A 57,671-nucleotide genomic window follows, 5' to 3' on the forward strand; every position below is an offset into this window, starting at 1 on the left:
GACGCCCGCGAACACCTCGGCGCACAGCTGCGCATCACCGTCGTCGACAAGGCGACCGGCGGCTGGGGCCACATCAGCCTCGACGACGTCCGCGTCGGCGTCGACAAGGCGCCCGACCCCTCCACGACGGGGCTCGCCGCCCACTGGGACTTCTCCGAGGGCAAGGGCACCACGACCAGGGAGAAGATCAGCGAGGCCGCCGACCCGATCAGCTACGTCTTCAACGACGCGCAGTACAAGCCGGACAGCGACCCGCTGTGGCGCCCCGCGCGCGCGGACGACGGCGTGCTCTCCGGTGCTCTGCTCTTCGACGGCTACTCCACCTGGGTCACCCGCGCCGCGGCGCAGACGCAGCTGCCCACCGACGGCCTGAGCGTCGAGGCGTGGGTCGCTCCGCGCGCGTTCGAGTGGGGTGACGAGGGCAAGCCCTCCGCGGTCGTCAACCAGCAGGACAAGGGGGCCAAGCGGGGCTTCGTCCTCGGTGTCGGCCGGCACGGAAGGTGGCAGTTCGGCATCGGAACCGGCGACGCCTGGTACGAGGTGACCGTCCCGAAGTCGGCGGCGCTGGCCGCGGGCAAGTGGGCGCACCTGTCGGCGGTGTTCGCACCGGTCGACGGGGCGATACGGCTCTTCCTCAACGGCGAGCAGGTCGCCCAGACCGCCGTCCCCGCCGGGGCGCGGCTGGCCAAGGCCGACGTTCCGCTGATCATCGGCCGGCACAACCAGCCCGCCATCGTCAACGGCACGTTCGCGGTGAACATGTTCAACGGCCTGATCGACGAGGTGAAGATCCACAGCGGGGCGCTCACTCCCGCCCTGGTGGCCGCCGGGCACGCGAAGGACGTGCAGACCTTCGCCGGCGGCGTCACTCCCGCGGCGCGGATGGAGATGGACCGCTCGCGCTACGACGGCGACCGCTACCGTCCGGGCTACCACTTCACCGCCCCGAACCACTGGATGAACGAGCCGCACGCCCCGATCCAGTACAAGGGCAAGTACCACCTCTTCTACCAGCACAACTCCCACGGCCCCTACTGGCACAACATCGCCTGGGGACACGCGGTGAGCGAGGACCTGGTGAACTGGCGCGACCTGCCCGTCGCCCTCGCGCCCACCGAGGACAGCGTGGCGCCCGACGGAGTCTGGTCCGGCGACGCCGCCTACGACGAGAACGGCGTGCCCGTCCTGCTGTTCACCGCGGGCAACGACTCCCAGCGCCCCAACCAGGCCACCGGCCTGGCCCGCCCCGTCGACCCCGCCGACAGCGACCTGGTCGAGTGGAAGATGCACCCCACTCTCGTCACCGGCCAGACCGCCGATCTCCATGTCGGCGCCGGACGCAAGGTCCGCTTCGGCGACTTCCGCGACCCGTTCGTGTGGCAGGAGGGCGACACCTGGTTCCAGCTGATGGGCTCCGGCGTCCAGACCACCGACGGCAGGGACATCGGCGGCACGGCCCTGCTGTACACGTCGAAGAACCTCACCGACTGGACGTACGTCGGACCGCTCATGACCGGCGACGTGGCGGCCCACCCCAAGACCGGCCAGGTGTGGGAACTGCCCACCTTCCTGCCGATCGGCAAGGACGCCCAGGGCCGCGAACGCCGCGCCCTGCTCATCAACCCGGCCTTCCCGGCCGGCCCCGGCGAGTACAGCAGCAAGTACGTGTACTACTGGGTCGGCACCTGGGACGCCCAGGCCCGCCGCTGGACGCCGGACACCACGGAGCCCAAGCTCATGGACTACGGCGACCACTTCACCGGCCCCAGCGGAATGGTGGACGACGAGGGACGCTCGCTGGTCTTCAGCATCGCGCAGGACCGGCGCACCGAGCGCGCCCACTACGACGCCGGATGGGCGCACAACGCGGGCCTGCCCATCGAGCTGTCCATGCGGCCCGACGGAGACCTCGGATTCCGCCCCGTCGAGGAGGTCGCACGTCTCCACGACGGCGAGCCCCTCGTCGACATCACCGCTCCCACGTCCGTCACCGCCGCGAACGAGCGCCTGGCGAACGTCAAGGGCGACATGCTCCACATCAAGCTGACCCTCGAACGCGGCAGCGCCGGCGCCTTCGGTCTCGACGTGCTGCGCAGCCCGGGAGACGAAGAGCGCACCCGCCTCTTCTACGACGCTCCCGCGGGACAGCTGGGCGTGGACCGCACGAGGTCCGGGAACAACTCCAGCGCCGAGCCGAACCTCGGCGTCCACAAGGGGCCGCTGGCACTGGCGAACGGGCAGCTGACCCTGGACGTGTTCGTCGACCGCTCGGTGATCGAGGCCTACGCCAACTCCCACAAGTCGATCACCACGCGCGCCTACCCGTTCCGGCAGGACGCGCTCGGCCTGCGGCTGTTCGGTGACGGCAGCACCGTCAAGTCCATGACCGTCTGGAAGATGAAGAGCATGACCAGCTGACACGGGTCGCGCCGGACGACCGGGAAGGGCGCACCTGCCTTCCCGGTCGTCCGGCCTCAGCGGAACGCAGCCCTCGCCGGAGCCCCGTCGGTACGCCGACGGGGATTCTGCGTCGGAGCACAGCGGCGAACGGCCCCTGCCGCCGCGCGGTCCGCGATGCATCGCCTGCCTGAACGGAAGGACGTGCCGCACGGGCCCCGGCGGCCGGCGAAGCCGCCCGGGCTCGCTGCGTGCCGGGGCGACGCCGCGCACGGCGCGGCGGGCCGCCGTTCTTCGCGAGTCAGCCGATCGGGATCTTCGCGTTGGCCTCGGCGGCCGGCGTGGCCGCGGGCCGGACGTCGCCGTCGCGCCGGGTGAGGCCCTTCAGCAGTTCCGCCAGGTCGATTCCGGTGGTGGAGCCGAGCAGTTCCATGCCCTGGGCGACGTTGTCGGCGACCGTACGGGACAACTGGCCTGCTCCGTCGGTGGAGATGACCGTCATCTTGTCCACCGCGCTCAGCGGCTCGGACGCCTTGGCGACGACCTGCGGCAGTACCTCGACGAGCATCTGCAGGACGGCCGCGTCGCCGTACTGGGCGAACGCGTCGGCCTTCTTCCGCATCGCCTCGGCCTCGGCCGCGCCCCTGGCGCCGATCGCCGCCGCCTCGGCCTCGCCCTCCAGCCGCACCGCCTCCGCGATCGCGGCACGGCGGGAGCGCTCCGCCTGGCCCTGCTTGAGGCCCTCGAGCGCCTGCGCCTCGGCCAGCGCGCTGCGCCGCTGCTTCTCGCCCTCACCCGTGAGCCGCGACCGCTCGGCCTCCGCCTGCGCGGCGGCGATGGCGGCCGCCCGCTCGGCCTCGGCCTGCTTGACCCGGGCGACCCGCTTCGCCTCGGACTCCTGCTCGGCGGCGTAGCGCTGGGCGTCGGCGGGCTTGCGGACCTGGGTGTCGAGCTGGCGGTCGGTCAGGGCGGCCTGCCGCTCGGCCACCTTCTCCTGCTCGGTGAGGATCTCCTGCTGCCGGGCGGCCTCGGCGAGCGGGCCGGCGGCGTTCGCGGAAGCGGCGGCCCGGTCGGTCTCCACCTTGATCTCGGCCTGCTTCAGGTACAGGGTCCGCTGCGCGACGGCTATCGCTTCCTCGGCCTTCAGACGGGCCTGCTCGGCGGCCCGCCGCGCCTCGGCCTCGGCGATGTCGGCCTCCTGCTTGGCGCGGGCGGCCTCGGGGCGGCCGAGGTCCTCCAGGTAGGAGCCCTCGGTGGTGATGTCCTGGATCTGGAAGGCGTCCAGCACCAGTCCCTGCCCCGACAGGCTCGCCTCCGCCTCCTCCGCGACCTGTCCGGCGAACGCGGCCCGGTCGCGGATGATGTCCTCCACCGCCATCCGGCCCACGATCGCCCGCAGCGCGCCGGAGAGCACCTCCTGGGTGAAGCCGACGATGCCGTCCTGCTGCATCAGGAACCGCTGCGCGGCGGCGCGGATGGCGTCCTCGGTGCCTCCGACCTTGACGATGGCGACACCCTCCAGGTTGGCCTTCACCCCGCGCAGGGTGACCGCGCCGCGCACCGCCACGGGAATGTGCCGCGACGACAGATCGAGGGTGAACTTCTGCTGGACGAAGGGCACGACGAACACGCCGCCGCCGACCACGACCTTCTGGCCGCTGTTGTCGGTGAAGACCCGGCCGGTTGCCGGGTCGGTGGCCTGCTTCCCGCGCCGCCCGGTGACGATGAACGCCTCGCTCGGACCGGCCACCTTGTACCGGCCGGCGACGACCAGTGCGATCAGCACGAGGAGTACGACGACTCCTCCTGCCGCGATGACGACAGAACTCATGATGATGTCCCCTCAGCCCTCCCTGCGGACGGCGGTCGGTAAGGGTGCGTGGATGACGGCAGCGCCGCGGCGGTGCCGTAACGCAAGCGGCCGTGCGGGCGCCTGGTCAGCCGTCGACCGGGCGTACGGACACCGCCGACTGCGACAGCGTCTGTTCGACCCAGACCTCGGACCCCCGGGCCACCGGGACCGGGCTCTTCGCCGCGAGTTTCACCGGCTGCCCGGCCAGGCGCACCAGCACCTCGCCGTAGCCGCCGGCGGGGATGGCGGTCACGACCGAGCCGGACACGCCGACCAGGTCACCGTCCCGCGGAGCCGCTCCGGACGCGTCACGCATGAGCGCCCGGCTCAGACGGCAGGCGAACCAGCCGGTGAGGACACCGGCCGGCGCCCCGATCGCCGTCGCGCCCGCCGTGCCCAGCCCGGTCGTCCCCAGGACGATCGCTCCCGAGAAACCGGCCATGGACAGGAACCCGGCGATCACCGGCAGCGACAGCAGGCCGTCCCCGACGGAGATGCCGTCGAGGAGCCCCTCCAGCACACCGTCGAGGACGAACGACAGGGCAAGAAGGACGACCCCCGCAATGCCGAGCCCCAGAAACCACGCCATCCCCGCACACCGCCTCTCCGTGCCCTCCCCCGCCGGCGCACGCATCGTCACACGCGGCCGGGGGGCGGGACATTGCCCGGCACCGGCAGTCTTCACGCCGCTTCCATGCCGCCCCCGGCACAGCCGAACGGTCTCCCGGCCGCCCCGAGGGCGCTCGGTACCCCCGCCATGCGCTCACGGAGCGGCCGGGCGGATGACGCCGCGTCAGGCGAGTCGCTCCTGGGCGTGCAGGTCGAACGCGATGCGGGGGGCGAGCGCCCGCAGGAAGTCGGGGGCGTCGAAGATCTCGCCGGCCGGGGTGACGCCCACGGCCCTGGTGCGGCCGGTGAGGACGCGGTCGAGGGCTTCGACGACGAGGGGTGCGGTGATGGCGTAGATGTCCTGGCCGGCGGCCGTGGCCCGGCGTACGGCGTCACCGGAGCGGACGACGACGTCGACGAGGAAGGTCTGGGCGGAGCGGCCGCTGTCGTCGGCGGCGGTCGGGGCCGGTGTGTCGGGGGCGGCGACGTCGCGGGCCGCCTCGGCGTTCATGTAGGTGGTCACGTCGGGGATGGGCAGGTGCTGGGGGACGGTCACGACGTCCGCCATGGTGAACTCCGCGATCACGGACCGGCGTCCCACCGGCTCCGGGAAGGTCCACTGCGTGGTGGGCGCGGCATCGGTGCGGCGCTCCCATTGTCCGGCGCGGTAGCGCAGGCGGGCGTTGCCGCGCCGCTCGCGGGAGACCGCGCCCGACAGCCGAGTGCCGGCGGTGGGGTGCCAGTTGCTGAGCGCGTAGGCGATGTGGGCCTCGTCGGCCGCGGTCCAGTCGCCCATCGCCGCGGTGGCCAGCAGGTCGCCGAGGCCGCCGAAGAAGGCCATGGCCGGGACGATCACCGCTCCGGCGTCCCGGGCGCGCTCGCGAAAGTGCGCGAAGGTGTCGAGGTTGGCCTCGATCTCGGCGGCCACGTCCAGGTAGGGAATCCGGGCCCGGAGCGCGGCCTCGATCACCGGGCCGGTGGTCGAGGCGAACGGGCCGGCGCAGTTGATGACCGCCGCCGCACCGGCCAGGGCCCGGTCCAGCGAGGCCGGGTCGTCGGCCGATGCCGCCCGGGCCTCCAGCCCGTGCCGGTCGGCCAGTTCGCCCAGCGTCCGCGCGTTGCGTCCGGACAGCACCGGGACGAACCCGCGTGCGGCGAGTTCCGCGACCACGAACCGTCCGGTGTGACCGTACGCACCGAACACCGCCACCAGCCGGCCTGACCCCATGAGACTGCTCCCGTGTACTCGATCGTCCGCTGCGATGTCGATCGCCGGCGGCCTGACCTCCGCATCCTGTCCCTCCGGAGGGCCCCCGCACTATCGTCGGAAACGACACGCCGCATACAGTTTCGGACATGCATCGCGTCGCGCTGGCCGTCACCGACGGCATGCTCCACTACGAACTGTCCGTGGCCCTGGAGATTTTCGGAGCCGACCTGACGCACGTCGTGGACCCCTGGTACGACTTCGCCCTCTGCGGGCCCGGGCCGGTGCGCATCAACCGCTTCCGCCTGGAGCCCGACCACGGGCTCGACCACCTCGCACAGGCGGACACCGTGCTCGTGCCCGGCTGGGCCGACACCGACCGCGAGCCCGCGGCGGAACTGGTCGACGCGGTGCGCGCGGCCCACGCGGCAGGCGCCCGGGTGGCCTCGCTGTGCACCGGCGCGTTCGTCCTGGGCGCCGCCGGCCTGCTCGACGGAAGGCGCGCCACCACGCACTGGGCCCACACCCGGGAGCTGGCCCGGCGGCACCCGGCCGCCACCGTCGATCCCGACGTCCTGTACGTCGACAACGGCGACGTCCTCACCTCGGCGGGCAAGGCCGCCGCCATGGACCTGTGCCTGCACCTGGTCCGCCTCGACCACGGCTCGGCCAACGCCAACAAGATCGCCCGCCGTCTGGTCGTCCCGCCGCATCGCGACGGCGGCCAGGCCCAGTTCATCGCCACCCCCGTCCCCGAACCGGGCAACCACCCCCTCGGCGAGCTGTTCCCCTGGGCCCTCCAGCGCCTCGACCGGCCCCTGACCGTCGAGGATCTCGCCCGCCGGGCCGGCCTGAGCTCACGCCATCTGGCCCGCCACTTCAAGCACCTCACCGGCACCACGCCCCTGCAGTGGCTCCACACCCAACGCATCCGCCGTGCCCAGGAGCTGCTGGAGACCACCGACGCCACCGTCGACGCCGTCGCCGAGGCCGCCGGAATGGGCACCGCCACCACCCTGCGCCGCCACTTCCAGCGCGCCGTCGGCGTCCCGCCCGACACCTACCGCCGCACCTTCCGCCCCTGAAGGAACGGTTCCGGGGAACCGGCAGCCCGTCCTTCCTGTGTCGTTGCGGCGGAGGGCCGGTGCTGTACCCCGGATCCGGCTGCGGGGCGGCTGGGGCCGGATCCGGGGTGGCGGGTGACCCGTGGCGTGTTATTTCACGGCGCCGGCGGTGAGGCCGCGGGTGAGAGTGCGCTGGAAGACGAGGAAGAAGGCGATCATCGGGATGACGCCGAGGAGGGCGGCGGCGCTCATGGCGGTGGGGTCGCTGGTGTACTGGCCCTGCATGACGGACAGGCCGAGGGGGACGGTCTGGTTGTCGTTGGAGATGAGCAGGACGAGCGGGTAGAGGAATTCGTTCCAGCTCCAGACGAAGAAGAACACGCACATCACCGACAGGGTGGGCCAGCTCATGGGCAGGATGATGCGCCAGAGGATGGTCCAGCGGCCGGCGCCGTCGAGGGAGGCGGCCTCGATGAGTTCGCGGGGGAAGCTGCTGAAGACGGAGGAGAGCAGGTAGGTCCCGAAGGCGCTGTAGGTGATGCCGACGAGGATGGTGTAGCCGAGTTTGCCGTCGTAGAGGCCGAGTTCCTTGAAGAGGTAGTAGACGGGGTAGACCAGGCCTTCTTGCGGCACGACGTTGACGCCGAGGAAGAAGACGAGGAAGGCGGTGCGCCATCGGATGCGGCCGATGCCGATGGCGTAGGCGTTGAAGAGGGCCAGGGCTACGGCGATGACGACGACGCCGAGGCTGATCTGGAGGCTGTTGATCAGTTTCTGGGTGAAGTCGACGCGTTCCCAGACGTCGCCGATGATCGCCCAGTTCCACTGTTCGGGCCAGGACAGTGAGCCGTTGGCGCGGTAGTCGGCGCTGGTCTTGAAGGAGTTGACCAGGATGACGAGGAACGGTGCGAGGAAGGCGAGGACGAAGACGGTGACCGCGGCCACGACCGCGTAGGAGCCCGGGGTGCGGCCGTCGACCGTCGTCTTTCTGCGGCGCCGGGGCGCGGTGTGGCCGGGCGGCGGGGTCGCGGTCTTGAGGTCGCCGGCGGCGATGTCGGTGGTGTGGGTGGTCATGGTCATCCGTCCTCGCGGGCCTGGCGGGTGAGCATCATCGCGGCGATGATCAGCACGAGCAGGGTGATCGTGCTGGAGATCGCCGAGCCGTAGCCGACGTCGGCGCGTTCGAAGAAGTTCTGGTAGGCGAAGTACGCGGGGACGAGGGTGGAGTTGCCGGGGCCGCCGCCGGTGAGGACGAAGATCTGGGCGAAGACCTTCAGGCCGGCGATGGTGGTGGTGACCAGGACGACGTAGACCTCGGGCCGCAGGATGGGAGTGGTGATGCGGGTGAAGCGCTGCCACCATGTGGCGCCGTCGAGGGAGGCGGCCTCGTGCAGTTCGGGGTCGATGCGCTGCAGGCCGGACATGAACAGCACCAGGGGATAGCCGAGCTGCATCCACACCAGGACGCCGAGGACGACCCACAGGGCCAGGTCGGGGTCGCCGAGCCAGTTCTGGGTGAGCGAGGCCAGGCCGATGGTGTCGAGGATGCTGTTGACGGCGCCTTCGGGGGCGAGGATCCAGCCCCACATCAGGCCGGTCACGGCGACGGGGATGACCTGGGGCAGGTAGAGGCCGGAGCGCAGGACGCCGACGATGCCGTCGCCGTGCTTCTTGCCGACGTAGTCGAACAGCAGGGCGGCGAGGAACAGTCCGAGCAGGGTGGGCACGGCCGCGATGCCGACGATGACGAAGGCGATGTTGCGGAAGGAGGCCCAGAAGTCGGCGTCCTGGAAGAGGCGGGTGTAGTTGTCCAGGCCGGTGAAGGCGGGGTCGCCGATGCCCTGCCACTTGGTGAGGCTGTAGTAGAAGGTCATCACCAGCGGGACGACGAGGAAGAGCAGGCTGAGCAGCAGGCCCGGTGCGAGGAAGACGGCGTACCCCGTGGACCGCGGGTGACGTGTGGTTTTCACTGTTGCTCCTAGGTGGGCGGGACGGCGGCCCGGCGGGCCGGGCCGCCGTCCCCTGAAAGCGGCGCGGCGTCCGGGGGCGGGGCGGCCCGGCCTGCGGCGGCGGGTCGGTCGTGTCCCCGGGCGGTGCGGGGTGCGGCCGGTGCTGGTGGCCGCGGTGCTGCTAGGACCTGGTGGCGATGTACTTCTCGTAGGGCGCCTCGAGTTCGTCGAGGACCGTGTGGGGCTTGGCGCCGTTCATCAGGTTCTGGGTGGCGCTCAGCCAGGTGTCGTAGTAGCCGGTCACCGGCCAGTCCGGGTAGAAGGCGAGCCCGTTGTCGTCCTGGTAGGTGTTGAAGGCGGTGATCAGTTCCCTGGCCTTGGTGTTGGTGATGGTGTCCGCCTTGACGGCCAGGGGGACGTTGCCCTCTTCGCCGATGAGCTTTTGGATCTTGTCCGACATGGTGATGTCGATGAAGTCCTCGGCGAGCTGCTTGTTCTTGGCCTTGGCGGGGATGACCCAGTGGTTGCCGCCGGAGCCGAGGGTGTCCTCGCTGCCGGGGTAGGGGGCGGTGGACCACGCGAAGTCCGTGATGTCGGTGGACAGGCCGCCGAACCACCAGTTGCCGCCGACCATGATGGGCCGCTTCTGGGAGACGAACTGCTCGGTCATGTCGTTGCCCTTGAGGCCGACGTCCTTCTTGTCGAAGTAGCCCTTGTCGACCCACTCCTTGTACTTGTTCACGGCGTAGGTCATCTCGGGGCCGTGGAAGTCGACCTTGCCCTGGTAGAGCTGGTAGTCGTCGACCCAGGCGTCGTTCGCCTCGGACAGGGCGAGCAGGTAGAGCCAGTGGCCGGCGGGGTGGTCGTTGCCGGCGTTGGCGAGCGGGGTGACGCCGGCGGCCTTGAACTTCGCCAGGGCGGCCTCGAAGCTCTTGAAGTCGGTGGGCTTGTCGACGCCGTGCTTCTTGAACAGGTCGTCGTTGTAGTAGGTGAGGACGAACTCGCCGTAGTTGGGTATGCCGTACCACTTCTCGCCGCCCATCTCGCCCTTGTCGTCGTAGCGGGCGGTGACGGAGGCGCGTTCGCTGATCCTTTTGTCCCAGCCGCGTTCGGCCACGACGGCGGTGAGGTCGGTGAGCAGGCCCTGCTTGGCGAGCAGGCCGGTGGTGGCGTTGCCCTTGTTGTACTCCATGACGTCGGGCGCCTTGTCGGAGTTGAGGATCATGCCGGCGTTCTGCTGGATCTGCTCGAACGTCTTGCGCTCGAAGACGACCTTCACGTCGGGGTGGGTCTTCTTGAACTCGGTGATCGCCGCGTTCCAGGCGTTGCTCAGGGCGCCGTCCTCCTGCTCGTAGTGCCACAGACGCAGCGTCTTGCCGTCGCCCGCTGCGGTGCCGGAGCCGCCGCAGGCGGTCAGCGGGGCGAGCAGGGCCAGGGCGCAGGCCGCGAGCAGGAGGGGCCTTCTGCGGGCGGTGGTGCGGGGGCGGGGGTTGTTCATGGCTGGTTCCTTGATGTGCGTCGTTGCGGCAAGGGCGGGCTGTGGGGTCAGGCGGTGGCGCGGCGGTGGACGCGGGCTTCCCACGGGCGCAGGGTGTGCGGGCTGGTGAGGGGTGCGTCGGCGGGGACGTTGGCGATGAGGGTCTCGCTGTGCTCCCAGCCGTCGGGGAGGTCGACGGTGAGGTCGGTTCCGCCGAAGTTGGCCAGGACGAGCAGTTCGGTGGCCCTGGCCGCGTCGTGGCGGAGGAAGGCGTAGAGCTGCTCGTGCTCCGGGTGGAGCATGCGGAAGTCGCCGTGGGTCAGGGCGGGCTCGGTGTGCCGCAGCTCGATGAGGCGGCGGTAGTAGTGGAAGACCGAGTCGGGGTCGGCGAGCTGGGCCTTGGCGTTGACGGTGGCGTGGTCGGGGTTGACCGCGATCCAGGGCGTGCCGGCCGTGAACCCGGCGTGCTCGGTGGCGTCCCACTGCATCGGGGTGCGGGCGTTGTCGCGGCCGCGGTGCCGCAGCCCTTCCAGGATCCGCTCCTCGTCGACGCCCAGGGCGCTCTGGTCGCGGTGGTGGTTGAGCGACTCGATGTCCCGGAAGTCCTCGATCGAGGTGAACGGGGCGTTGGCCATGCCCAGTTCCTCGCCCTGGTAGACGAAGGGCGTGCCGCGGTGCAGGTGCAGGACGGTGGCCAGGAGTTTGGCGGAGCGGTCGCGGTGGGCGGTGTCGTCGCCGAAGCGGGAGACGACGCGGGGCTGGTCGTGGTTGTTCCAGTACAGGCTGTTCCAGCCGGTCTCGCCGAGGCCGGTCTGCCAGCGGCCGAGGCTGGCCTTGAGGTCGGTCAGCTTCAGGGGGCGGACGTCGAACTTGCCGCCGGGGCCCTGGTCGAGACCGACGTGCTCGAACTGGAAGACCATGTCGAGTTCGCGGCGTGCGGGGTCGGTGAAGAGCTTGGCCTCCTCCACCGTGACGCCGGGCATCTCGCCGACGGTGAGCAGCCGGCGGGGGTGGCCGGCGAAGACCTCGCGGTGCATCTCGGCGATGTACTCGTGGATGCGCGGTCCGCACACGTAGTGGACGCTGCCGTCGCCGTACCGGTCGCCCTCGCGCACAGGGCCGTCGGGCAGGCCCTGCGCCTTGGAGATCAGGTTGACGACGTCCATGCGGAAGCCGTCCACGCCCCGCTTGAGCCACCAGCGCATCATCGCGTACACGGCCTGCCGGACCTCGGGGTTGTCCCAGTTGAGGTCGGGCTGCTTGCGGGAGAAGAGATGAAGGTAGTACTCGCCGCTCGCCTCGTCGTAGGTCCAGGCCGGGCCGGAGAAGAAGGAGCCCCAGTTGTTCGGTTCGGCGCCCGGCGTGCCGGGCTCCATGCCGTCGCGGGGCGGGCGCCAGATGTACCAGTCGCGCTTCGGTCCGCCGGGGCCGCCGTCGCGGGAGGCGGTGAACCAGGCGTGCTCGTCGCTGGTGTGGTTGACCACGAGGTCCATGACGAGCTTCATGCCGCGCTCGTGCACGGAGTCCAGCAGCCGGTCGAAGTCGGCCAGCGTCCCGAACAGCGGGTCGATGTCCTGGTAGTCGCTGATGTCGTAGCCGTTGTCGTCGTGCGGCGAGGGGTAGACCGGGGAGAGCCACAGCACGTCGACGCCGAGCTCGCTGAGATAGTCGAGGTGCTCGATGACGCCCTGGAGGTCACCGACGCCGTCCGCGTCGGAGTCGGCGAAGCTGCGCGGGTAGATCTGGTAGACCACCGCGTTGCTCCACCAGGAGTCGGCGGGGCCGGCCGCGTTTTCGGGCACGTCAAATCCTCATCGTGGGTCTCGGGTGTGATGGGTGGTGCGGTGAGCCGGATGGGTCAGGACAGAGCGGCGCCGACCGCGTCCTGGATGACGAGGCAGGCGGCGCCCCGGGCCCACAGGTCGTGGCGTACGGGGTCGACGTGGACGTCGCAGTCGTGGGCGGCGGTGGAGAAGGCGTGGGCCTGCAGGGCCTGGGTCATGGCCGGGCCGAACAGGTCGTGGGCGGTCGCGCCTTCCCCGGCGATGATGATCTTCTGCAGGTTGAGCAGGTTGCACAGGACCGCCAGGCCCCGGCCCAGGGCGGTTCCGGCCTCGGTGAAGGCGGAGCGGGCGACGGTGCGCGCCGAGCCGGTTCCCGTGCGGGCCAGTTCCCTCGCCTCGGCGATGCCGGCGCAGGACACGCCGGCGTCGCGGAGATGGCCCAGCACCGCGCGGTCGCCGGCCAGGGCCTCCAGGCAGCCGCGGCGGCCGCAGCTGCACATGGGTCCCACCAGGTCGAGGGGCAGGTGGCCCAGCTCGCCGGCCAGGCCGGTGGCGCCCGAGAAGAGGGCGCCGTCGAGGAGGAGGCCGCAGCCGATGCCGGGGCCGACGGTCACGACGGCGAAGGAGTCGACGTCGCGGCCCTGGCCGAACCAGCGCTCGGCCACCACGAGGGTGTTGACGTCGTTGTTGACGACGACCGGCAGCCCGGTCGCCTCGCGCAGCGGGCCGGCGACGTCGACCTTGTTCCAGTCCAGCAGCGCCGAGTAGCGGCAGATCCCGGCGCCGGAGTCGACGTGGCCGCTGACCCCGACCCCGAGGCCCAGCACCCTGTCCGCCGCTTCGGGCGCCTCTGCGAGGAGCCGCCGGGTCAGGTCGGCGACGGCGGACAGGGCGGTCTCGGGGGTGCAGTCGCCGATCGGCTCCTCCGCCCGGGCCAGGACGCCGGCCGCCATGTCGGTGACCACCGCGGAGACCTGGGCCGGGCCGATCTTCGCGCCGACGACGATGTGCTTCTTGGCGTTGACCTGGAGCATCTTCTGCGGCCGGCCCCGCCCCTGGGGGGCGGTGTCCAGCTCGCGCAGATAGTCGTGCTCCAGAAGCGGCGGGAGCATCCGGGTCACGCTGGAGGGGACGAGCCCGAGCCGCTGCGCGAGCTGGGTGCGCGAGATGGGCCCCGCGGTGAGGACGGTCGCGAAGATCTCCGCGCGGGTCTGCTCACCGACAAGCTCCGAGAAACGGACCTTGGAAGGGCTCATCACACATGCCTCCGAAGCAGTGATCGATCGGGAGAGCGGCGGCGGCCGCTCGGCCACGCGGTCAGATGGGGGGCGGTAAGGCGAGTACGGCGACCGTCACGACGGCCTCCCTGCGTATCACGGCGGCCGCCGGGCTGGTCGGCCGACTGCGTATGACAGGAGTCTTGCCCGCCCGTTTTCGTGCGTCAAGAAAGAAAACACCGCGTTACGTAACCGTGATGACCGCCGCGTTCTCCGGAAGGTTCGACCTTTGGCCCGCTTATGCCCCATTGGCCCACCCTTCCGTGCCGACAGGAGGAAGAGATCTTGTTTATTTCATTGACACGGCGAAGAAATGACGGGACGTTAACCGGCGACCGCAGCGCGGCGACCGACCGCAGCGCGGCCGCAAGCACACCGCAGGGCAAGGGGCGTCGGCCTTCCGCCTGTCCGCTCCCTGGCCAGGGCGTCCTCGGCCCGGGTGTTCCGGACGGCACACGGGTGTCCCGGTCTCCCGGACGGTCCCGGACGCGTTCCACGGATTCGGCACCGGCGTGAAGGGAGTTCGATCACCCGGCAGTGCGCGCGGCCTGCCCGGGCAGCGCGCGCCGCACCATCAGGGCCCGGTGGGCACGCGATCCGGGGCGTCCGCGTCCCGGTGTGTTCCACCTGCCGGCGGCCCGCGCCCGCTCGCGGCGGGACCGGCGCCCGAAGGCTGCCGTCCGGCAAGCGGCAACCAGCAACCACAGACAAGGACTTTCGTCATGCCCGCAGCAAGAATGAGCAGGCTGGCGGCGCTCGCCGCCGGCCTGGCGTTCGCCCTGGCCGGCCCGGTCGTGCCGGCCGGCACGGCGAGCGCGGGGACGCCCCCGCCCCATGCCGCTTCCCACGCGGCGAAGGCGAAGACGCTGCCGCGCCAGGCGGCCTCCGCCGCGGCGGAGGCGACCGTCTCCACCGCCGACAGCGCCCAGCTGAAGACGTGGTGGCACGACAACCACGAGTTCAACACCAGCAGCCCGGTGGCGAGCGACAAGGTGCGGCGGTCGTCGTTCTACGACGTGCAGGTCGCCACCGCCGCGGCGCCGGCGACGAAGTACGACTCGTTCGCCTACATGAGCATCCCGCGCAGCGGGAAGGGCAAGATCGGCTACACCAAGGAGGACGGGGCCGAGTTCTCCGCGTCCGCCAACCTCACCATGAGCTGGTCGTCCTTCCAGTACTCCGCCGACGCGTGGGTCGACGTCTCGCTCAGGACGGGGCAGACCATCTCGTCGGCCGACCAGGTCAGGATCAGGCCCAGCAGCCTGAACTTCACCAAGGAACTGGTCGACGGCGACACCGTCCGCATCAAGGTCCCCTACGACGCGACGGGCTACCGGTTCTCCGTGGAGTTCGAGCCGCAGCTGTACACGGCCTACAACGACATGTCGGGCCCCGCGACCGACGCCGGCAAGCTCACCACGCAGGGCGGCGGCGGCAACCGCGCCGTCCACACCGAGCCCCGCAACTCCATGATGATCTTCGCGGAGCCGGCTCCGGCCGGCGCGGAGAAGGACCGGCTGATCCCGACGGCGGCCTCGGGCAGCATTCACTACCCGCAGCAGGGCCGGGTCACCCACCTCAACACGATCAGCGAGGAGATCGTGTACTTCCGGCCCGGCACCTACTACATGACCTCCAAGTACCACGCCCTGCTGCCCAAGCAGGTCAAGTGGGTCTACCTGGCCCCGGGCGCGTACGTGAAGGGCGCCATCCGCTTCCCCGACGACAGCCAGGGCCTGTACAAGGTGACCGGCTACGGCGTGCTCTCCGGTGAGCAGTACGTCTACGAGGCGGACACCAACAACAACTACGACCACCTCTCGGGCGCCTCCAACTGCCACGCCAGCTGCGTGAAGATGCTGCAGTTCCAGTCCGCGCAGGGCCGCCAGCAGCACCTGGACCTGCAGGGCGTGACCGTCAACGAGCCGCCGTACCACTCCTTCGTGGTCTACGGCGACGAGCAGACCTTCAGCATGCGGGTCGACAACTACAAGCAGGTCGGCTCCTGGTACTGGCAGACCGACGGGATCGAGCTGTACCGCGGCAGCACCATGAAGAACACGTTCTTCAACGCCAACGACGACGTGCTGAAGATGTACCACAGCGACGTCAGCATCGATAACACCGTCATCTGGAAGAACGAGAACGGCCCCGTCATCCAGTGGGGCTGGACGCCGCGCAACATCGACAACGTCCGCGTGAGCAACACCCACGTCATCCACAACCGGATGTACTGGAAGGACGTCAAGTACAACACCTGCATCCTCAACTCCTCCTCGCACTGGGAGGACATGGGCTCGACCACCAAGGCCGACCCGAACGCGTGGGTGAGGAACATGACCTTCGAGAACATCACCGTCGAGGGCATGACCAACTGCGCGATCCGCGTCTTCGCCCTCTCCAGCACCGAGAACATCCACGTCAAGAACCTGAGGATCGACGCCTGGAGCCAGCTCGACCCGTCCTCCCAGGTCAGCCTCCTCAAGCGGTACACCAACTCCGCCGGCCAGAAGGTGACCCTCGGCAACGAGACCGGTGACAGCCGGGGCCTGAAGCTGGAGAACTACACCGTCGGCGGCACCGTCATCAGCAAGTCCGGCACCAACTGGGCCGCCGACAAGCTCGGCCGGATCGGCTTCGACGCCGAGACCTGGGACAACTGGAACGCCTGGGGAGCGGGCGGCACCAACCCCGACCCCGACCCGGTCACCGGCGGGAAGATCGTCAACGGCGCGACCTCCAAGTGCGTCGACCGCGCCGGCGGCTCCACCGCCAACGGCACCGCCGTCCAGCAGTGGACCTGCGCCAACGCCGCCTCGATGACCTGGACTCTCGACGGACAGCAGCTGAAGTCCGGCGGCAAGTGCCTCGACGTCGAAGGCGGTTACACCGCCAACGGCACCAAGGTGCACCTGTGGGACTGCGGCACGTGGGACAGCCAGAAGTGGGCCTTCCAGTCCGACGGCACGCTGAAGAACCTCAAGTCCGGACGCTGCCTGGACATCCAGGGCCAGAGCACCGCCGACGGCGCCCGTCTGCACCTGTGGGACTGCGGCGGCTGGGCCAGCCAGAAGTGGACCCTCACCACCTGACCCTCCCCGGTGGCCGCCGGCGATCCCCCCTGCCGGCGGCCACCCGGTCCCTCATCCCCCGCCGCAGAAAGGGCACACCGTGGAGACACCCACCAGGTGCCAGGGCCCGGTTCTGGGCCTGTTCCGGATCGTGCTCGGGCTGCTGTTCGCCTGCCACGGAGCGGCCACGCTCTTCGACGTCCTCGGCGGAGGCCACGGGCAGCCGCCCGGCACCGGCGAGTGGCCCGGGTGGTGGGCGGCGGTGATCCAGCTGGCCGGCGGCTCCCTCGTCCTGCTCGGACTGGCCACACGGCCGGCCGCCGTCCTGTGCTCCGGCTCCATGGCCTACGCCTACTTCGTCCACCACCAGCCGGACGCACTGTTCCCCCTGGAGAACGGCGGTGAGCCGGCCGCTCTCTTCTGCTGGGCCTTCCTGCTCATCGCCGCCCTCGGCCCCGGCCGGTGGTCCCTGACCGACCTGCCGGTCCTCACCGCACACCGCAAGCAGCCCGGGCGAAAGGAGGTGAGCGACGCCCCCGGAACCTGAACCCGCCCCGCAGTCTGTCATGCACACGTAAATCATGGGTCGTTCCGGCCTGTGATCCCCCGAGACACCCGGAGGAAGAGCACCATGAACCGCGTACCCGCAACCGCGGCCGGCCGCACCGCACTGGGCGCCGCCGTCCTGGCCACCGGCCTGCTCGGCGTGTTCGTCCAAGCGCCCACGGCCTCCGCGCACGGCACGGTGATCGCCCCCGAGACCCGCAACTACGGCTGCCTGCAGCGGTGGGGCTACAACGAGCCGAACGAGGCCCAGGACCCCATGTGCTACCGCACCTACCACGAGAACCCGAACGCCATCGGGGCGTGGAAGGCCGTCTACGCCAACAACACCGGGGACAACTACAAGCAGGTCATCCCCGACGGCCAGATCTGCAGCGCCGGCGGCCAGGGCGAGACGAACTACCGGCCGCTGGACCGCCCCGGTCCGTGGAAGACGACCGACATCGGCGCCGACTTCACCGTCGACCTCTACGACGAGGCCCGGCACGGCGCGGACTGGCTCGAGGTCTACGTCACCAAGCAGGGCTTCAACCCGGAGTACCAGCTGATCGGCTGGAACGACCTCGAGCTGGTGAAGCGGACCGGCCGCTACCCCTACCAGGCGCACTACGTCACGGACGTCAGCACCTCCGGCTACAGCGGACGGCACGTCGTGGTCACCGTCTGGAAGGCGTCCCACATGGACCAGAAGTACTTCCTGTGCAGCGACGTCAACTTCGGCTGACACCGGCGCGACGCAGCTGAGCCGGCACACCGGCCCCGCGAGGCGCACACCTCGCGGGGCCTTCCCCCCTCTCACCGGCCGGCCGCCGATGCCGGGTCACCTCACGGAGGCTTCCTGCCGAACCGGGGGATACGGAGAGCCGAGTGCGATCACGTCCGCCGGGAGCCGCGTGTGCAGCTCGGGCATGTCCCTCACGCGGCTGCCCGGGTGCGGGAAGCCAGTTCGGGGAAGGCGCCCTCCCACACGGTGCGCACGGTACGACCGACAAGGGTGCGCAGCACGGGACGGCCCGAAGGCTGCCCCGCGCCTTGCCCGAGGGCAGCGCCCTCGGGGGCGTCCGCCCGGCCGGGGACGGGAGGGAGGGGACGCCTCAGCTGTCGTGGACGCGGACGATGCCCGGTTCGGCCCGGGGGGCGTAGTACTCGGTGAAGAGCTTGCCGACCAGTTCGCCGCGGCTGGAGACGCCGACCTTCTCGAAGACCGCCTTGACGTAGTCGCGGACGGTGTGCGGCGACAGGTGGAGCTGCTGGGCGATCTGGCCGGTGGACAGCCCGCGGGCGATGCACTGGGTCACCTCCGTCTCCCGCTCGGTCAGCTCGTAGGCGTCCACGATGAGGGGGACGACCTCGGAGGTCTTCGCCGGTTCGATCACCACGGCCGAGGGGCCGAGCGAGCCGTCCGCCTCGCGCAGGCAGGAGGCGTGGCACACCAGCCAGCGGCCGCTGCGGGCGCGGACCCGCACCCGGGCGTGTCCCCGGTCGCGTTCCTGGGCGATGGCGCGGGCCTTCAGCGCCGTGGACTGGATCCAGGCCGGCACCCGCATGCCGGAGGCCGTGCGGACGGCCGGGCCCTCGGGCAGGTCGTCGAGGTGGGCGAGGGCGTCGTCGTTGGCGGACAGCAGCGCGCCGGCCGCGTCGAAGAGCAGCAGGCCGGGGCCGTGCCGGGTGTCGGGCAGGCACTGCGGGACCGTCCCGGCGAACGAGCGCAGCTTCCTGGCCAGCGGGGTGATCAGGCTCTCGACCAGCTTGGTCTCGGCCGCCGCGAACGCCGGGCGGCCCTTCTCGCGGAAGAGGCTGATGTGTCCGTGCGGGCGGCCGCCGACGCGCAGCACCGCCCGTAACTCGTCCTGGAGGCCGCGCGGCTTCATGAAGGACTGGTACAGGCTGCTGCGCGCGGGCAGGTCGCCGGTCGTCTCGCGCAGTCCGGCCACCGGCCGTTCGGCCTGGGCCAGGTCGCGGAAGAGGTTGACGTTCTCGGTGAACAGCTCGCACTCCCAGTAGACGGCGCAGCCCTGTTCGTCGAGGTTCTCGGCGCGGATGGGGGCGGCCATCATCCCGGTCTGCGGGTCCGTGACCCGCCAGACCGCGGCGTCGTACGGCATGAGCCTGCGCAGGTGGTGCGATGCCTCGGCGAACATGCCGAGCGGATCGGTGCTGCGCGCGGCGCGGTCGAGGAGTTCGGTGCGTCCGGTGTCGACCCGGGTCGGATATGCACTGGTCACTGCTCGATCGTCCCAGATCCCCCTGCCCCGGCCAACCCCGCACTTGAGGGGGTCCGCGTTCCCGGCGGGGGCGAACTCCCCCTCGAATGCGGGGATGAAATGCCGCGGGCGGATCTGGAAAGGTGGCGCGCGGAACGAGGCGGTCCGGGCGGGCCGCCCGTGCCCGATCACGTTCCGTCCGCGCACTCCAGGACCGGGAGCCGACCTGAGCATGAAAGTGGGAATCATCGGGGCGGGCGAAATGGGCAGGGCGATGGCTCGGCGGGCGGCGATCGCCGGCGCGTCCGTGCTGTTGGCCGACCGCGACATCGCGCGGGCCCGGAAGGTGGCGAAGGATGCTTCCGCCGGAACTCCCGGGGTCGTCGTGGCCGCCACCGCCCGGGTTTCCTTTCAGCCAGATTTCGTCATTCTCGCGGCGCCGCGCGCGGAGTCCCTGGAAGCCCTGCGGACCAGGGCGGACAGGCTCGCGGGCAAGATTCTCGTGGAGGTCACCGCACCGCACGAGCGGACCGGCGCGAGCCGTATGCGCGATCTTGTCGGCCTCGCCCCGCAGGCGCGCTGGGTCAGGGCTTGTCCTGCCGGGGACGCCGCGTCGATCTACCGCGGGGAGCTGGACGGGCAGCCCGTCGACGTCTTTGTGGCCTCGGACGACGAGACGGCCAAAGTTCTCATGGTCGAGTTGGTCAATCGTTCAGGATTAAGAGCATTGGATGCAGGGGGCCTCGACCGGGCCCGCCTGCTGGATGAAATGGTGCGACTGGGGAGGGAAATAAGCCACCAGCTCGCTGCTGCGGAAGGGTGGGGACTAAAGTTCCTGCCGAGCTGGTGAGCTACGGAGAGGCGGCGACTCCGTATCGCCGCCCCGGAGAGCGGGGGGATCATGACAAATAATCCTTCTTTTCTTGCGCTCGGTCCTCTGGTTGTGCATGGAGTGAACGGGGAGGTGAAACTCAGCGGCGACCGGCAGCGCATTCTGCTCACCATGCTGCTGCTGGAAAGCAATCGGGTCATCGAGGTGGAGCGTCTGATACGAGCCATCTGGGACGACTCGCCGCCGGTGACCGCGCGCAGCCAGATACGCATCTGTATTTCCTCCTTGCGCCGGCAATTCGCCCATGGTGATGTGTCCGCCACGATCGAGACCCACAAGACCGGATACCAGCTGCGGGTCTGCGACGACGGCATCGACCTGTACCGTTTCGCGCGGCTTCTCGCGCAGGCCCGGATCGAGGCCCGCACCGGGCCGCCGGGCGACGCGGTCCGGCTGTTCCGCGAGGCCCTGGCGCTGTGGCGCGGGCCGCTGGGCGCGGGTCTGGGCAGCCCGCTGCTGGACAGCGTGGCCCTGAAGTACCACGAGGACTACCACTCCGCCCTCGAGGACTGCTTCGAACTGGAGCTGCGCCTGGGCTATCACCGGCGGATCCTCGGCGAGCTCACCCACCACGTGACCGAGCACCCCTTCCGGGAGACGCTGATCGCGCAGTTGATGATCGCCCTGTTCCAGTCCGGGCGCACCGCGGACGCGCTGGCGCTGTTCCGCGCCACCCGGCGCCGTTTCAGCGAGGAGCTGGGCATCGAGCCCGGTGAGCGGCTGCGGGCGCTGGAGCGGCTCATCCTGGGCGGCTCCGAGGCCCGCACCCGCTCCGAGGAGTGGCAGGACCTGCTGTTCGGCACCGCCGCCCCGGCGGACGGTCCGCTCCCGCGCCGCCCGCTGCTGCCCTCCCCCTCAATTTAGGGAGGCGGCGGCGGACGACTCCCTCTCCGGCTGGGGATGGCCCGGCTTTCCGGCGGCGGAAAGACTCGGTGCCGTCGACGGTCGCGGCCCGCGCCCCTGGGGCCGCACGCACAGAGAGGGACTGGCCCGTGACCAACTCAGCGCAGCACCACCCCGACGTCGAGGACAGCGCGGTGGACCGCCTCGTCGGCCGGGTGAAGGGCGAGGTGCTCCTGCCCGGCGACCCGGGCTACGACGCCGAGCTGGCCGGCTTCAACGAGATCGCCCGGCACCGCCCCGCCCTGGTCGTTGCGGCGGTCCACGCCGAGGACGTGGTCGCCGCGGTCCGCTTCGCGCGCGAGCGGCGGCTCGCCGTCGGCGTCCAGGCCACCGGTCACGGCATCGCCGCCCCCGACGAGCACACGGTGCTGATCAGCACCCGGCGGATGAACACCGTGGCCGTCGACCCGGCGTCGCGGACCGCCCGCGCCGAGGCCGGCGCCCAGTGGCACCAGGTCATCGCGGCCGCCGCCCCCCACCACCTCGCCCCCCTCAACGGCTCCTCCCCGCTGGTCGGCGTCGTCGGCTACACCCTGGGCGGCGGCCTGGGACCGCTGGGCCGCCAGTACGGCTACGCGGCCGACCACGTGACCCGGTTCGACATCGTCACCGCCGACGGGCGGCACCGCACCGTCACCGCCGACGCGGACCCCGACCTGTTCTGGGCTGTGCGGGGCGGCAAGGGCAACTTCGGCGTCGTCACCGCGCTGGAGTTCGCGCTGATGCCGGTGCGCCGGCTCTACGGCGGCGGGCTGTACTTCCCGGGCGAATCGGCCGCCGCGCTGCTGCGCACCTGGCGGGACTGGACCCGGCAGGCGCCCGAGGCCATGACCTCGTCGCTGGCCCTGCTGCGGCTGCCCGGCCTGCCCGGGGTGCCGGACCACCCCGCCGGACGGCTCGCGGTCCACGTCCGGATCGCCTTCACCGGGCCGGCCGAGGAGGGCGAGCGCCTGGTGCGCCCGCTGCGGGAGGCCGGCCCGGTGCTGGCCGACACCGTCGCCGAGATGCCGTACACCTCGGTGGCCGACATCCACCAGGATCCGACCGAGCCGCTGCCCTACCACGAGCGCAACATCGTGCTGCGGGACCTCGACGACGCGGCGCTGGCCAGGCTGCTGGAGGTGGCCGGGCCGGACGCGGACTGCACCGACCCGATGGTCGAGGTGCGGCAGTTGGGCGGAGCGCTGTCCCGGCCGCCGGCCGTGCCCAACGCCGTCGGCAGCCGCGACGGGGCCTTCACCCTGTCGACCCTCTGCCTGCCCGGCTCCCCGGACCGGGTCCTCGCCCCCCTGTCGGGCTGGGGCACGGGCCGCCGGTACCTCAACTTCCTCGCCGGCCCCGACACCGCCGGCGCCGCCGCGGACTGCTACGACGAGCCGACCCGCGCCCGCCTGACCCTGCTGAAGGAGCGGTACGACCCGGAGAACCTGTTCCGCCGCGGCCACGCCCTGAAGCCGGGGCCGGCCTGAGCCCTCCGGGCCACACGGCCCGCGCGACCCTCACGACCCGCACAGCCCGCACGGCCCGCCGCGACGCCGGCCCCACCTCCGCGCCGCCCGCCGCCCGCCCGCCGGCTCCGCTGCCGCGCCCGCCCGGCACCACACCCGCGGGCCCCCGTACGCCACCGGCCGTCGCCCCGGCACCCGCACCGGTGCCGCCGCCCCCGTGCCCCGGGCACCCGCCCGTCTGCCAGAGAGGACCTCCCATGACCACAGAGCAGGCCGTGCCCGCCACGGCCGATCACACCGCCGCGCTCAGCGCCCGTTCCGCGGGGCTGCGGTACGGCGCCCTGTTCGGGCCGGCCGTCTTCGGTGTCACCGCGGCCGGTGTCGCCCTGCCCGACGTCGCCCGGGCGCTGGACGCCACGCCGGCGGCCGCCGCCTGGGTGCTGACCGCGCACGCCCTCGCGCTCGGCGTCGGCACGGCCCTGTTCGGGCGGCTCGCCGACTCCCGGGGCATCCGCGCCTCCCTGCTGCTGGGCTCGCTCGTGCTCGCCGTCGGCACGGTGATCTGCCTGGCGGCGCCGGACATCACCACCTTGGTGGCGGGCCGTTTCGTGCTGGCCGCCGGTTCCGGCGCCATGACCTCGGGCGCGCTGGCGCTGTCGGCGTCGGCCGCGCCGGCCGACCGGCCCCAGGTGCTCGGCGGGTTCGGCGCGACCATGGCGGTCTTCTCCGCCAGCGCGACCCTCGCCGGCGGCGTGTTCACCCAGTGGGTGACCTGGCGCATCACCCTGGTGCTGCCCGCGCTGTCGCTGCTCGCGGTGCCGCTGTGCCTGCGCGCCGCGGCCGCCCGCAAGGGCAGCGGCCGCGCGCTGGACCTGCCCGGCGCCCTGCTGCTGACGGTCGCGGCGATGTCGTTCCTGGTGCTGATCCAGTCGTACGCGCTGGGGCTGTCCGCCGTGCCCGTGATCGGGCTCGCCGTGGCCCTGCTGGTGTCGGGGGCGGGGCTGCTGCTGCGGGTCCGCGCGGTGCAGGCGTCCTTCGTGCCGCGCCGGCTCGTCACGGACGGCGCGTTCCTGCGCGCGTCGGCGACCGGCATCGGGGTCTACGCCGGTCTGTTCGCCGCGATGTACGCCGTGCCGCAGATCCTGGTCGGCGAGCACGGCTGGAGCGTGCTGGCGGTGGGCGCGTGGCTGCTGCCCGGCGCGGCCGTCGGCGCGGTGCTCTCCCGGACGGCGGGCAGGCTGACCGGCGGCCGGGGCGGCAGCCTGCTGCTGAGCGGCATCGCCGCGGCCATGGCGGTGGTGCTGGCGCTCTGCGCCGTCCCGGACCACCCCGCGCCTGCGGTGATCGGCGCCTCCCTCGGCTTCGCCGCGTTCGCGGTCACCCAGGTCATCACCACCGCCCTGATGTCCGCGCGGATCGAACCCGCCCTGCGCGGCGGCGCGATGGGCCTGCTCAACCTGACCTTCTTCGTCGGCGGCGGGGTGGGCAGCGCCACGGCGGGCGCCCTGGTGAAGTCGATGTCCCTGACCGACCTGCTCGCCGTCGTCGCCGTCTTCCCGCTCGTGGGGGCCCTGGCCGCGCTGACCCTGGGCCGGCGCGACGGCTGACCGCCGCCCTGCGCCCCGGCGCCCGCCGCCCCGGCGTCCGCGGTGCCGAGCGGCGCGCCCCGGCGGCAAAAAACAGTGGCGATACAGCAGTGATAGGCGCCGGCCGAAGGATGAACCCGTCGGCGCCTGTCCGTGTCGAGGAGCTGTTGAGGAGCTCATCCAGCCATGACCACACCTGTCACGAACACCGCATTCGATGCGCACATACGCAAGTCGATGGCCTGGCACTTCGGGGAGGACACCGGTTCGGCGTTCTGGCTCGCCAAGCGCGCCGCGCTCGGCTTCGACCCGGTCACCGAGATACACGGACTGGCCGACCTGACCCGGTTCCCCGACGTGAGCGCCGAGCTGCGCGAGGTCCCCGTCCGCGACCTGATCCCGCGCGGCCTGGGCGACAAACCGTTCCGGGTCTACGACTCCGGCGGCACCACCGGATCGCCCAAGCGGATCGTGGACGGCGGCTACCGCGCGCGGATGCTGGTGTGGGCGCGGCAGCGGCTGATCGAGGCCGGGGTGCCCGCCGAGGGCGACTGGCTGCACCTGGGCCCCAGCGGCCCGCACGTCATCGGCTACGACGTCTCCCGCTACGCCGCACTCGGCAACGGCCTCTTCCACACGGTCGACCTGGACCCGCGCTGGGTGAAGCGGCTGCTCGCCCAGGGCCGGGAGGCCGACGCCGACGAGTACGTGCAGCACCTGCTGGACCAGGCGGAGACCATCCTGGCCACCCAGGAGGTGACGGTCCTCAACACCACTCCCCCGCTGCTGGAGGCCATCTGCGCCCGGCCCGCGCTGCACGAGGCGGTCCGCGGCACGGTCCGCGCGATCATCTGGGCGGGCACCTCGATCAGCGCCGAGGACCTGCGCCAGCTCGACGAGGTGTTCTTCCCGGAGGCGACGGTCGTGGGCATCTACGGCAACAGCCTGATGGGCGTGGCCCCGCAGCGGCCGCCCGTCCCCGGCGACACGCACCGCTGCGTGTTCGAACCGTTCCCGGACACCACCCGCCTGGAGCTGGTGGACGACGAGGGCCGCCCGGTCGGCCCCGGCGAACGCGGACGGGTGCGGCTGCACCTGGTGAGCGAGGAGATGTTCCTGCCCAACGTGCTGGAACGGGACAGCGCGATCCGCGTGCCCGCCCGGGCCGGCTCCCCGGTGGACGGTCTCGCGGACGTGCAGACGTTCAGCAGGCTGGACGACGTGCGGGTGATCGAGGGGGTCTACTGATGACGAGCCCGCTGACCGTCGACCCCGTGGTCTGCGGCCGGACCGTGTCCAGCGGTGACCGGACGCGGCTGCCGGACGTGCGCGGCGGCGACCTCGCCGACGTGGGGACCGCGTCGCGCCTGATGGCGCTGGCCGCGCTGCGGGAGCTGCGCGAGCACGCCGACGGGCGGCCGCCCGGCGAGGACGTCTTCGTGCGCGCCGCCGAGCTGTTCGCCACGGCGACGCTTGAGGACGAGAGCCCCCGCGAGTACGCCGAGCGGGTGGCGCACGCGACCGGCCTGACCGCGGCGGCGATCGCCCAGTCGGTCGCCGACCTGACCGCCGAGCTGCGCGAACTGCCCGAGACGACCGCCGCGGAACTGCCGTCCACCGGCTTCGGGCAGGGCTTCGAGACCCGCTGGGTGCCGCGCGGCCGGGTCTTCGCCGCGGTGATGGCGAGCAACCACCCGGTGCCCAACGTGACCTGGGCGCAGGCGCTGTTCCACGGCTACAGCGTGGCCGTCAAGCCCGGCAGCCGCGATCCCTTCTCGGCCCGGCGGCTGATGCGGGCGCTGCTGGCGGCCGGACTGCCCGCGCACAAGGTGGCGTATCTGCCCGCGTCCCACCAGACCGGCGAGTTCCTGCTGCGGGAGGCCGACCGCGGGATCGTCTACGGCGGGGACAGCGCGGTGCGGCGGTGGCAGGGCCAGGAGTCGGTGGCGGTGCGCGGGCCGGGCCGCACCAAGGCGTTCCTGGACGTCGATCCGGACGACGCGGTGATCGGGCATCTGGCGCTGTCGGCGTCCTTCGACGGCGGCACCCGCTGCACCAACCTGTCCGCCGTGCTCACCACCCGCCCGGTCGACCGGGTGGCCGAACAGCTGGCCCGGCGGCTCGCGGCGCTGCCGTCGCTGCCCGCGACGCAGCGGGACGCCACACTGCTGGTCGCGGACCGGGAGCGGGCCGAGCGGATCCGCGGGCAGCTCGACGCGGTGCGGGCGGGCCTGGTCGACCACTCGGCGCGGGTGGACGGCACGGGTCCTGTCGTCGAGCTGGCGGACGGCTCGTTCGTGCTGCGGCCCGTGGTGCTCGCCGCCGACCGGGCGGACCATCCGGCGGTCGGGGTGGAGCTGCCGTTCCCGTTCGTCGTCGTCGCCCCGTGGACCGAGGCGGACGGCGTGGCGCCGCTGCGCGACTCGCTCGTGCTGAACCTGCTGACCGACCGCGCGGAACTGGTGGAGGCGGCGGTGCGGGAGCCGAGCGTGCGCAAGGTGACCCGCGGAACCGTCCTGCCGTGGACGGCCGTGCCCGGCATCCCGCACGACGACAACTACACCCAGTTCCTGCTGGAGCCGAAGGGCGTGGTGGTGTCCGGCGCGGGCTTGTCCGCCGCCTGAGCCCGCCCCGCACACCTCCGCCCGCCCGCCTCTTCTCCGGTTTTCCGTCCCCCGCATGCAGCACACCCACCGAAAGGTCATGATCATGACAATAGAACGCCGTGAGATGGTCAAGCTCACCGCGGGCGCCGCCCTGGTCGCCGCGGCCGCCGCCGTCCCCTTCGCCACCGGCGCCGCCGGCTCCCACCCGTCCGGCACCGGGGCCGCCGCCGGGCAGGCCGGGACCGGCGCCGCCGGCGACGAGTACACCGAGCGGTACCAGGGCCGCACCATCCGCATCGCGTCCGCCGCGGCCGGCGGCGGGGTGTTCATCGACGGCCGTCCGCTGCACCTGATGAAGTTCGCGGACGACGCCTACCTCAGCTCCATGTGCCACTACGAGATGGCGCCCACCCCGCTGCACGCCGCCCGCCGCGCCGTCGAGGAACTGCGCGGCGCGGCCCTGCTGCCCGCCGCGCCCGGCACCCACTCCCACGTCACCACGGTCTGAGCGGACCGCCCCCGCCCTTCCCCACCCCTTTTTTTGCGAACGGGACCCGTCATGGTGCACATCCGCAAGAACCACCTGGACATGACCGCCGAGGAGAAGCGCCGCTTCGTCAACGCGGTCCTCGAGATCAAGCGCAGAGGAATCTACGACAAGTTCGTCGACCTGCACATACGCATCAACTCCCGCGACTACCTCGACAAGGAGACCGGCAAGCGGCTCGGCCACATCAACCCCGGCTTCCTGCCCTGGCACCGGCAGTACCTGATGCGCTTCGAGCGGGAACTGCAGAAGGTCGACCCGCGCGTCACCCTGCCCTACTGGGACTGGACCACCGACCACGGCGAGGACTCCCCGCTGTGGGACGAGGAGTTCATGGGCGGCAACGGCCGCCCGGGCGACCGCCGGGTGATGACCGGCCCGTTCGCCCGGGACAACGGCTGGATCCTCAACGTCAGCGTGGTGCCCGTCGGCGACGAACACCCCGCCCTCAACGGCAACTACACCCACGACGACCGCGACTACCTCGTCCGCGACATGGGCACCCTGACCGACAGGCTGCCCACGCCCAAGGAGCTGGAGGACACCCTCGACCTGCCGGTCTACGACTGCCCGCCGTGGAACCACACCGCCGGCGGCGAGGCCCCGTACAACAGCTTCCGCAACCACCTGGAGGGCTACACCAAGTTCCCCTGGGAGGAGAAGGTCGGCAAGCTGCACGCGGCCGGACACGTCTGGGTGGGCGGTCACATGATGTACATCGGCTCGCCCAACGACCCGGTCTTCTTCCTCAACCACTGCATGATCGACCGGTGCTGGGCCCTGTGGCAGGAGCGCCACCCCGACGTGCCGCACTACCTGCCGCTGGAGGACACCCAGGACGTCCCCGACATCGACACCCCGCTGGGCCCCTGGCACACCATGACGCCGCGGGACCTCATCGACCACACCAAGTGGTACCGGTACGACAAGTAGGCCGTCCGGCGGCGCCGGACCGGGGTGCAGGACCCGCCCCCGGTCCGGCGCCGCCGTGTCTGCGCCGCCGTCCACTCCGGATGGGCTTTTGTGCGCTACAGCCCCAGGATTACACGAATACGCTCTTCTACGTGCTGCATCTCGCTGGGGGACAACGAGCCACGGCGCCTTCGGAGCCTTGATTTTCCCACCGTCTGAATGTCGGTGCAGTTGACGTAGGACTCGGCATATTTGGTCAGCCCCGAGTCGGGCCCGACAGGAACATGTGTGGATGACGGACCGGACGTCCCGGTGATCATAGCCACCGTCACCGCTGAGAGTGGCTCAGCAATGCCATTGACGGTGAGTACGACCACCGGATGCGGGCCGGGGCCGCGGGGCGGTGCAGGGAAGGCGCAGATCCAGACCTCTCCCCGCATCGCCGTTCCCGGATTCACCATTCCGCCTCGTCTGCGGCTGCAAGCTCCTCAGAGGTGGGGGCCAACGCGCCATCAGGCATGGGAGCCGGCTCTCCCCGGTAGAAGCCGCGGATCTCCTCGGCGGCAGCGACTTCGGCCGCCTTGCGGGCCAGCAGGCGCAGTCCTTCACGGAGGACGTCCGAAGTGGAGCCCAGGTTGAGCGCCTGCATCACTTGTTCCATGGCGGCTACTTCATCCGGCCCGAGTCTGACTTGCGCCACGCGGCCAGTGCCGCCGGCCGCATTCTGATGGCGGGGGGCGGCAGACCGCCGTGAGCCGGCAGCCTTCTTGGTGGCCCTGGTGCTCTTCGCCACCCTTGGCTTCGCCACTAGGTCCGTGGTGGGCTCACCACTCTTCACACGAGTTGCGGTCTGCTGCGCCTTCTTCGCCTTGGTTTCAGTCGCCATCATCCTCCTTCCCGAGACCGTCATGTATGACACCTGTCGTACAAGCCAGTCTCTCTGTTGAAACGAGACCGGTCAAGCCAACTGATCAGCGGCAGTGAGCCTGCCAGGAGCAGGACCATGTCCTGGCTGTCCGGCTGTCCCGCTGCCCGATCCAACCCGCGGAAGGAGGTGGGGCAGCGGTCAGACAGACCCCATTACCTTCTTGGTGGCCCCGCAAGGGGGCGCCCGGCCTCCGGAGTTGGCATGACTTTCTTCTTCGACGGCTTCGGCGCCATGGTCCACGGCGCCGCGCTGCCCGCCTCCTCGACGACCCGGACTTCGGGCTCGACCCGTCCGGCTGCCGGCAGCGGGCAGCGGGCAGCCGGACCGCCTTCGGCATGCTGCTCGGCGCGTCCTCACCGCCGGGGCCGTGCCGCTGCTCGCGGTCCGGCCGCCCGTACCGGCCACGTACGTCCTCATCACCGTCACCGGCGTCCGTCCGGCTCCAGCGCCTCGACGGCGGTCTGCGCGGTGGCCGGCCGGCTCCGCCCGGAGCCGCTGCGCGCGCCCGGCCTCGGCCGGATGCCCGGCGCGGGGCGGCCGGGCGCGGTGTTCGGCCCGTGGCTGGGCGGCGTCCTGGGCGACCGCGGGCGCTCGGAGCGGGGCTTTCCCGCTCCCCGCGGCGGCCGGGGTGACGGGCGCAGGCCCGGTCGTCCCTGGCGGCGGCTGTGTTCCGCCGCACCGGCCCGCGGGCCCGAAAACGCCCCCGGCCGTGCCGCCCGGGTCGGGGCGGCACGGCCGGGGGGCGAGGGACCGGGGGCGGGGGTTCCCCCGGCCGGCCTCGTGGACGTGCTCCTAACGGTCCTGCTTCTGCGCTCTCCTACTTCTCCAGGCAGAACTCGTCGATGGGGTAGCCGACGTGCCGGTCCTCGCTCGGCAGGTAGCCCAGCACCGTGTCGCCCGGCTTCAGTTCGGTGCTGTTGAGCACCGCGCCGCCCGGGCCCAGCACGCGCACGTGCCAGTCGTCCTGGAGGATCAGGTTGACCCGCTGCCCGTTCGGCGCCTCGGCGTCGATGGAGATCAGCGGACGGGACTCGATCTTCACCCGGCCCACGGTCACCAGCCGGGTGTTGCCCTTGACGTCGACGGCGGTCACCTTGCTGCCCGCCTTCAGCTCGCTGAGGTAGTTGGTGCGCTCGTCCTTGCCCAGCGTGTACGAGTGGATGGCGCCGGCGTTGACCCGGAACGGACGCGTCGGCATGTACGGCAGCGGGTGGGTCTCGCTGACGCACAGGATCATGCCCTTGGAGTGCGAGCCGACCAGGATGCCCTCGTCCTCGCGGAAGTGCGTGCAGGTGTCGACGCAGGCCCGCTCGCCCATGCCGATGTGGGTCGTCTCCACCACCCGCAGCTCGACCAGGTCGAGGTTGGGCACGTCGGCCTCGGCGGCACGCTTCAGCGCGGCGGTGTCCCCGACCTTCTTCGGGGCCATCATGACGCCGTCCGAACCGTGCTCCAGCACACCGAAGATGATCTCCGCCTCCTCGACGTCCTGCGCGACGGTGATCAGCGAACCGGTGGACCGGGCCGCCGCCGCGATCACGATCTCCAGCGGGATCTTGGTCGGGTCGCGGAAGAGCAGCACGCTCCACTTCTCGGTGCGCGCCGACTCGCAGGCGTCCTCCAGGGTCGGGGCGTCGACGATCTCCACGAACCGGCCGAACTCCACGTCCGGGTGACGCAGCGCCAGCTCGGCGGGGGTCACGCCGTGCCGGGCCGGGTCGACGATGACGACGGAGGCCTCGCCGAAGTCCTCCGGCAGCGGCCTGCCCTGCGGGAAGAGCACCCTGGTCACGGTGGGCGGCAGGTCCTTCAGGTCCGCGGCGTCGTCGGAGACGATCGCCTCCACGCGGTGGTGCAGGGCCTCCTGGACGATCGCGTCGCGGGCCTCGCCGAGCGAACGGATGTCGAGCCAGCTGATCTTCATGGTCGTACCTTTCGGATCGTGAGTAGGGCGGTACGGCGTGAGGTGCGCGCGGTAGCGCGTCCCGTTCAGGCGGCGACGGCTCCGTGGGCGGGGCCGGTCCGGGGGACCGCCCGCCCGCCGTGGATCAGGTCGGAGAGCTTGTCGGCCATGGCGCCGGGATCCGGGGCCTGGAACACGTTGCGGCCCATGGCCACGCCGGCCGCGCCGGCGCCCAGGGCCTCGTCGACGTAGGCGAGGACGGCCGCCTCGTCGCCGGTGCGGGGTCCGCCGACCACGACGACCGGGACCGGCGCGGTCCGGGTGATGTCGCGCATCTCGGCGGCGGAGCCGACGTAGAGGGTCTTGACCAGGTCGGCGCCCAGGTCGGCGGCGAGCTGGACGGCGTGGGCCACCAGGGCCGGGTCCCGCGGGTTGTCGATCTTGGGGCCGCGCGGGTACATCATCGCCAGCAGCGGAACGTTCCACCGGTCGCAGGCGTCGGCCACCGCCGCCATGTCGGCGATCTGCCGGGCCTCCTCGCCGGAGCCGATGTTCACGTGCACGCTGACCGCGTCGGCGCCCAGCCGCAGGCTCTCCTCGACGCTGGACACCAGGTACTTGGCGTTCGGGTCCGGCGCGTGCACGGTGCTGGCGCTCAGGTGCACGATCAGCGAGGTCCGGGTGAACCACTCGGGATCGACCTGGCGGACCGACCCCTTGTGCAGCACCACGGCGTCCACGTGGTGCGAGGCCAGCTCCCCCACCAGCGCGTTGAGCCGGTTCCCGCCGGTGACGGGGCCGTCGGTGACCGAGTGGTCGAGCGGGACGATCAGCAGCCGGTCCGGGGCGTGGCGGTGCAGCCGCTGGAGCCGCAGCCTCCGGGCGAAGGGCAGATGGGCGTTCATCGGGTCTCCCGTGGTCTCGCGGTACGGATGGTGCGGCGCCCCGGCCCCCGCCCGCCCCCGGGGCGGCCGGTCACGGAGCAGCCGCTCACGCGGCCGGTCACGGGGCGGCCGGTCACGGCCGGGCCGCCACCGGAAGGGGGCCGCTGTCCTGCGCGGCGTCGAGGCCGAACTCGGTGTGCAGCAGCCGTACGGCCCGCTCCACCTCGCCGCGGGGGACGGTGACCGACACCCGCGACTGGGAGGCGGACAGCGAACCGGCGTGGATACCCCGGTCGGTGAGGACGGAGAGCATCCGCTCGGCGTACTGCGGACGGCTCAGCAGGCCGGTGCCGACGATCGACACCTTGGCCACGGACGTGTCCACGGCCACCGCCTCCGCGCGGTCCGCGAGCGACCGGCGGACCGCGTCGACCCGGTCGTGCGGGACGGTCACGCTCACCGCGTGGCCGCCGTCGCTCTCCTTGAGCACGGTCGTCATGTCGGCCGGCACGGCCTGCCGGCCCAGGGCGCGGAAGACGCTGAGGGCCCCGTGCTCCTGGCCGTGTCCGGTGCGGACGGTGACCCGTGCGACATCCTGGTCGTGGACGACCGCCACGACGGCGGTCCGGGTCTCAAGCATGCTCTCTCCGTCTCTCGTGAGGATCCGGGTGCCGGGACCGGAGCCGGCCGAGTGCGCGACCTGGATGTCGACGCCGCACAGGGCGGCGAGTTCGACGGCGCGGGAGTGCATGACCTTGGCGCCCGCGAACGCCATCTCCGCCATCACCTCCATGTCCAGCTCCGGCAGCAGCCGCGCGGTGGGCACCAGACGCGGGTCGGCGGTGAGCACGCCGGGCACGTCGGTGTAGATCTCGCAGTGGCTCGCGCCCAGTTCGGCCGCGACGGCCACCGCCGTCGTGTCCGAGCCGCCGCGCCCCAGCGTGATGACGTCCAGCTCGGGACCGACCGCCTGGAACCCGGCGATCACCGCGACCCGGCCCCGGTCGAGGAGCCCGTCGACGTGCTCGGTGTCGATCGCCGCGATCACCCCGGCCCCGTGCGGGCCGGAGCCGAGGATGCCGGTCTGCGTCCCGGCGAGCGCGGACGCCGGGACCCCGGTGTGCTGGAGGGCCATGGCCATCAGCGCCGCGGAAGCGGCCTCGCCGGTGGCGAGCAGCTGGTCCAGCTCCCGCCCCTCGGGGCGCGGATTGATCTCGCTCGCCGTACGGAGCAGTTCGTCGGTCGTCCTGCCCTGCGCGGACACCACCACGGCGACCCGCCGTCCGCCGGCGGCGACGGCCGCGATCCGCTCCGCCACCGCCCGCACCTGGCCGGCCGTTGCCAGCGAGCTGCCGCCGTACTTCTGCACCACGATGTCGCTCGTCCGCCCGTCGCCCGGCGTCGTCATCTCGCCCCCGCTCGTCGAAGAACCCGTGCGCTGACTGCCGCGACGAGCTTCCGCGAGCCGGGTATCGCCACCGCTACCGGACCGCACCGCGCCCGCATCGGGCGCGTATCACCGGGCGGCGGGCCGGGCCGGAGGACGGGAGAACCCCCTGAGCACCGGAGCGCTCAGGCGGTTCCACCGGGCGGTGGCGCAGGCACGCGCACCCTCGGTGACTTGCGCCACAGTCGAACCGACCACGCCCTGAACCGATCCACCGGCCCGGCAGGACGGCTCCCTGCCGCCGTCCGGCCGAGGCCGTCCCGTCGCACGGCAGGCACTCCTTCCGGCCGGACGGCAGGCACTCCTTCCGCTCCCGGAGGGCGACCGGCCCGGCCGGGCGCGGGAAGCCGGGCGCGGGGCCCGGGCGCGGGGGGCCGGGCGCGGGGGCCAGAGGCCGGTCGCGGCCGTCAGGCGCTGGAGCGGACGACCAGACGGGCGGGGAGGATCAGCGGGGTGGGGTCCTGCCCGTCGACGAGGGCGGCGAGCATGCGCGCCATCTCCCGTCCGAGAGCCTCTATGGGCTGATGGACGGTGGTCAGCGGCGGATCGGCGATCCGGGCGACCGTCAGGTCGTCGAAGCCGACCACGGCGACGTCGTCGGGAACCCGCCGGCCGGCCTCCCGCAGAGTGCGCAGCGCTCCCGCCGCCATGTTGTCGTTGGCGGCGAACACGCCGTCGACGTCGGGGCGGTCCGCCAGCAGCGCGGCCATCGCGGCGGCACCGCTGGGCTCGGTGAAGTCGCCCTCCCGCACAGGGAACGGATCGAGACCGGCGCCCAGCACGGCGTCCCGGTAGCCGCGGTACCGGGCGCGCCCGGCCTCGGTGTCCAGCCGCCCGCAGATCGCGGCCACACGCCTGCGGCCGCGCGAGAGCAGGTACTCGGTCGCCTCGCGCGCTCCGCCGACGTTGTCCACGTCCACGTACCACCGGGGAGCCGGACCGACCGGGCGGCCGCCGAACACGACGGGCATCTGCGCCTCCTCGGCCATCCGCGCCAGCGGATCGTCCTCGCGCAGCGCCATCAGCATGACCCCGTCCGCGCCCCTGGAGCGAAGGAGCTCCTCGACCCGCTTGCGGCCCCGGTCGGAAGCCGCCAGACACAGCATCAGATGCAGGTCGGCCTCCTCCAGGGCGGCCGACGCCCCCACGATCACCTGGGCGAAGAACGGATCGGCGAAGATCGACGGATCCTCTCCCGAGACGACCAGGGCGGCCGCTCCCGTCTGCCGCGTGGCCAGAGCGCGGGCGGTCGGATTGGGCACGTAGCCCAGCTGCCGGACGGCCCGCTCGACCGCCTCCCGCTTGGCGCGGCTGACGTGCGGAGCGTTGTTGAGGGCGCGGGAGGCCACGGAACGGGAGACGCCGGCGCGTTCGGCCACCTCGTCGAGCGTCGGCTGCCGACGCGGCGCATCCTCAGCCATCAACCAGAAGCCCTTCCCTCTCGACCGGACGGGCAGCATGTCACCTCGGCCCGGGCCGCTGCCACCCGCACGGGCGGCGATGCGAAGCCGGCAAGGACCCTCACCACCCGACCGACTGGGACCGCTTCCAGTCGCACGGCCCCTTTCCCTTACAGCTCTCCGCAGGCAAGTGGTGGCGGACACCGGTGCGTTGACCCTTGACAGCTCAATTGCCCCGTCACACGATACCGACCACACCCCAACGGTCCCGCCATATTTTTGGGAGCGCTTCCAGTGGGAGCGCTCCCAAAGGTGGTCCCATCGCACTTCCTCAGCGCGTCGCACGCTCGGGACGAGAGCGTGCGACGCATCCCTTCCAGGAGAACGAGGTCCAGACATGCGCCGCAGACTCCGCGCCCTGACCGCAGCGCTGTGCGCCCTGCCGCTGGCGTTCACCGCCGCACCGTCCGCCCACGCGGCCGACCCGACCAGCATGACCAGCGGGTTCTACGTGGACCCCGACTCCAGCGCGAAGAGGTGGGCGGCCGCCAACCCCGGCGACGGGCGGGCGGCCGCGATCAACGCCTCCATCGCCAACACGCCGATGGCCCGCTGGTTCGGCTCCTGGAGCGGCACCATCGGCACCGCCACGGGCGCCTACGTCGGGGCGGCGGACCAGCGGGACAAGCTGCCCATTCTCGTCGCCTACAACGTCTACCACCGCGACTACTGCGGCGGTCACTCCGCCGGCGGGGCCTCCTCCCCCGCCGCCTACGCGTCCTGGATCGCGCAGTTCGCCGGCGGGATCGGCAGCCGCCCGGCCGTCGTCATCCTCGAACCGGACTCCCTCGGGGACTACGGCTGCATGACCCAGGCCCAGATCGACGAACGCGAGGCGATGCTCACCGGCGCCCTCGGCGAGTTCAACCGACAGGCCCCCAACACCTGGGTGTACCTCGACGCCGGCAACCCGGGCTGGGCGGACGCGGCCACCATGGCCAGGCGCCTGCACGAAGCCGGCCTCCGCCAGGCCCACGGCTTCTCCCTCAACATCTCCAACTACTTCACCACCGCGCAGAACACCGCCTACGGCAACGCCGTCAACAGCGAACTGGCGGCCCGCTACGGCTACACCAAGCCGTTCGTCGTGGACACCAGCCGCAACGGCAACGGCTCCAACGGCCAGTGGTGCAACCCCTCCGGCCGCCGCATCGGCACGCCCACCCGGACGGGCGGAGGCGCCGAGATGCTGCTGTGGATCAAAACCCCCGGCGAGTCGGACGGCAACTGCGGCGTGGGCGCGGGCTCCACGGCCGGGCAGTTCCTCCCCGAGGTCGCCTACAAGATGATCTACGGCTACTGACGGCAGGACGCCCCCGCCCGCCGCCCGGCCGACCGGCAGTCCGCCGGGCGCGGGCGGCGGACGGCGGGCGGCGGGCGGCGGGTGCTTCCTCAAGGAGCGGGGACGACCCGCCGACTGCGACCGGGCGCTCCACTCGGCCGGCTGCGCGTCGTTCGGGCAGGCCGAGGGCGGGAGGCCGTCCTGCCCGGCTCCGGCCGGACTGCCTCGGCCGAGAGCAGTTCACTCCGTCCGCCTGTCAGAGATGGCCGGGCTGTTTCGTCCCATGTTGCGAAGAGGTTCTGAGAAGAACCCACCTCGTCAACAAGGAGCCGGCGATGAGCGAGAAGACCACACACCGGAGGATCGCCCTGGTCACCGGGGCGAACAAGGGAATCGGTCGCGGGGTTGCAGAGCAGCTCGCCGCGCTGGGCATGACGGTCCTCATCGGCGCCAGAGACCCGAGGCGCGGCGAGGAGGCCGCTGCGGCGGTGCGCGCGGCAGGCGGTGACGTGCACGCGGTCACCTTGGACGTCACCGACCAGGCCGACGTCCAGGAGGCCGCGAAGCAGATCGAGGAGCGCTTCGGCCATCTCGACGTGCTGGTCAACAACGCGGGCATCACCGGCTCCGGGCAGGTCGCACCCGACGACGCCCGCGATCAAGTCCCCAGCTCCGTCGACCTGGCCATGGTCCGGTCGGTGTTCGAGACCAACGTCTTCGGCGTGATCGCGGTGACCAACGCCATGCTGCCGCTGCTGCGGCGGTCACCGGCGCCGCGCATCGTCAACGTCAGCAGTCACGCAGCGTCGCTGACTCTCACCAGCGATCCGGACGGCCCCTTCGCGGCGCTGCTGCCGTCGGCCGCGTATGCGCCGTCCAAGAGCGCACTGACCGCGCTGACCGTGCAGTACGCCAATGAGCTGCGGAAGGAGGGCGTTCTCGTCAACGCAGTCGCCCCCGGCTTCGTCGCCACGGACAGCAACGACCATGCCGGGTTCCTCACGGTCGCGCAGGGCGCCGCGGTAGTGGTGCGCCTGGCCACGCTCGGCGAGGACGGCCCGACCGCCGGGTTCTTCGGCGAGGAGGGCCCTGTGCCCTGGTGATGGCGGGCCTCGCGCCCGACCGGTCCGGGGCTGACGCCGAGCTCGGCGCCGCACCGGCCTGCGCGGCCGGGCCCGAGGTGCGGATCTGCTCCACCGGGGCGGGCGAGCCGGCGGACGGGGCCGGCGCGGCTGCGGCGCCGGCCCGGCCTCGGGTGCGGGCACAGGGCGGGGCAGAGGTGCGAGGGCTCGGTCAGCAGCCGTGCGTACGCCTCTCGCTCCGAACCGCGCGGCTCGGCCGCCTCCCGACCGGCTCCCGGCCCCGCACCGTCGCCCGGCGCACCGACAGCGCGGCGGCGGCCTGCTGCGGCGCCGGGCCGTGGGCGCCGGGGCGGCGCCCGGAACCCGTGGGAGGGATGGTGACCGCGGGACGGGGAGGACGAACTGGTGAACAGCGTCGTGAGAGCGCTCTCGCACGGAAGGCGCCGAACCGGCCACCGGCCCTGGACGCCGCAAGGGGCAATCCGCCCATACGGGTTCGGTCTCGCGGAAGCCGCCGGAGCATTCCCGCCGTAACGCGCGCGGCACGGCGCGGCCTTCCGCCCGCCCCGGCGCCGGGGACGGGCGGCGGGTGCGGCACGGGGCCCGTCTCCTCCGCCGCATCACATGGCATACCGGAATACTCCACTTGATCTTCACTAATCAGCCACGCTTTCCGGCGGGTCGGCGCAGCCGTGCCGTCCGTCCGGCGCCGGGGCCGATCTGAGCAGCCGCGCGCCGTCCGACGCCGGCGGCACCGGGGACTCGTGCGCGCCGAGATGAGTGGCGCATTGTTTTCCGGCCGCCGGACGCCGGGAACCACCCCGCGACAAAAGAGGGGTGACGATCCGTCAATTGACGAGTCGTCAGGTATCTGCCGTTTCCCCTGTGGACGGGATCCCGCAAGAGCTTGTTCGTGCCAACCCTCCGGCGCGCCAGGAGGTCCTCGCCGAAGCGTCCGAAAGCGCCGCTTGTTGACAGGGGCATATCACGTCGAAGGTTCAACCACCGATGCGGCACCTCCAGGACGCCCGCACTGTCCGCGGGACTGCCGCAGACGTGAACCGAGGGCCCGGACATCCAACGGGCCCACGACCACCCCTCACCGGAGGACAAGTGAAGGTCAAGACGTTCCTGTCGTCGGGCGCCTCCCGAAGAGCCCGTGCCGCCACCGTCGTCGCCGCCCTGGCGACCGTGTCCGCGCTCGTGACCCCCACCGCCATGGCGTCGGCGCCCGCGGACGCGAAGCCCACCGCGGCCCAGCTCGCCCTGGTCGGCGACGCGGTGCTCGGCGCCGACGTCGGCGGCACGGCCTGGTACACCGACGAGGCGTCGGGCAAGGTCGTCGTCACCGCCGACAGCACGGTCTCGGCGGCGGAGATCAACAAGATCAGGAAGGCGGCCGGCGCCCAGTCCGGGGCGCTGCAGATCAAGCGCACCCCGGGCAAGTTCAGCCGTCTGATCGCCGGCGGCGAGGCCATCACCTCCTCCGGCGTCCGCTGCTCCCTCGGCTTCAACGTCCGCAACTCCGCGGGCACGAACTTCGCGCTCACCGCGGGCCACTGCACCAGCGGCCGGTCCAGCTGGAGCATCGGCACCGCGGTGCCTGGCCAGACCGTCTTCCCGACCTACGACCACGGGGTCATCCAGCACTCCAACCCCGCCGCCTCCGACGGCCGCGTGTACCTGTACAACGGCACGTACCGCGACATCGTCAACGCCGGCAGCCCCGCCGTCGGGACGCGCATCGAGCGCTCCGGCAGCACCACGGGCTACCGCACCGGCACCGTCACCGGCCTGAACGCCACCGTCAACTACGGCAACGGCCAGCTGGTCTACAACACGATCCAGACCAACGCCTGCGCCCAGCCCGGCGACAGCGGCGGCCCGCTCTTCGCCGGCAGCACCGCCTACGGCCTGCTCTCCGGCGGCAGCGGCAACTGCACCACCGGCGGCACCACGTTCTACGAGCCGGTCACCCGGCCGCTGAGCCTGTACGGCCTCAGCGTCTTCTAGCCCCGCCGCACTACCCGTCAGGCAGGTCCCGGAGGCCGCCGGCCGCCACCGGCGGCCTCCGGTCCGTGCGCGGCGGCCCGGTGCGCGGCGGCGTCCGGATCCGCCGCCCGCCGGACCGGGCCCCGGCTGCCGGAGGTGACGGCGGGAACCCGTGCGGCGCCGGGGTGCTCACCGCCGGCCGGCGCGCCCGGAACAGCCCCCGCAGCCCGGCGCGGCCGGCCGGACTGCGGGGGCTGTGCCGGCGCGCGGGCGCGGCCGTCCCCGCACGGACCGCCGCCGCGGGGCGGCGGTCCGTGCGGGCGGGCGGTGAGCCGGGGTCCTGACGGGTCGTCAGCGGCCGTCCAGGCCGCGGTCCACGGCCGTGATGAGTTCACCGTCCGGCGTGTCCCCGTCCAGCGACCAGAACATGGCGCCGCCGAGCCCCTGGGCCCGCACGTACGCGGACTTGACGCGCAGCACCTGCGGGTCGTCGTAGGTCCACAGGGTCGTGCCGTCGAAGAGCCAGGCGTGGCCGTTGCGCCGGTCGCGGTGGAGGGTGTAAGTGCCCGAGTCCGCGAGCTTCTTGAGGACCTTGTAGTCCTCGTAGCCGGGGCTCCAGGTCGCCGGTGCGGGTGCGGCGGCGGGTTGGCCGAGGCCGTCGCCGCCGCCCGTGACGCCGGTCCAGCCCTGTCCGTAGAAGGGCATGCCGACCACGAGTTTGCGGGCGGGGGCGCCGCGGCGCTGCCAGTCGCGGACGGTCTGGTGGACGCTGAAGTCGCCGTCCGCGAAGAGTGCGGACTGCTGGGCGGTGGTCTTCTCGCCGGAGACGTGGAAGTCGTAGCCCTGGAGGTTGACGAAGTCCAGGTCCCGCATGATGCGGGGCACGTCGAAGCCCGCGTCGATCTTGGCCGGGGCGGTGGGGACGAAGGCGGTCAGCTCGTAGCGCTTGCGCTTCTTCAGGGTCGCGCCGTAGGCGTCGAGCTGGGTGCGGAACTCCCGCACCAGAGCGGTGAAGTTCTGCTTGTCCTCGGGCCGGAAGACGGTGTCGGCATCCCCCTCGGAGCCCGGCCACTCCCAGTCGAGGTCGATGCCGTCGAAGACCCCCGCCGCCGCGCCGGCGCCGCCGCGCGCTCCGTCGACGGGCAGGTTGCCCTTGATGTAGAGGTCGATGCAGGAGGAGACGAACGCCTTGCGCGACGCGGGGGTGCGGGCGGCGTCGGAGAAGTGGGTGGACCAGCTCCAGCCGCCGAGGGAGATCAGGACCTTGAGGCCGGGGTGGCGGGCCTTGAGTTCCTTGAGCTGGTTGAAGTTGCCGGCCAGCCGCTGGTCGGCGGTGTCGGCCACGCCGTCCACGGAGCCGGCGGCGTCCAGCGGGCGGACGTAGTCGGCCCAGGCGTCGGCCTCGCCGGGGACGTTGCCGATGAAGCACTTGCCGTCGGAGCCGACGTTGCCGAAGGCGTAGTTGACGTGGGTGAGCTTGGCGGCCGTGCCGCTGGTCTCCAGGTCCTTGACCTGGAAGTTCCGCCCGTACACACCCCACTGGGTGAAGTAGCCGACGCGCTTGTACGCACGCGTGGAGTTCTCGTGAGCACCTCCGCCCCGGTCCTCGCGGTCTCCGGTGGCGGTCGCGGACGGGGCCAGGCCGGCGAGGAGGGCGAGGGAGCTGACGCCGACGGCGAGGGCGGAGAGGGTTCTTCGACGCATGGGGCTCATTCCTGTGCGGTGCCGGAAGGTTCCATGGGCAAGACGGAAGGAACCTATTGGTCTGGACCATTGCGGTCAAGACGTCCGGCGCCACCGGAGCCGCGCGGGACACGGGGATGCGATCGGCTGCGCCCCTCCCCTGCCGTACGCCCTCGTCCGGCGCCAACCTTTACGGCACGTCCCACCGGCGCCCCGGCGTGACGGCCGCCAGTGCCGGTTTCACCCCGATTTCCCACGCACAGAAGGAAGTCGGCATGACATGACCGAGGCCCTCCCCCGGCCACCGCGTCGTCGCCTGCTCCGGCCACCCGGCCCGGCGCCCGCCCCGCCGGCCCTGGCGGTACCGGCCAAGGGCGTCGCCGCCTTCGCCGGTACCGTCCGGGCCGAGGGCGGCAGGCGCCCGGGCCGGCGGCGGGCGTTCCGCCGCCGCGGGTGCGCGGGGCGGGTCTACTGGCGGGTGGGCGGCGGGTCGGTCTCGTCCCGGGCCGGTGCGGCCGTCTCGTCGTCGCCCGTCTGACCGCCCCGGTGTTCCGGGTCCGGCTGCGGGGGCTTTCCGCCGGAAGGCTTCTGCTCCTGTGCGAGGTGCTCGCGCACGTCCTCGGGCTTGTCGCCGATCTGGTCCATCGCCTGTCTCCGATCGCCGAGGGGTGCGGCGCCGTTCCGGCGCCGGGCTGCCGTCGGGACCAGCCTGGCACGGGAGGGTGCCGGGGTGCTCGCCGAGCAGGCCGGTGCGGCCGGCGCCTGCGGCCGGCGCGTGCGGCCCTTCCGGTCCCCTGCCCGCGGCTGCGGGCGGCGCGCCGGTCCGCTGACTGCCGGCGGCCGGTCGACTACGCTCGGCGCACACCGCCGTCGGGAGGTACGCGAAGATGCGTCGTCGACTCGCCCTGCGCCGAATCTCGTTCCTGGCGGCCGCCGCCGTCACCGTGTCGGTCGCGGCGGGAGCACCGCCCGGTTCGGCGACCGCCCCGCCGGGGGCCGCGGCGAAGAGCCCGGTCGCCGTCGGCCACGGCGGCGCGGTGGCCAGTGTGGACGCGGACGCCTCGGCGGTGGGCATCGAGGTGCTGCGCGAAGGCGGCAACGCCGTGGACGCGGCCGTGGCCACCGCGGCGGCGCTCGGCGTCACCGAGCCGTACTCGGCCGGCATCGGCGGAGGCGGCTACTTCGTCCACTACGACGCCGAAACCCGCCGGGTGCACACCATCGACGGCCGCGAGACGGCGCCGCGCGCCGCGGACGAGGACCTCTTCGTCGAGAACGGCGCCGCCGTCCCGTTCGCCGAAGCCGTCACCAGCGGCCTGGCGGTCGGCGTTCCCGGCACGCCGGCCACCTGGGAGGCCGCGCTCGACGCGTGGGGCAGCGCCTCGCTGGACACCCTGCTCGAGCCCGCCGAACGGCTGGCCCGGGAGGGGTTCACGGTCGACGCGACCTTCCGCGCCCAGACCGAGAGCAACCAGGCCCGCTTCGCGGACTTCCCCGCCACCGCGAAACTGTTCCTGCCCGGCGGACGGCTGCCCGAGGTCGGCTCCGTCCTCAAGAACCCCGACCTGGCCCGCACCTACGCCGAACTGCGCAGCAAGGGCGCCCGCGCCCTCTACCGCGGCCCTGTGGCCCGCGACATCGTCGGCACGGTCAACCGTCCCCCGGTCGACGCCGCTTCGCAGCGCACCGTGCGTCCGGGCCGGATGACCCTGGCCGACCTGAGGGGTTACGAGGTGGAGCGGCGGGCCCCCACCCGGGTCGCGTACCGCGGACTGGACGTGTACGGCATGGCGCCGTCCTCCTCCGGCGGCACCACCGTGGGCGAGGCCCTGAACATCCTGGAGCGCACCGACCTCTCCCGGCTCGGCGAGAGCCAGTACCTGCACCGTCTGATCGAGGCCGCCCGGGTCTCCTTCGCCGACCGGGGCCGCTGGGTGGGCGATCCCGCCTTCACGGACGTGCCGACACGGGAACTGCTCTCGCAGCACTACGCGGACACCCGCGCCTGCCTCATCCGCGACGACGCCGCCCTCGCCAGCCCGCTCGCGCCGGGCGACCCGCGCCGACCGGCCCCGTGCGCGGCGGGCGGGACGCCGGTACCGGCCACGCACGAGGGGGAGAGCACCACGCATCTGACGGTGGCCGACAGGTGGGGCGACGTCGTCGCCTACACCCTGACCATCGAGCAGACCGGCGGCAGCGGCATCACCGTCCCCGGACGCGGGTTCCTCCTGAACAACGAGCTGACGGACTTCTCCTTCACCCCGGCGGCCGGCCCTTCCGTGCCCGACCCCAACCTGCCCGGCCCCGGCAAGCGGCCCCGCTCCTCGATGGCGCCCACCATCGTCCTGGAGCGGGGCGAACCGGTGCTCGCCGTGGGCTCCCCGGGCGGCGCCACCATCATCACCACGGTGCTGCAGATCCTGACCGGTCACCTCGACCGGCATCTGCCGCTGGTCGACGCCATCGCCGCCCCGCGCGCCAGCCAGCGCAACCAGGCCGCCACCGAGCTGGAACCGGGCCTGTGGAACGACACGGTCCTGCGCGGCCGGCTCGAGGCGATGGGGCACGTCTTCCGGCCCAACCCGGAGATCGGCGCGGCGACCGGCGTGCAGCGCCTGCCCGGCGGGCGCTGGCTGGCGGCCGCGGAGAGGACCCGCAGGGGCGGCGGGTCGGCGATGGTCGTCCACCCCTGAGCAGACAGGCGGCAGGCGGCAGGCGGCAGGCGGCAGGCGGCAGGCGGCAGGCGGCAGGCGGCAGGCGGCAGGCGGGGTGATGATCTGCCTTTTGTCGCCCATGCGGGTGGGGTGCGGATATCGGCGCCGGGGCCGGGCAGGCCACTAGTAGCTCCCCGTAGCGGCCCGCCACTCGCAGTGGTCGGCGCCGGAGCTGCGGTGCGGCCGTCCGTCCGTCGTCCGTGGCCGTCACGCCCGACCGGGCGTACCGGGCTGCGGCCGCCGTTTCGCCCTTCCTCGCGCGAGAACCGCGCATCCGGACAGAGAGAGGTCTGTCATGCCCACATCCGAGCAGGATCTCGAGTACCCGGCGCCCAGCCCGGCGCCCACCGGACAGGTCATGGTCGTCCATGCCGTGACGAACTCCTACTGGATGCCCGACCGCGTCAACGACGACGACACCAACGACCGGGACGAACTGCAGAACTTCACCGCCGACCCGCTGTGGAACAACGCGGCGGTGCTGTGGCGCTTCACCCGCCTGCAGAACGGCTCCTACCGCATCAGCAGCGCCAACGGGACCAAGCACGTCACACGCGTCGGCGAGGCGGCCCGCAACACTCCCGTGCGCCTGCACCCCAAGGACGACGGCGCCGCCAGCCAGCACTGGGACCTGGTGCCCGTCCCCGGCCTCGCCGACACGCCCGGGCGGGCGCCGGTGCGCGCCATCGTCGCCCGCGGCACGTCCTACGCCATCGGCATGGTGGACAACGTTCTCAGCAACGACGCCGAGATGCGCCTGATCCGCATGTGGAACAACCAGCCCACCATCTACCACGGCTGGACCCTCATCCCCGCCCCCTCCGCCGAGGAGGAGGCGGAGTAGGAGTGCCGCGCCGCGGCCGGACGTCTTCGGCCGGCGCCCGTGGGGCGCCGGCCCTGCTCCGTTGCGCGTGTGCGCTTACGCGCCGGGGAGCTTGACGGACTGGCTGTGGCGGAAGACGTCGCGCGGGTCGTACTTCTGCTTGACCCGCTGGAGCCTGGCGTAGTTGCCCTTGTAGTACAGCTCCTGCCAGGACACGTCCGAGGTGTTGTACTTCGGGTCGCTCAGGTCGATGTCCGGGTAGTTGACGTAGCAGCCGTCGGTCACCTCGTTGACGACCGGGACGCCGCCCGTGTCGGCGTAGACGCTCTGGTAGAACTCGCGCAGCCACCGCAGCGACATCGCCTCGTCGGCCGGGTCGGTCCACCAGATCGACCATGCCGCCTTGAAGGCGGCCTCGCGGTGCGGGAAGGCGGTGGCGTCCGGGGCGACGGCGGCGACCTTGCCGCCGAAGGAGCTCAGCTGCACGTTGGCGGTGGGATTGACCAGGTCGTCCCGCGTCAGCTGTTCGTAGATCCTGTCGATCTGCGCCGCCGGTATGGCAGTGCGGTAGTAGGCGGACTTGTTGTCGCTTTTGAGGCTGGGGTCGTTCAGCGTCGGGTTGGTGGTGCCGGCGTAGCGGGCGGCCTGGAACCACGGCATCCGGCGCGGCTCGGCGAGACCCGTCATGGCCGCCATCTCTCCCATGTGGGTGGTCATCGGCTCCTGTGCCACGTCCACGCCGGCGGTCACGGCGGCCAGGAAGTCGTCCAGCACCTTGCGCGCGTTCGGGACGGTCGCGTCGAGCTGGGTGACCATGCCGATGTAGCCGCCCGACCTGTGGTTCAGCCACAGCGCGCTGAACAGGTGGTCGTTGACGGTGCCGGGCTTGAGGTACTTGGCGTGCCAGTCGCCCCAGTTGCGGATAAGGCGCTGGAAGCAGTCCCGGGTCATGTCGGCCCACGGCCAGGACACGGCGTGCACGAACACCTCGGGCGGCGGCTGCGGGAGCAGCTGCGCGGGGTCGGTTCCCGTCGCGCCCGGGGAACGGAACCAGAAGCGGGTGATCACGCCGAAGTTGCCCCCGCCGCCGCCCGTGTGGGCCCACCACAGGTCACGGTGGGGGTCGCCCGGCTCGCGGGTCGCCACGACGACCCTCGCCGTGCCGTCGGCCGCGACCGTCACCACCTCGACGCCGTACAGATGGTCCACCACCAGGCCCAGCTGCCGGCACAGCAGGCCCCAGCCGCCGCCGCTGACATGGCCCCCGGCGCCGACCTGGAAGCAGATGCCGGCGGGGATGGTGACGCCCCAGGAGCGGTACATGCGCTCGTACACATTGAGCAACTGCGCGCCGGTCTCGACGCAGACGGCGTTCTTCTCGGCGTCGAAGTAGACCTTGTTCATCTTGGACATGTCGAGGACGACGTCGACGTCGGAGTTGTAGACCCAGTCCTCGTGGCAGTGGCCGCCGCTGCGCACCGTCAGGCGCTTGCCCTGCAGCACGGCCCTCTGGACGACCGCCCGGACCTGCGCCGTCGTCTCGGCGAGGCAGACCGCCTCGGGCGCGGCGGTCCAGCGCTGGTTGTAGCCGCGCACCATGTCCTGGTACCGCTTGTCGCCGGGGGTCACCGTGGTGACCGGCTCCACCGCCGTCCCGGCGGCCGCGGCCGGCGGGGCCAGGGCCGTCTGCGTCAGGAACGCCGCTCCCCCGGCGGCCGCTCCCCCGGCCAGGAAGTTCCGCCTGTGCATACCTTGATCATTACGTGCCATCGTGCAACCCCCCGGGTTCTGACGGATCAGTGAGTGTTCGGCCTCCTGTCGCCGGCCGGCGGCTTGCGGCGCGGAGGCGACGGGAGGCCGGGGCGCCGGATCAGACGTGGCGTACCACGCCGCCGTCCACGCGCAGTGCGGCGCCGTTGGTGGCGCTGGACAGGTCCGAGGCCACGTAGGCGATGAGGTTCGCCACTTCCTCCGCCTCGGCGAAGCGGCCGATCAGCGAGTGAGGGTGGGTGGCCTTGAAGAACTCCTCCTGGATCTGCTCCAGCGGCACGTCCGGCCGCTGTTGCTGGAGGAAGGCGAAGTAGCGGTCGTTCAGCTCGGAGTGGGTGGGGCCGGGGAGCACCGCGTTCACGGTGACTCCGGAGGCCGGGTAGGACTCGGCCAGGCCGCGGGCCACGCCGAGCTGGGCGGTCTTGGTGACGCCGTAGTGCACCATGGCCGCCGGGATGTCGAGGGCGGAGGAGCTGTTGACGAAGATGATGCGGCCCCAGCCGCGGTCGACCATCCCGGTGACGTAGTGGCGGGACAGCCGCACGCCGCTCATCACGTTCAGGTCCCACAGATGCTGCCAGTTCTCGTCGGCCAGCTCGGTGAAGCGGCCCAGTTCGGCGGTGCCGGCGTTGTTGACGAGGATGTCGGCGTCCGGGAGGGCGGCGATGATCTGCTGGACGCCGTCCACCGTGGCGACGTCGCCCGGCGCGGCACGCAGGTCGGCGTCGGGGACGGCTTTGCGGATGTCCGCGATGGCGGTGTGCACGCGCTCCTCGGTGCGGCCGTTCACGTAGACCCGGGCGCCGGCGGCGGCCAGCCTGGCGGCGGTTGCCTTGCCTATGCCGGCGGTTGATCCGGTGACCAGAGCGGTGCGCTGGGAAAGGTCGAGGTTGAGCATGGAACGACTCCTGGGTCAGGGGGGGCAGGGCCGCCAGACGCCGGCCTCCCGACCGGGAGGGCTCGGTTCCGGCTCGGAGCGACTCTCCACGCCGCTGCTATAGGTCTTCTTGATCGGTACTGGAACTCGGCGCACCCGTGCGGCGGTTGGCGGGCGGAGCCTCGCCGTCGCCGGTGTGCCGCACCTCTTCGGCGTGGTTCAGACGGCTTCGCCGCTCGGCACGGGGCCCCTGCTGGGGGGAGCGGTCTGCGCGGTCTCGGGCGCCGTGCTGGGCGCGGGCCGCTTCCTGCTGCGGCTCCAGCGGCGCATCACCGGCTGCTCCACGAGGCTGTACAGCAGCCAGGCCGCCAGCAGGTTCGCCAGGAACAGCACGGCCAGCATGCCCAGGGCGGGCAGGGTCTCGTAGGTGCGGGTCCCCAGCACCTCGGGCCGGCCGTAGAAGACCACGATGCCCTGGACGAGATAGAAGGCGAAGGAGACGTTCCCGAGCCACACCATGGGCCTGCCGGCGAGCGGACCGCCTTCGCCCCGCAGGTCGCGGGAGGCCGCGGCGCACAGGATCATGCCGATCGGGACGACCGTGGCGAGGCTGAAGTTGTACGGGTCCGGGACGGTAAGCGCGGCCCAGTAGCCCAGGCAGAACAGGGCCGTGGAGGGCAGCAGGCCGATGCGCGGCCACAGGCCCGCGGCGACGATGCGGGCGAGGATCATGCCCAGGACGAACTCGAACAGGCGCGGCGGCGGGAAGGCGTAGCCGAACCACTCCTGGTTCGCCGTCAGGTCGCCGAACGGGCTCGGGGCGCCGCCGGCCATGAACTGCTTCGTCACGACCGCCATGGCCGCCACACCGGCGACCATGGCGCCGGCCCACAGCCACAGCCTGCGTTCCCCGATGCGTCTCACCAGGACGATGAACAGCGGGAAGAGGGCGTAGAAGAGGACCTCCGCGCACAGTGACCAGGACGGGAAGTTGACGCTCATCGCGATGTCGGCCCGGTTGCTGAACGTGTGCACCAGGAAGAGGTTGGACAGCCATGCCTCCACCGGGGTGGAGGAGGCGAACAGCCACAGCGCCAGTGCCCAGGTCACGATGTGGTTGGGGTAGATCTTCAGCGCACGGCGCCGGTAGAACGCGGTGATCCGGTCGCCGGGGATCGAGGACCATGCCAGGACGAAGCCGCTGAGCACGAAGAAGAACGACACCCCGATGCGTCCGGCGGGCAGGAAGAAGTCGGCCACCGGCTGCGCGACGTCGAGGTCGGCGAAGAAGGTGATGGGCGCGTCCGGCCGCAGCGGGCCGACGAGGTAGGAGGCGTGGTACACGAAGACGAGCAGGGCCGCCAGGAACCGGAGGCCGGTGAGCGAGGGAAGCGTGGCCGGGCGCTGCGGTGAACCGCTGGGCGCCGGTGCTGCGGTTCGGTCTGCCATGTGCACTGCCTTTCGGTCGGGGACGCGGTGTGCTGGGTGGTCAGCGCGTGGTGGACTCGCAGGCGAAGCGGGGGGGGTGGGCGGCGCGGCCGGCCGTCGCGTCGCCGAGCCCCTGGAGCGGGAGAGAGGACGCCGGGCCGGAAGGTCGCGACGGCCGTGTCGCTGTTGGGCGGCGAACCCGTGCGCAGACCCTCTCGGCGCGTGCTCGGCTCTGCTGGAAGCGCCGCGGTCGCGGCGCCCTGCCGCTGCGGGGATCGAAGAGGGCTCGAAGGCGGGTCGGGGGGCGGGCGGTGCGTTCGGGCGGCGGTGGCATCCTGGTGGCTCGTGGCGTGCGGCAGGGGACCGAGGAGCCGGGCCTTTTTCGGGGGGATGCGCCGGCCGCCGGTCACAACCTCGGTGTCCCGCTCGTCAGTGCAGTGAGAGCACTCCGCGGATCCCGAGGGACCGTGACCGCCCGTATCTGCGAGCCCGGACGTCGTCGGCCGTCGCCGGCCGGCCGGTCGCCGGGACCGTGCGGGCGTCGCATGGTGAACGGCAGCCCGGGCGGGGTGCCGAGGCCCACAAGGAGCGGCGATGGACGAGATTGAATGGCTGGCGGATCGTTTCGAGGAGAACCGGGTGCATCTGCAGTCGGTCGCCTACCGCATGCTCGGCTCACCGGCCGAGGCGGAAGACGCGGTGCAGGAGTGCTGGCTGCGGCTGAGCCGGTCCCACGACGACGAGATCACGAACCTGCGGGGCTGGCTGACCACCGTGGTGGGGCGGGTGTGCCTGGACATGCTGCGTCAGCGCCGTGCGCGCCGGGAGGACTCCCTGGAGGACCTCGTTCCCGCGGTGGCCACCTTCTACGAGGACGACGGTCCCGAGGAGTACGCGGTGCTGGCCGACTCGGTGGGGCAGGCGCTGCTGGTCGTCCTCGAGACGCTGGATCCCGCCGAGCGGCTGGCGTTCGTGCTGCACGACATGTTCGGCGTGCCCTTCAACGAGGTGGCGGCGATCCTGGAGCGCAGCCCGGCGGCGGCCCGGAAGCTGGCGAGCCGTGCGCGGCACCGGGTGCGGGGCAGCCGGTCGGCGGCCGATCCGGCCGCGTCGCAGCAGCGGGAGGTCGTGCAGGCGTTCCTCGCCGCCGCGCGCGACGGCGACTTCGACGCGCTGCTCGCGGTCCTGGACCCCGACGCGGTGGCCCGCAACAACGGCGTGCCCGTGGCGCTGGGTTCGGTGGCGGTGGCCCGGGGGGCGTCGAGGTTCGCGCCGTTCCTCCAGGTCGCCTGGCTGGCGCTCGTCAACGGATCGCCGGGGGTTCTCGCGCAGCAGGAGAACGGCGGCATGCGTGCGATGACGTTCGAGATCTCCGGCGGGAAGATCCTCGAGATGGACGTCGTCACCGACCCGGAGCAGTTGCGCGGGATGGATCTGGCGGTGCTGGGGCCGCCGCACCGCGGACGGCGCGGGGGAATGTGACCGTCCGCGGTGCGGGGACCGCTCCGCGCGGCCCTGGTCTTCTTGACGAACGGCGCGCCGCATGTGTGACCGGATCCCGGAGGGCAATCGCGGGGGCCGCGCCGGCGGCCGGAGCCGGAGCGGTTCGGGAGGGTGTTGCCCGATCGGGCCGGCCGGCTCGCCGCAGGCGTGCGGCGCGGCAGCGAAGCGTCCTGGCGGCGGGCCCGCCGCCGGCGATCGCGCAGGCGTCGGCCGCCCTGCCCGGGCCGGCGCGAGCCGCCGGGCGCGGGCGGCGTCCGGGGCGCCGGATGTCTCGGGACCGGCCCGCTGCGGGGCCGGCGGTGCGCCGTTGGCGGTGCGCGGGCCCGGGCACCGGGAAGGCCGGCCGCGGGGATGGCCGCAGCGTCCGCTCGGGCGGGACGGCCGGCTTCGCGCCGCGGGCCGGCGGTCCCCCCCGGGTGCTCACGCGGCCGGCGCGGCCGGCGACACGGCACCGCCCCCGGGGGATGGCCCGGGGGCGGCGGGAGCGCGGCGTGCGGTCAGGACGCGGCGGGGGTGCGGGCGCCCTCTTCTTCCGCGGCGGCGGCCCCGCTGGTGGCCTCGGCGACCGCGTCGCGCGGCTTGGAGTCCACCTTGTCCATCAGCAGCAGGACGAGCACGGTCGCGACGACGAGGACGCCGGCCGCGGTGCGCAGCGCCAGTGCGTATCCCTCGGTCTGCGCGATCTGCGGGAGGTCGCCGTCGGCGATGTGGTCCTCGACGTAGCGCAGGGCCAGGGGAACCATGGTGGCCAGGCCGAGCGATCCGCCGACCTGTTGCATGGCGGTCTGCACGCCGGAGGCCAGACCTGCGTCCTGGCCGGTGACCTCGTGCAGCGCGCCGTTGGTCAGGGCGGGGAAGCCGACGGCGTTGAAGAAGCCGTACACGAGCAGGCCCGGCATGATCCCGGTGAGGAAGGACGCGTCGGTGGCGAGGCCGCCCGCGGCCAGGAGCAGGCCGCCGGCGCTGCCGAGGAAGGACAGCATCAGGATCGGCTTGACGCCCAGGCGCGGCATCAGCGCTGTCGACACGCCCATCCCGACGCCGATGGCGACGGTGAACGGGATGTAGGTCAGACCCGTCTTCATCGGCGAGTAGCCCAGCACCTGCTGCAGGTAGAGGGTCAGCAGGAAGGCGTACGTGTAGAAGGACGCGAGCGCGAGCACGCTGACGCCGTTGGAGGTGACCCGGGTGCGGTTGGTGAAGAACCGCAGCGGGATCATCGGGGCGGGGACGCGGGACTCCCACACGGCCATGAAGATCAGCAGGGCGATGCCGCCGAAGAGCGGGACCAGCACGTCCGCGGAGCCCCACGGGTCGTCGGCGGCCTGCAGGAGGCCGTAGACGATCGCGACCAGACCGCCGGTGGCGGCGATGGCGCCGACCGCGTCGACTCCCTGGCCGTTCGAGCGGGTCATGCGGCTCTCCGGGATGACCCGGGGAACCATGATCAGCGCGAACACGGCGACGGGGATGTTGATGAAGAAGATCCAGCGCCAGTCCACCAGGTCGGTCAGCGCTCCGCCGACGACCGAGCCGACCGCGCTGCCCACCGCGGCCATGCCGCCCCAGATGCCCAGCGCCTTGGCGCGCTCCTTGGCGTCGCGGAACAGCACCGGGATCAGGCCCAGTGCCGCCGGGCCGGCCAGCGCCTCACCGAAGCCCTGGACGAAGCGGCCGCCGACCAGCATCCCGGAGTTGGCCGCGGCGCCGCACACGACCGAGGAGATGCCGAAGACCAGCACACCGGCGATGAAGATCTTGCGGCGGCCGTACATGTCGGCGAGCCGTCCGCCCAGCAGCAGGAAACCGCCCGCGGTCAGCACGTAGGCGTTGACCACCCACGCGAGACCTCCGGGGGAGAAGTCCAGGTCCGATTCCATCTCGGGGAGGGCGATGTTCACGACGGTGACGTCCATCATGAGCATGAACTGCATCGCCGTCAGAACGGCCAGCGCCGTCCACCGCTTCGGGTCGGCGTCGGCGAGGACGCTCCCGCCCCGCGTTTCCTTGTCTGCGCTACTCATACCTAACTCGTTCCTCCGAAATGGTCCGTGGCCGGGCATTCCGCCGGCCCGGGCGACCGGCCGGCCCCCCGCGATGCAGGGGGGCGCCGGCCGGTCGCCCGTCCCGCCGGTACGCGGGATGGTGTGTCTCAGCAGTACGACGAAACGATCTCCACAGATGTGACACAGCGCGCCTGCCTCGGCGTTCGCTGTGCCGTCTCCGGGGCCGCAGGGCCGTCTCGGAGGGGGACTCCGGCAGGGTCACGGGACGGGAGCCGGCCGTGACCTGCCGGTGGGCGAACGCCGCCTGACCGGCGGTCAGCCCAGGTAGCGCCGGATCGTCGGGGTGAGCAGCTGGATCAGCTCCTCGCTCGACGCCGACGCGATCGGCTCCAGCTTCACGATGTAGCGCAGCAGGACGACGCCCCAGACCTGTCCTGCCGCCGCGTTGATGTGGATCGCCGGGACCTTGATGGTCTCCGCCGCCTGGTAGATGTCCATGCCGGCGATGCCGAGCGCCTTGCCCGCCTGCGCGAAGAGCTGGTTGGCGAGGAACTGGCGCATCTGCTCCGCGCCTTCCTCGCTGTTGACCGCGGCGTGCAGGATGCCCAGGAGCTTGGGCCGCACCTGGGGGTTTTCCCACAGTTCGAAGGCCGCGCGCAGCAGGCTCTCGGCCAGTTGGTCGCGCGGCCCGTTGAGCGCCTCCGCGCCGGCCTCGCCGAGAACGCCTCCCAGCGAGTCCAGGGCGGCGCGCTCGTCGGCCCCGATGGTTTCCGACATTTCTCCTCCTGTTGGTCGGTCGTCGGTGCTGCTGCTATGCGCCGCGGTGGGCGGCGGCGAGCTTCTCGAACGTGGCGGCCAGCGGCAGGTTGTCCCAGAAGGCGGGCGGCCTGCGGAAGTAGACCCCGAGCTTGTGGTACTCCTCGGTGCGCGAGATCGTGGCGCCGTAGACGAGGACCCGTGCGCCGCCGTACTCGTAGGGGGCGTTGCGTGCGAACCGGGCGATTTCCTCGTGGAGGGTGGTGGGGTACGCGGTGTCGTCCGGGCTCACCGAGGAGAAGCAGATCCGGCGGACGTCCGGGGACTCCCAGCCGAAGGTGGGGTAGATCGAGAAGGAGTTCTGCACGAACTCCAGGAACTGCGGATCGGGGGCCGGCAGCTTCGTGTCCTGGAGCAGCGACAGGACGGCCTTCTCCTCGAGGGATCCCGCCATGAAGTACACGTTGACCGTGTGGCGTATGTAGTCGATGCCGATGATCGAGATCCGGTCGCCCATGCCCAGGCCGGCGAAGGTGCGGGCGTGCTCGGCGACGCTGGGCGGCATGGACGGAAGCGACGCGAGCGTCGACAGCTTCCCCAGGTTGTCCAGCGGGAAGAAGATGTAGGTCTTCTTGAAGCCGCCGACGACGCCGCTCTCGACCCCGTAGAAGGTGACGGGGCAGGCCTCCACGATCTCCGGGAGCAGCCGTGCGACCGGGTGGTCCGTCGCCTCGATCCAGCCGTTCGCCACGGCGATCTCGTACGGGTCGCCCACCTCGGTCGGCACCGTGAAGTTGTAGTCGATGTCCCCTCCGTGGCGCTCGCCGCCGGCCATGGCGAGGACGATCACGGATTCCTCCGACACCCCGTCGCCGAAGGCGGACAGGACCGAGAGGACCTTCTCCCGCGAGCAGGGGATGTCCAGCAGCCCGGCCGCTTCCTCGATGGCCGAATAGACGGCTTCTGCGTTCTTCGTTCCCGACATTCATCCTCCAGGTTCAACCGCGTTCCCGAGGGAACAGGAAATGAAGCGACGGAAGACATAAGGTGTTTACCGGGCTCGGGCCTGGACGGGGTCCATTTCCGTGACCGTATCATTCGCCCGTCGCTTGATCAGGTGCTCTGCTCGATATCCGCTCGACCTCGGCTTGATATCGGCTCGACGTGTTCGCGCCCGCCGCAGGCGGGTGATCACGCAGGTCCGGGACCGGCCCGTCAGGCGGTCTTCGTCGCGGACAGCAGGGCTTCCACGGTGAGGGCGTGCGGCGGCAGATTGGCCGGGTCGTCGGTGACGGCCTTGGTGACCGTGAATCCGCATTCCTCGAGCCAGCTCTGCCAGGTCGACAGTTTCTGCGGCCCGCCCTGCCCCATGGTGCAGCCGATGAAAAAGCTGGGGTAGAAGTCGACGGTGTAGTTTTCGGTGTCCTTCAGATTCTCCGGGAACACCGGCACCAGGACGTGGACCTGTCCGCCGACTTCCAGTGACTTGTGGACGCCTTCGAGAATCCGGAGGACGTCGCTTTTGTCGAACATGGGCAGGAAGTGCTTGACGAGTACGACGTCGAATCCCCTGGGGACTTCTTCGAAGACGTCACCGCCGATGAACGAGCACTGTTCCTCGACGCCGTGGGCCCGGAAGTTCTGCAGGCACTCCTCCTCCTTCTCGGGCAGGTCGAAGGTGGTCACCCGCAGCCCCGGGGAGTTCTTCAGTCTCAGGGTGTTGACGGCGCCGAGGCCGGTGTTCCCGGCGAGGTCGAGCACGCGGGAGCCGGCCGGGATGTCGATGTGGGAGAAGAACCAGGGGTCGACGTGGGCGGTGACCGTGTTCATCAGTTTCGCCCAGGGCTCGCGCAGTTCCGGCAGTTGGGCCAGTGCGCCGTACAGGTCGCCGTCGTACCCGTACAGCTCCTTGAGGCCGACGGTCGTGCCGCTGCGCACGCTCTCGGTGAGGTAGAACAGCTGCCTCAGCGTGACCGCCTTGATCATGTCCAGATCGGCGAGCGCCTGCTCGAGGTCCTTCTCGGCGACGCCCGCGAGCGCGTCGAGGGTGTAGGTGCCGGAGGCCTCGTCGTGGGCGACGAAGCCTTCCTTGACCATCAGCAGCAGGAGCTGTTCCACGGCGGCCGGCTTGGCGCCGGCCACCTCGCCCAGTTCGTCCGCCGTCAGTCCGGGCCGGTCCCGCAGCGCGTCGACGAGGCCCAGCTCGAAGCAGGACAGCAGGGTCATGAAGCGGGAGGGTCCCACCATGTATTCGCGAAACCGAGCCAGCGTGGCTTCTGGCGTCATGTCACCGGCCTTTCTCGGGAGCGGTAGTGGTCCGGCTTGAAGGGGCCCTCGTCCCGACGCCGAGGCGCGCGGCCTGCCCGGGGCGGGGCGGGCCCGGCTTCACGCCGGGCGGGGCGGGGCGGACGGGGGCGGTTGCCGTGCTCGGCGGCGGCCCCAGGACGTTGCGGTGGATGTCCAGGGCCGCCGTGGACTTGTTGAGGGTGATGTAGTGCAGACCGGGGGCGCCCTCGGCGAGGAGACGCTCGGCCATGGCGGTCGCGTACTCGACGCCGATGCGGTGGCCGTCCGCCGGGCTGTCCCGGGCCGCGTGCAGGCGCGCGGCGAGGGCCGGGGGGAAGGCCGCGTCGGAGAGTTCGGCGAAGCGGGCGATCTGCCGGTGGTCGGTGGCCGGCATGATCTCCGGGATGATCGGAACGTCGCAGCCGGCGGCCGCGACCCGTTCACGCAGCCGCAGGTAGTCCTCCACGCGGAAGAACATCTGCGTGATCGCGTAGTCGGCGCCTGCCCGGCACTTGGCGACGAAATGCTGGATGTCGGACTCCCAGTCGGCCGAGCGCGGGTGCTTCTCGGGGAACGCGGCCACCCCGATCCTGAAGTCGCCCAGCGAGCGGACCAGTTCGACCAGCTCGTACGCGTACCGCAGGCCCTGCGGGTGCGGCGTCCAGGCCCCCTTGGGGTCGCCCGGCGGATCGCCGCGCAGCACCAGGACGTCGCGGATGCCCGCGTCCGCGTACTGGCCGATGATGTGGCGCAGCTCGGCCACCGAGTGGCCGACCGCGGTCAGGTGGGCGACGGGGCGCAGGGTGGTCTCGGCGGCGATGCGGCGGGTGACCGCCACCGTCCGGTCCCGCGAGGAGCCGCCGGCGCCGTAGGTGACGGAGACGAAGTCCGGCCCGAGCGGTTCGATCCGCCGGATCGCTCGCCACAGCGTCTGCTCTCCCCTGGCCGTCTTCGGGGGGAAGAACTCGAAGGAGAACGTCGTCACGGGCGGCCCCGGGCGTTCAGGCGCGTGGCGTGCGTGGCCGTTCACAGCGCGCCTGCCAGTCGGGGTTCGACGGCGCGGGCGGTGTCGTCGCCGTAGGCGCGGCCGATGCGCGCGGTCAGGTCGGCGGCGAGCAGCTTGTACTCCTGGGTGCCGACCGACTCCAGCACGGTGGCGGCCAGCGCGCAGCCGAGCCGGGCGGCTTGCTCGTGCGGCCACTGCCACAGCACGCCGGCGAGGAAGCCGGCCCGGAAGGCGTCGCCCGCGCCCGTGGGGTCGGCGATCGGGTCCGCGGGGACGGCCGGCACGAGCAGCCGGGGCTCGCCGGCGCGGGCCAGTGACACTCCGTCGGCGCCCAGCGTGGTGATCCAGGTGCCGACCCGGGCGAGGAGGTCGTCCTCGCTCCAGCCGGTGCGTTCGCGCAGCAGCGCGGACTCGTATGCGTTGGTGAACAGCCAGGTGGCCCCGTCGACCAGTCGGCGGGCCTGGTCGCGGTCGATGCGGGCCAGTTGCTGGGAGGGGTCGGCGGCCACGGGGACGCCCAGGCGGTGGGCGGCGGCGGTGTGCCGCAGCATGGCGGCGGGGTCGTCGGCGCCGACCAGGACGAGGGCGAGCGGGCCGCAGCGTGCGGCGGTTTCGGCCAGGTCGATGCGGGAGGCCTCGGCCATGGCGCCGGCGTAGAAGGTGGCGATCTGGTTCTGGTCCTGGTCGGTGGTGCACACGAAGCGGGCGGTGTGCAGGGTCTCGCTGACCCGCACCGCGCGGGTGTCGACGCCGTTGGCCCGCAGCCAGGCGTCGTACTCGGGGAAGTCCATGCCCGCCGCGCCCACCAGGAGCGGGTCCAGGCCCAGCCGTCCGAGGCCGAAGGCGATGTTGGCGGCGACGCCGCCGCGGTGCACCTTGAGCCGGTCGGCGAGGAACGACAGGGAGACCCGCTCCAGCTGACCCTCGATCAGCTGCTCGGCGAAACGTCCGGGGAACACCATCAGATGGTCGGTCGCTATCGATCCGGTCACGGCGATACGCACAGAAGTGCTCCTTGGACTCCGGGACGGGAGGAACCTGCCGGTGCTGGGCCGGGTGCGCCCGGCAGGCCCGGGGGCGTCGTGCGGCCGCCTCGCTCGGGCGGGAGGCCGGAGCGGGGGACGCGGGCGGGGCGTGTTTCAGAAGGAGTGCGGTCCGAAGCGGCCCCACGCCACGAAGACGGCGGCGGCGAGCAGGACCACGGTCACCGCGGCCCCCTGCCCTTCCTTGCGGCGGGCGTGGGTGAGGGCCGCCAGCGCCATCAGCACGGCCAGGCCCGCGGCGGCCAGCGGCGTCAGGACCGGCGCGACGTCGAGGGCGGCGGGCAGGATGAGCCCGACGCCGGCCAGTACTTCCAGGGCGCCGATGGCCCTGACGACGCTGCCGTCGTAGTCCTCGACCCAGTCCCAGCCGGAGGCGGCCAGTTTCTCCTTGGGCTGGGCCAGCTTCATGGCGCCGCCGGCCAGGAAGGCCGCGCCCAGCACCGAGG

The 57,671-nt window shown here is 72.0% G+C and carries 46 protein-coding genes (1 of these 46 running past the window's edge); 19 read left to right on the forward strand and 27 right to left on the reverse strand.

The window, feature by feature from the left end:
- A partial coding sequence (locus ABZY13_RS18600) for a GH32 C-terminal domain-containing protein (RefSeq protein ID WP_356631940.1) occupies positions 1-2,418 on the forward strand: 2,418 nt, incomplete at its 5' end.
- Between the two features lie 280 nt (positions 2,419-2,698).
- On the opposite strand, the gene ABZY13_RS18605 is transcribed toward ABZY13_RS18600, so the two are convergent.
- The 3 genes from ABZY13_RS18605 to ABZY13_RS18615 form a co-directional block, all read right to left on the reverse strand.
- Complete coding sequence (locus ABZY13_RS18605; protein WP_356631942.1) at positions 2,699-4,228, reverse strand: SPFH domain-containing protein; 1,530 nt, start codon at positions 4,226-4,228, stop codon at positions 2,699-2,701.
- Positions 4,229-4,334: 106 nt separating this feature from the next.
- Positions 4,335-4,838: a hypothetical protein gene (locus ABZY13_RS18610; RefSeq protein ID WP_356631944.1), complete on the reverse strand. Its 504-nt coding sequence runs from the start codon at positions 4,836-4,838 to the stop codon at positions 4,335-4,337.
- 204 nt (positions 4,839-5,042) lie between these two features.
- The gene (locus ABZY13_RS18615; protein ID WP_356631946.1) at positions 5,043-6,086 is read right to left on the reverse strand and encodes a saccharopine dehydrogenase NADP-binding domain-containing protein; all 1,044 of its coding nucleotides are present in this window, start codon (positions 6,084-6,086) and stop codon (positions 5,043-5,045) included.
- A 128-nt stretch (positions 6,087-6,214) separates the two neighbouring features.
- On the opposite strand from ABZY13_RS18615, the gene ABZY13_RS18620 reads away from it, so the two are divergent.
- On the forward strand, positions 6,215-7,150 hold the full coding sequence (locus ABZY13_RS18620) for a helix-turn-helix domain-containing protein (RefSeq protein WP_356631948.1): 936 nt from the start codon (positions 6,215-6,217) through the stop codon (positions 7,148-7,150).
- Between the two features lie 129 nt (positions 7,151-7,279).
- On the opposite strand, the gene ABZY13_RS18625 is transcribed toward ABZY13_RS18620, so the two are convergent.
- From ABZY13_RS18625 to ABZY13_RS18645, 5 genes are all read right to left on the reverse strand, one after another.
- Positions 7,280-8,203: a carbohydrate ABC transporter permease gene (locus tag ABZY13_RS18625; protein WP_356631950.1), complete on the reverse strand. Its 924-nt coding sequence runs from the start codon at positions 8,201-8,203 to the stop codon at positions 7,280-7,282.
- 2 nt (positions 8,204-8,205) lie between these two features.
- Positions 8,206-9,099 (reverse strand): sugar ABC transporter permease, encoded by an 894-nt coding sequence (locus ABZY13_RS18630; RefSeq protein WP_356631952.1) that lies wholly within the window; start codon positions 9,097-9,099, stop codon positions 8,206-8,208.
- A gap of 160 nt (positions 9,100-9,259) precedes the next feature.
- On the reverse strand, positions 9,260-10,576 hold the full coding sequence (locus tag ABZY13_RS18635; protein ID WP_356631954.1) for an extracellular solute-binding protein: 1,317 nt from the start codon (positions 10,574-10,576) through the stop codon (positions 9,260-9,262).
- A gap of 47 nt (positions 10,577-10,623) precedes the next feature.
- A complete protein-coding gene (locus ABZY13_RS18640) occupies positions 10,624-12,357 on the reverse strand; it encodes an alpha-glucosidase (RefSeq protein WP_356631956.1) in 1,734 nt (577 codons plus the stop codon).
- A 56-nt stretch (positions 12,358-12,413) separates the two neighbouring features.
- The gene (locus ABZY13_RS18645) at positions 12,414-13,595 is read right to left on the reverse strand and encodes an ROK family transcriptional regulator (RefSeq protein ID WP_356631958.1); all 1,182 of its coding nucleotides are present in this window, start codon (positions 13,593-13,595) and stop codon (positions 12,414-12,416) included.
- A 743-nt stretch (positions 13,596-14,338) separates the two neighbouring features.
- Between ABZY13_RS18645 and ABZY13_RS18650 the strand changes: the two genes are divergently transcribed.
- From ABZY13_RS18650 to ABZY13_RS18660, 3 genes are all read left to right on the forward strand, one after another.
- Positions 14,339-16,708 carry a family 49 glycosyl hydrolase gene (locus ABZY13_RS18650; protein ID WP_356631960.1) on the forward strand — a complete coding sequence of 790 codons (2,370 nt, stop codon included), beginning with the start codon at positions 14,339-14,341 and terminating at the stop codon, positions 16,706-16,708.
- A gap of 79 nt (positions 16,709-16,787) precedes the next feature.
- Positions 16,788-17,234, forward strand: a complete 447-nt coding sequence (locus ABZY13_RS18655) for a DoxX family protein (protein ID WP_356631962.1) — start codon at positions 16,788-16,790, stop codon at positions 17,232-17,234.
- Between the two features lie 84 nt (positions 17,235-17,318).
- Positions 17,319-17,975 (forward strand): lytic polysaccharide monooxygenase auxiliary activity family 9 protein, encoded by a 657-nt coding sequence (locus ABZY13_RS18660; protein ID WP_356631964.1) that lies wholly within the window; start codon positions 17,319-17,321, stop codon positions 17,973-17,975.
- Between the two features lie 370 nt (positions 17,976-18,345).
- On the opposite strand, the gene ABZY13_RS18665 is transcribed toward ABZY13_RS18660, so the two are convergent.
- Positions 18,346-19,476: a LuxR C-terminal-related transcriptional regulator gene (locus ABZY13_RS18665; RefSeq protein ID WP_356631966.1), complete on the reverse strand. Its 1,131-nt coding sequence runs from the start codon at positions 19,474-19,476 to the stop codon at positions 18,346-18,348.
- A 211-nt stretch (positions 19,477-19,687) separates the two neighbouring features.
- Between ABZY13_RS18665 and ABZY13_RS18670 the strand changes: the two genes are divergently transcribed.
- From ABZY13_RS18670 to griF, 8 genes are all read left to right on the forward strand, one after another.
- Complete coding sequence (locus ABZY13_RS18670) at positions 19,688-20,305, forward strand: NAD(P)-binding domain-containing protein (protein ID WP_356631968.1); 618 nt, start codon at positions 19,688-19,690, stop codon at positions 20,303-20,305.
- Positions 20,306-20,419: 114 nt separating this feature from the next.
- On the forward strand, positions 20,420-21,211 hold the full coding sequence (locus ABZY13_RS18675; protein ID WP_356631970.1) for an AfsR/SARP family transcriptional regulator: 792 nt from the start codon (positions 20,420-20,422) through the stop codon (positions 21,209-21,211).
- Positions 21,212-21,339: 128 nt separating this feature from the next.
- Positions 21,340-22,719 carry an FAD-binding oxidoreductase gene (locus tag ABZY13_RS18680; RefSeq protein ID WP_356631972.1) on the forward strand — a complete coding sequence of 460 codons (1,380 nt, stop codon included), beginning with the start codon at positions 21,340-21,342 and terminating at the stop codon, positions 22,717-22,719.
- A 236-nt stretch (positions 22,720-22,955) separates the two neighbouring features.
- Complete coding sequence (locus ABZY13_RS18685; RefSeq protein WP_356631974.1) at positions 22,956-24,305, forward strand: MFS transporter; 1,350 nt, start codon at positions 22,956-22,958, stop codon at positions 24,303-24,305.
- Positions 24,306-24,470: 165 nt separating this feature from the next.
- Entirely contained in the window at positions 24,471-25,532 is a 1,062-nt protein-coding gene (locus ABZY13_RS18690; protein ID WP_356631976.1) for an AMP-binding protein, read from the forward strand.
- Positions 25,532-26,908, forward strand: a complete 1,377-nt coding sequence (locus tag ABZY13_RS18695; RefSeq protein ID WP_356631978.1) for an aldehyde dehydrogenase family protein — start codon at positions 25,532-25,534, stop codon at positions 26,906-26,908. The genes ABZY13_RS18690 and ABZY13_RS18695 overlap by 1 nt, the downstream gene beginning before the upstream one ends.
- Before the next feature lie 85 nt (positions 26,909-26,993).
- A complete protein-coding gene (locus ABZY13_RS18700) occupies positions 26,994-27,398 on the forward strand; it encodes a tyrosinase family oxidase copper chaperone (protein WP_356631980.1) in 405 nt (134 codons plus the stop codon).
- 51 nt (positions 27,399-27,449) lie between these two features.
- Complete coding sequence (griF, locus tag ABZY13_RS18705; protein WP_356631982.1) at positions 27,450-28,370, forward strand: grixazone synthase; 921 nt, start codon at positions 27,450-27,452, stop codon at positions 28,368-28,370.
- 95 nt (positions 28,371-28,465) lie between these two features.
- Here griF and ABZY13_RS18710 read toward each other — a convergent pair whose 3' ends face one another.
- The 6 genes from ABZY13_RS18710 to ABZY13_RS18735 all read right to left on the reverse strand — a co-directional run bounded on the left by ABZY13_RS18710 (position 28,466) and on the right by ABZY13_RS18735 (position 34,932).
- Positions 28,466-28,810 (reverse strand): type II toxin-antitoxin system PemK/MazF family toxin, encoded by a 345-nt coding sequence (locus ABZY13_RS18710; protein WP_356631984.1) that lies wholly within the window; start codon positions 28,808-28,810, stop codon positions 28,466-28,468.
- Entirely contained in the window at positions 28,804-29,235 is a 432-nt protein-coding gene (locus ABZY13_RS18715) for a hypothetical protein (RefSeq protein WP_356631986.1), read from the reverse strand. The genes ABZY13_RS18710 and ABZY13_RS18715 overlap by 7 nt, the downstream gene beginning before the upstream one ends.
- Positions 29,236-30,094: 859 nt before the next feature.
- Positions 30,095-31,201 (reverse strand): 3-amino-4-hydroxybenzoic acid synthase, encoded by a 1,107-nt coding sequence (gene griH, locus ABZY13_RS18720; RefSeq protein WP_356631988.1) that lies wholly within the window; start codon positions 31,199-31,201, stop codon positions 30,095-30,097.
- Positions 31,202-31,266: 65 nt separating this feature from the next.
- Positions 31,267-32,085, reverse strand: coding sequence for a 2-amino-3,7-dideoxy-D-threo-hept-6-ulosonate synthase (locus ABZY13_RS18725; protein ID WP_356631990.1), 819 nt, complete (start codon positions 32,083-32,085; stop codon positions 31,267-31,269).
- A gap of 112 nt (positions 32,086-32,197) precedes the next feature.
- Entirely contained in the window at positions 32,198-33,472 is a 1,275-nt protein-coding gene (locus ABZY13_RS18730; RefSeq protein ID WP_356631992.1) for an aspartate kinase, read from the reverse strand.
- Between the two features lie 446 nt (positions 33,473-33,918).
- Positions 33,919-34,932, reverse strand: a complete 1,014-nt coding sequence (locus ABZY13_RS18735; protein ID WP_356631994.1) for a LacI family DNA-binding transcriptional regulator — start codon at positions 34,930-34,932, stop codon at positions 33,919-33,921.
- Between the two features lie 376 nt (positions 34,933-35,308).
- On the opposite strand from ABZY13_RS18735, the gene ABZY13_RS18740 reads away from it, so the two are divergent.
- From ABZY13_RS18740 to ABZY13_RS18750, 3 genes are all read left to right on the forward strand, one after another.
- Positions 35,309-36,274, forward strand: a complete 966-nt coding sequence (locus ABZY13_RS18740) for a glycoside hydrolase family 6 protein (protein ID WP_356631996.1) — start codon at positions 35,309-35,311, stop codon at positions 36,272-36,274.
- Between the two features lie 314 nt (positions 36,275-36,588).
- Entirely contained in the window at positions 36,589-37,356 is a 768-nt protein-coding gene (locus ABZY13_RS18745) for an SDR family oxidoreductase (protein WP_356631998.1), read from the forward strand.
- Between the two features lie 1,161 nt (positions 37,357-38,517).
- Complete coding sequence (locus ABZY13_RS18750; protein WP_356632058.1) at positions 38,518-39,348, forward strand: S1 family peptidase; 831 nt, start codon at positions 38,518-38,520, stop codon at positions 39,346-39,348.
- Positions 39,349-39,678: 330 nt separating this feature from the next.
- On the opposite strand, the gene ABZY13_RS18755 is transcribed toward ABZY13_RS18750, so the two are convergent.
- A complete protein-coding gene (locus tag ABZY13_RS18755) occupies positions 39,679-41,031 on the reverse strand; it encodes a glycoside hydrolase family 18 protein (protein WP_356632000.1) in 1,353 nt (450 codons plus the stop codon).
- Positions 41,032-41,478: 447 nt separating this feature from the next.
- A complete protein-coding gene (locus tag ABZY13_RS18760) occupies positions 41,479-41,655 on the reverse strand; it encodes a hypothetical protein (protein ID WP_356632002.1) in 177 nt (58 codons plus the stop codon).
- A gap of 242 nt (positions 41,656-41,897) precedes the next feature.
- On the opposite strand from ABZY13_RS18760, the gene ggt reads away from it, so the two are divergent.
- Positions 41,898-43,706, forward strand: coding sequence for a gamma-glutamyltransferase (gene ggt / locus ABZY13_RS18765; RefSeq protein ID WP_356632004.1), 1,809 nt, complete (start codon positions 41,898-41,900; stop codon positions 43,704-43,706).
- A 316-nt stretch (positions 43,707-44,022) separates the two neighbouring features.
- Positions 44,023-44,571: a hypothetical protein gene (locus ABZY13_RS18770; RefSeq protein ID WP_356632006.1), complete on the forward strand. Its 549-nt coding sequence runs from the start codon at positions 44,023-44,025 to the stop codon at positions 44,569-44,571.
- Positions 44,572-44,646: 75 nt separating this feature from the next.
- On the opposite strand, the gene ABZY13_RS18775 is transcribed toward ABZY13_RS18770, so the two are convergent.
- The 3 genes from ABZY13_RS18775 to ABZY13_RS18785 all read right to left on the reverse strand — a co-directional run bounded on the left by ABZY13_RS18775 (position 44,647) and on the right by ABZY13_RS18785 (position 48,646).
- A complete protein-coding gene (locus tag ABZY13_RS18775; RefSeq protein WP_356632008.1) occupies positions 44,647-46,299 on the reverse strand; it encodes an FAD-binding oxidoreductase in 1,653 nt (550 codons plus the stop codon).
- A 121-nt stretch (positions 46,300-46,420) separates the two neighbouring features.
- Positions 46,421-47,218, reverse strand: a complete 798-nt coding sequence (locus ABZY13_RS18780) for an SDR family NAD(P)-dependent oxidoreductase (RefSeq protein ID WP_356632010.1) — start codon at positions 47,216-47,218, stop codon at positions 46,421-46,423.
- 198 nt (positions 47,219-47,416) lie between these two features.
- Positions 47,417-48,646 (reverse strand): acyltransferase, encoded by a 1,230-nt coding sequence (locus tag ABZY13_RS18785; RefSeq protein ID WP_356632012.1) that lies wholly within the window; start codon positions 48,644-48,646, stop codon positions 47,417-47,419.
- A 573-nt stretch (positions 48,647-49,219) separates the two neighbouring features.
- On the opposite strand from ABZY13_RS18785, the gene ABZY13_RS18790 reads away from it, so the two are divergent.
- Complete coding sequence (locus tag ABZY13_RS18790) at positions 49,220-50,107, forward strand: sigma-70 family RNA polymerase sigma factor (protein WP_356632014.1); 888 nt, start codon at positions 49,220-49,222, stop codon at positions 50,105-50,107.
- 518 nt (positions 50,108-50,625) lie between these two features.
- Here the strand turns inward: ABZY13_RS18790 and ABZY13_RS18795 are convergent.
- The 7 genes from ABZY13_RS18795 to ABZY13_RS18825 all read right to left on the reverse strand — a co-directional run.
- Positions 50,626-52,152, reverse strand: a complete 1,527-nt coding sequence (locus ABZY13_RS18795) for a DHA2 family efflux MFS transporter permease subunit (protein ID WP_356632016.1) — start codon at positions 52,150-52,152, stop codon at positions 50,626-50,628.
- A 297-nt stretch (positions 52,153-52,449) separates the two neighbouring features.
- Positions 52,450-52,911, reverse strand: a complete 462-nt coding sequence (locus tag ABZY13_RS18800) for a hypothetical protein (RefSeq protein WP_356632018.1) — start codon at positions 52,909-52,911, stop codon at positions 52,450-52,452.
- A gap of 34 nt (positions 52,912-52,945) precedes the next feature.
- Positions 52,946-53,875 (reverse strand): aromatic prenyltransferase, encoded by a 930-nt coding sequence (locus tag ABZY13_RS18805; protein WP_356632020.1) that lies wholly within the window; start codon positions 53,873-53,875, stop codon positions 52,946-52,948.
- A gap of 230 nt (positions 53,876-54,105) precedes the next feature.
- Positions 54,106-55,116: a methyltransferase gene (locus tag ABZY13_RS18810; RefSeq protein WP_356632022.1), complete on the reverse strand. Its 1,011-nt coding sequence runs from the start codon at positions 55,114-55,116 to the stop codon at positions 54,106-54,108.
- Between the two features lie 61 nt (positions 55,117-55,177).
- On the reverse strand, positions 55,178-56,161 hold the full coding sequence (gene metF / locus ABZY13_RS18815; protein WP_356632024.1) for a methylenetetrahydrofolate reductase [NAD(P)H]: 984 nt from the start codon (positions 56,159-56,161) through the stop codon (positions 55,178-55,180).
- Positions 56,162-56,202: 41 nt separating this feature from the next.
- A complete protein-coding gene (locus tag ABZY13_RS18820; RefSeq protein WP_356632026.1) occupies positions 56,203-57,186 on the reverse strand; it encodes a carbohydrate kinase family protein in 984 nt (327 codons plus the stop codon).
- A gap of 135 nt (positions 57,187-57,321) precedes the next feature.
- A protein-coding gene (locus tag ABZY13_RS18825; RefSeq protein WP_356632028.1) for a DoxX family protein crosses the window boundary here: on the reverse strand, positions 57,322-57,671 show its 3' portion. Its footprint extends 25 nt past the window's final position; 350 of the gene's 375 nt are visible here — the last part of the coding sequence; its start codon lies beyond the right edge, outside the window — the gene reads right to left on this strand; its stop codon occupies positions 57,322-57,324.

It is taken from the genome of Streptomyces sp. NPDC006610 (assembly GCF_040611575.1).
Lineage (GTDB): Bacteria > Actinomycetota > Actinomycetes > Streptomycetales > Streptomycetaceae > Streptomyces.

What these genes read in the sequence shown, in the direction of transcription:
- ABZY13_RS18740 (WP_356631996.1), top strand. Translation starts at nt 35,309, where the DNA reads ATGCGCCGCAGACTCCGCGCCCTGACCGCAGCGCTGTGCGCCCTGCCG.
- ABZY13_RS18775 (WP_356632008.1), bottom strand. Translation starts at nt 46,299, where the DNA reads ATGCACAGGCGGAACTTCCTGGCCGGGGGAGCGGCCGCCGGGGGAGCG.
- ABZY13_RS18610 (WP_356631944.1), bottom strand. Translation starts at nt 4,838, where the DNA reads ATGGCGTGGTTTCTGGGGCTCGGCATTGCGGGGGTCGTCCTTCTTGCC.
- ggt (WP_356632004.1), top strand. Translation starts at nt 41,898, where the DNA reads ATGCGTCGTCGACTCGCCCTGCGCCGAATCTCGTTCCTGGCGGCCGCC.
- ABZY13_RS18795 (WP_356632016.1), bottom strand. Translation starts at nt 52,152, where the DNA reads ATGAGTAGCGCAGACAAGGAAACGCGGGGCGGGAGCGTCCTCGCCGAC.
- ABZY13_RS18735 (WP_356631994.1), bottom strand. Translation starts at nt 34,932, where the DNA reads ATGGCTGAGGATGCGCCGCGTCGGCAGCCGACGCTCGACGAGGTGGCC.
- ABZY13_RS18670 (WP_356631968.1), top strand. Translation starts at nt 19,688, where the DNA reads ATGAAAGTGGGAATCATCGGGGCGGGCGAAATGGGCAGGGCGATGGCT.
- ABZY13_RS18625 (WP_356631950.1), bottom strand. Translation starts at nt 8,203, where the DNA reads ATGACCACCCACACCACCGACATCGCCGCCGGCGACCTCAAGACCGCG.
- ABZY13_RS18780 (WP_356632010.1), bottom strand. Translation starts at nt 47,218, where the DNA reads ATGCTCAACCTCGACCTTTCCCAGCGCACCGCTCTGGTCACCGGATCA.
- ABZY13_RS18650 (WP_356631960.1), top strand. Translation starts at nt 14,339, where the DNA reads ATGCCCGCAGCAAGAATGAGCAGGCTGGCGGCGCTCGCCGCCGGCCTG.
- ABZY13_RS18605 (WP_356631942.1), bottom strand. Translation starts at nt 4,228, where the DNA reads ATGAGTTCTGTCGTCATCGCGGCAGGAGGAGTCGTCGTACTCCTCGTG.
- ABZY13_RS18715 (WP_356631986.1), bottom strand. Translation starts at nt 29,235, where the DNA reads ATGGCGACTGAAACCAAGGCGAAGAAGGCGCAGCAGACCGCAACTCGT.
- ABZY13_RS18620 (WP_356631948.1), top strand. Translation starts at nt 6,215, where the DNA reads ATGCATCGCGTCGCGCTGGCCGTCACCGACGGCATGCTCCACTACGAA.
- ABZY13_RS18635 (WP_356631954.1), bottom strand. Translation starts at nt 10,576, where the DNA reads ATGAACAACCCCCGCCCCCGCACCACCGCCCGCAGAAGGCCCCTCCTG.
- ABZY13_RS18710 (WP_356631984.1), bottom strand. Translation starts at nt 28,810, where the DNA reads ATGGTGAATCCGGGAACGGCGATGCGGGGAGAGGTCTGGATCTGCGCC.
- ABZY13_RS18645 (WP_356631958.1), bottom strand. Translation starts at nt 13,595, where the DNA reads ATGAGCCCTTCCAAGGTCCGTTTCTCGGAGCTTGTCGGTGAGCAGACC.
- ABZY13_RS18810 (WP_356632022.1), bottom strand. Translation starts at nt 55,116, where the DNA reads ATGACCCTGCTGTCCTGCTTCGAGCTGGGCCTCGTCGACGCGCTGCGG.
- griH (WP_356631988.1), bottom strand. Translation starts at nt 31,201, where the DNA reads ATGAAGATCAGCTGGCTCGACATCCGTTCGCTCGGCGAGGCCCGCGAC.
- ABZY13_RS18760 (WP_356632002.1), bottom strand. Translation starts at nt 41,655, where the DNA reads ATGGACCAGATCGGCGACAAGCCCGAGGACGTGCGCGAGCACCTCGCA.
- ABZY13_RS18785 (WP_356632012.1), bottom strand. Translation starts at nt 48,646, where the DNA reads ATGGCAGACCGAACCGCAGCACCGGCGCCCAGCGGTTCACCGCAGCGC.
- ABZY13_RS18790 (WP_356632014.1), top strand. Translation starts at nt 49,220, where the DNA reads ATGGACGAGATTGAATGGCTGGCGGATCGTTTCGAGGAGAACCGGGTG.
- griF (WP_356631982.1), top strand. Translation starts at nt 27,450, where the DNA reads ATGGTGCACATCCGCAAGAACCACCTGGACATGACCGCCGAGGAGAAG.
- ABZY13_RS18730 (WP_356631992.1), bottom strand. Translation starts at nt 33,472, where the DNA reads ATGACGACGCCGGGCGACGGGCGGACGAGCGACATCGTGGTGCAGAAG.
- ABZY13_RS18805 (WP_356632020.1), bottom strand. Translation starts at nt 53,875, where the DNA reads ATGTCGGGAACGAAGAACGCAGAAGCCGTCTATTCGGCCATCGAGGAA.
- ABZY13_RS18660 (WP_356631964.1), top strand. Translation starts at nt 17,319, where the DNA reads ATGAACCGCGTACCCGCAACCGCGGCCGGCCGCACCGCACTGGGCGCC.
- ABZY13_RS18745 (WP_356631998.1), top strand. Translation starts at nt 36,589, where the DNA reads ATGAGCGAGAAGACCACACACCGGAGGATCGCCCTGGTCACCGGGGCG.
- ABZY13_RS18725 (WP_356631990.1), bottom strand. Translation starts at nt 32,085, where the DNA reads ATGAACGCCCATCTGCCCTTCGCCCGGAGGCTGCGGCTCCAGCGGCTG.
- ABZY13_RS18695 (WP_356631978.1), top strand. Translation starts at nt 25,532, where the DNA reads ATGACGAGCCCGCTGACCGTCGACCCCGTGGTCTGCGGCCGGACCGTG.
- ABZY13_RS18615 (WP_356631946.1), bottom strand. Translation starts at nt 6,086, where the DNA reads ATGGGGTCAGGCCGGCTGGTGGCGGTGTTCGGTGCGTACGGTCACACC.
- ABZY13_RS18770 (WP_356632006.1), top strand. Translation starts at nt 44,023, where the DNA reads ATGCCCACATCCGAGCAGGATCTCGAGTACCCGGCGCCCAGCCCGGCG.
- ABZY13_RS18685 (WP_356631974.1), top strand. Translation starts at nt 22,956, where the DNA reads ATGACCACAGAGCAGGCCGTGCCCGCCACGGCCGATCACACCGCCGCG.
- ABZY13_RS18690 (WP_356631976.1), top strand. Translation starts at nt 24,471, where the DNA reads ATGACCACACCTGTCACGAACACCGCATTCGATGCGCACATACGCAAG.
- ABZY13_RS18755 (WP_356632000.1), bottom strand. Translation starts at nt 41,031, where the DNA reads ATGCGTCGAAGAACCCTCTCCGCCCTCGCCGTCGGCGTCAGCTCCCTC.
- ABZY13_RS18800 (WP_356632018.1), bottom strand. Translation starts at nt 52,911, where the DNA reads ATGTCGGAAACCATCGGGGCCGACGAGCGCGCCGCCCTGGACTCGCTG.
- ABZY13_RS18700 (WP_356631980.1), top strand. Translation starts at nt 26,994, where the DNA reads ATGACAATAGAACGCCGTGAGATGGTCAAGCTCACCGCGGGCGCCGCC.